The sequence below is a fragment of the Noviherbaspirillum sp. genome (assembly GCF_035254865.1).
Classification (GTDB): domain Bacteria; phylum Pseudomonadota; class Gammaproteobacteria; order Burkholderiales; family Burkholderiaceae_D; genus Noviherbaspirillum.
In genome coordinates this window covers 1-56,666 of the sequence record NZ_DATFAF010000034.1, presented here as the reverse complement: position 1 = coordinate 56,666, position 56,666 = coordinate 1, and the positions used below count along the sequence as shown (strand labels likewise).

Annotated in this window: 50 protein-coding genes, 3 tRNA genes, 1 pseudogene and 1 riboswitch (1 of these 55 running past the window's edge); of the genes and pseudogenes, 21 read left to right on the top strand and 33 right to left on the bottom strand. The window is 61.2% G+C overall.

Features of this window, described 5'->3' with window-relative positions; genetic code table 11:
* Positions 1-698, bottom strand: partial view of a leucyl aminopeptidase gene (locus VJ651_RS09315; protein WP_324107189.1) — the 5' portion only. It extends 820 nt beyond the left edge of the window; only the first 698 of its 1,518 coding nucleotides appear in the window; its start codon is at positions 696-698; its stop codon lies off the left edge, out of view.
* A gap of 41 nt (positions 699-739) precedes the next feature.
* Between VJ651_RS09315 and lptF the strand changes: the two genes are divergently transcribed.
* The 3 genes from lptF to VJ651_RS09300 are packed head-to-tail and all read left to right on the top strand — an operon-like array spanning position 740 to position 3,386.
* Complete coding sequence (gene lptF / locus VJ651_RS09310; protein WP_324107188.1) at positions 740-1,876, top strand: LPS export ABC transporter permease LptF; 1,137 nt, start codon at positions 740-742, stop codon at positions 1,874-1,876.
* The gene (gene lptG, locus VJ651_RS09305; RefSeq protein ID WP_324107187.1) at positions 1,873-3,000 is read left to right on the top strand and encodes an LPS export ABC transporter permease LptG; all 1,128 of its coding nucleotides are present in this window, start codon (positions 1,873-1,875) and stop codon (positions 2,998-3,000) included. The genes lptF and lptG overlap by 4 nt, the downstream gene beginning before the upstream one ends.
* 11 nt (positions 3,001-3,011) lie before the next feature.
* Positions 3,012-3,386, top strand: coding sequence for a CbiX/SirB N-terminal domain-containing protein (locus VJ651_RS09300; protein ID WP_324107186.1), 375 nt, complete (start codon positions 3,012-3,014; stop codon positions 3,384-3,386).
* Here the strand turns inward: VJ651_RS09300 and cobA are convergent.
* Genes cobA through VJ651_RS09265 form a run of 7 tightly spaced genes read right to left on the bottom strand, consistent with a single transcriptional unit; the run spans position 3,383 to position 10,118 of the window.
* Positions 3,383-4,111, bottom strand: coding sequence for a uroporphyrinogen-III C-methyltransferase (gene cobA / locus VJ651_RS09295; RefSeq protein WP_324107185.1), 729 nt, complete (start codon positions 4,109-4,111; stop codon positions 3,383-3,385). The genes VJ651_RS09300 and cobA overlap by 4 nt on opposite strands.
* An 11-nt stretch (positions 4,112-4,122) precedes the next feature.
* The gene (locus VJ651_RS09290; RefSeq protein WP_324107184.1) at positions 4,123-5,448 is read right to left on the bottom strand and encodes a sulfate adenylyltransferase subunit 1; all 1,326 of its coding nucleotides are present in this window, start codon (positions 5,446-5,448) and stop codon (positions 4,123-4,125) included.
* Complete coding sequence (cysD, locus tag VJ651_RS09285; RefSeq protein ID WP_324107183.1) at positions 5,448-6,383, bottom strand: sulfate adenylyltransferase subunit CysD; 936 nt, start codon at positions 6,381-6,383, stop codon at positions 5,448-5,450. Before cysD ends, VJ651_RS09290 begins: the two co-directional genes overlap by 1 nt.
* Before the next feature lie 4 nt (positions 6,384-6,387).
* A complete protein-coding gene (locus tag VJ651_RS09280) occupies positions 6,388-7,110 on the bottom strand; it encodes a phosphoadenylyl-sulfate reductase (RefSeq protein WP_324107182.1) in 723 nt (240 codons plus the stop codon).
* Positions 7,111-7,114: 4 nt separating this feature from the next.
* Positions 7,115-7,642, bottom strand: coding sequence for a DUF934 domain-containing protein (locus VJ651_RS09275; RefSeq protein WP_324107181.1), 528 nt, complete (start codon positions 7,640-7,642; stop codon positions 7,115-7,117).
* Positions 7,635-9,329, bottom strand: coding sequence for a nitrite/sulfite reductase (locus tag VJ651_RS09270; protein ID WP_324107180.1), 1,695 nt, complete (start codon positions 9,327-9,329; stop codon positions 7,635-7,637). The genes VJ651_RS09275 and VJ651_RS09270 overlap by 8 nt, the downstream gene beginning before the upstream one ends.
* A 15-nt stretch (positions 9,330-9,344) precedes the next feature.
* Positions 9,345-10,118, bottom strand: a complete 774-nt coding sequence (locus VJ651_RS09265) for a sulfite exporter TauE/SafE family protein (protein WP_324107179.1) — start codon at positions 10,116-10,118, stop codon at positions 9,345-9,347.
* 135 nt (positions 10,119-10,253) lie between these two features.
* On the opposite strand from VJ651_RS09265, the gene VJ651_RS09260 reads away from it, so the two are divergent.
* The 4 genes from VJ651_RS09260 (at position 10,254) to VJ651_RS09245 (ending at position 13,461) form a co-directional block, all read left to right on the top strand.
* Positions 10,254-11,195, top strand: coding sequence for a CysB family HTH-type transcriptional regulator (locus tag VJ651_RS09260; protein WP_324107178.1), 942 nt, complete (start codon positions 10,254-10,256; stop codon positions 11,193-11,195).
* Positions 11,196-11,231: 36 nt separating this feature from the next.
* Positions 11,232-11,801: a TMEM165/GDT1 family protein gene (locus VJ651_RS09255; RefSeq protein ID WP_324107177.1), complete on the top strand. Its 570-nt coding sequence runs from the start codon at positions 11,232-11,234 to the stop codon at positions 11,799-11,801.
* Between the two features lie 79 nt (positions 11,802-11,880).
* Positions 11,881-12,882 (top strand): fumarylacetoacetate hydrolase family protein, encoded by a 1,002-nt coding sequence (locus VJ651_RS09250; protein ID WP_324107176.1) that lies wholly within the window; start codon positions 11,881-11,883, stop codon positions 12,880-12,882.
* Positions 12,883-12,897: 15 nt separating this feature from the next.
* The gene (locus VJ651_RS09245) at positions 12,898-13,461 is read left to right on the top strand and encodes a VOC family protein (RefSeq protein WP_324107175.1); all 564 of its coding nucleotides are present in this window, start codon (positions 12,898-12,900) and stop codon (positions 13,459-13,461) included.
* A 170-nt stretch (positions 13,462-13,631) separates the two neighbouring features.
* On the opposite strand, the gene VJ651_RS09240 is transcribed toward VJ651_RS09245, so the two are convergent.
* The 3 genes from VJ651_RS09240 to VJ651_RS09230 form a co-directional block, all read right to left on the bottom strand.
* The gene (locus VJ651_RS09240; protein WP_324107174.1) at positions 13,632-15,428 is read right to left on the bottom strand and encodes a chemotaxis protein CheA; all 1,797 of its coding nucleotides are present in this window, start codon (positions 15,426-15,428) and stop codon (positions 13,632-13,634) included.
* The gene (locus tag VJ651_RS09235; protein ID WP_324107173.1) at positions 15,428-16,219 is read right to left on the bottom strand and encodes a protein phosphatase CheZ; all 792 of its coding nucleotides are present in this window, start codon (positions 16,217-16,219) and stop codon (positions 15,428-15,430) included. The genes VJ651_RS09240 and VJ651_RS09235 overlap by 1 nt, the downstream gene beginning before the upstream one ends.
* Positions 16,220-16,419: 200 nt before the next feature.
* Positions 16,420-17,271, bottom strand: coding sequence for an alpha/beta hydrolase (locus VJ651_RS09230; protein WP_324107172.1), 852 nt, complete (start codon positions 17,269-17,271; stop codon positions 16,420-16,422).
* A 133-nt stretch (positions 17,272-17,404) separates the two neighbouring features.
* Positions 17,405-17,639, top strand: a riboswitch (cobalamin riboswitch).
* Between the two features lie 132 nt (positions 17,640-17,771).
* Here VJ651_RS09230 and VJ651_RS09225 point away from each other — a divergent pair.
* From VJ651_RS09225 to VJ651_RS09210, 4 genes are read left to right on the top strand one after another with little or no spacing between them, the layout of a single operon-like run.
* The gene (locus tag VJ651_RS09225; RefSeq protein WP_324107171.1) at positions 17,772-19,757 is read left to right on the top strand and encodes a TonB-dependent receptor; all 1,986 of its coding nucleotides are present in this window, start codon (positions 17,772-17,774) and stop codon (positions 19,755-19,757) included.
* A 30-nt stretch (positions 19,758-19,787) separates the two neighbouring features.
* Complete coding sequence (locus VJ651_RS09220; protein ID WP_324107170.1) at positions 19,788-20,828, top strand: iron ABC transporter permease; 1,041 nt, start codon at positions 19,788-19,790, stop codon at positions 20,826-20,828.
* Between the two features lie 3 nt (positions 20,829-20,831).
* Entirely contained in the window at positions 20,832-21,602 is a 771-nt protein-coding gene (locus VJ651_RS09215) for an ABC transporter ATP-binding protein (protein WP_324107169.1), read from the top strand.
* Positions 21,603-21,612: 10 nt separating this feature from the next.
* Positions 21,613-23,073 (top strand): cobyric acid synthase, encoded by a 1,461-nt coding sequence (locus VJ651_RS09210; protein WP_324107168.1) that lies wholly within the window; start codon positions 21,613-21,615, stop codon positions 23,071-23,073.
* 14 nt (positions 23,074-23,087) lie between these two features.
* Here the strand turns inward: VJ651_RS09210 and VJ651_RS09205 are convergent, their stop codons facing one another.
* Genes VJ651_RS09205 through VJ651_RS09190 form a run of 4 tightly spaced genes read right to left on the bottom strand, consistent with a single transcriptional unit; the run spans position 23,088 to position 29,070 of the window.
* Positions 23,088-24,224 carry a hypothetical protein gene (locus VJ651_RS09205; protein WP_324107167.1) on the bottom strand — a complete coding sequence of 379 codons (1,137 nt, stop codon included), beginning with the start codon at positions 24,222-24,224 and terminating at the stop codon, positions 23,088-23,090.
* A 44-nt stretch (positions 24,225-24,268) separates the two neighbouring features.
* Entirely contained in the window at positions 24,269-27,097 is a 2,829-nt protein-coding gene (locus VJ651_RS09200; RefSeq protein ID WP_324107166.1) for an ATP-binding protein, read from the bottom strand.
* Between the two features lie 7 nt (positions 27,098-27,104).
* Positions 27,105-27,746, bottom strand: coding sequence for a hypothetical protein (locus VJ651_RS09195; protein WP_324107165.1), 642 nt, complete (start codon positions 27,744-27,746; stop codon positions 27,105-27,107).
* Entirely contained in the window at positions 27,652-29,070 is a 1,419-nt protein-coding gene (locus tag VJ651_RS09190; RefSeq protein WP_324107164.1) for a hypothetical protein, read from the bottom strand. The genes VJ651_RS09195 and VJ651_RS09190 overlap by 95 nt, the downstream gene beginning before the upstream one ends.
* Before the next feature lie 156 nt (positions 29,071-29,226).
* On the opposite strand from VJ651_RS09190, the gene VJ651_RS09185 reads away from it, so the two are divergent.
* A complete protein-coding gene (locus tag VJ651_RS09185) occupies positions 29,227-29,838 on the top strand; it encodes a ParA family protein (protein WP_324107163.1) in 612 nt (203 codons plus the stop codon).
* A gap of 1 nt (position 29,839) precedes the next feature.
* Here the strand turns inward: VJ651_RS09185 and VJ651_RS09180 are convergent, their stop codons facing one another.
* The gene (locus VJ651_RS09180) at positions 29,840-30,271 is read right to left on the bottom strand and encodes a hypothetical protein (RefSeq protein WP_324107162.1); all 432 of its coding nucleotides are present in this window, start codon (positions 30,269-30,271) and stop codon (positions 29,840-29,842) included.
* A gap of 129 nt (positions 30,272-30,400) precedes the next feature.
* Between VJ651_RS09180 and VJ651_RS09175 the strand changes: the two genes are divergently transcribed.
* Positions 30,401-30,910, top strand: a complete 510-nt coding sequence (locus VJ651_RS09175) for a DinB family protein (RefSeq protein ID WP_324107161.1) — start codon at positions 30,401-30,403, stop codon at positions 30,908-30,910.
* A 45-nt stretch (positions 30,911-30,955) separates the two neighbouring features.
* On the opposite strand, the gene VJ651_RS09170 is transcribed toward VJ651_RS09175, so the two are convergent.
* The 6 genes and pseudogenes from VJ651_RS09170 to VJ651_RS09150 all read right to left on the bottom strand — a co-directional run bounded on the left by VJ651_RS09170 (position 30,956) and on the right by VJ651_RS09150 (position 34,142).
* Positions 30,956-31,807: a cobalamin-binding protein gene (locus VJ651_RS09170; protein ID WP_324107160.1), complete on the bottom strand. Its 852-nt coding sequence runs from the start codon at positions 31,805-31,807 to the stop codon at positions 30,956-30,958.
* Between the two features lie 71 nt (positions 31,808-31,878).
* Positions 31,879-32,718 carry a pantoate--beta-alanine ligase gene (gene panC, locus VJ651_RS09165; protein WP_324107159.1) on the bottom strand — a complete coding sequence of 280 codons (840 nt, stop codon included), beginning with the start codon at positions 32,716-32,718 and terminating at the stop codon, positions 31,879-31,881.
* Positions 32,696-32,797 (bottom strand): annotated as a pseudogene (locus VJ651_RS23625) (hypothetical protein); the annotation flags it as partial. The gene panC and the pseudogene VJ651_RS23625, both read right to left, overlap by 23 nt.
* Complete coding sequence (locus tag VJ651_RS09160; RefSeq protein ID WP_324107158.1) at positions 32,770-33,648, bottom strand: ScpA family protein; 879 nt, start codon at positions 33,646-33,648, stop codon at positions 32,770-32,772. The gene VJ651_RS09160 and the pseudogene VJ651_RS23625, both read right to left, overlap by 28 nt.
* Positions 33,648-33,857 carry a DUF3460 family protein gene (locus VJ651_RS09155; protein ID WP_324107157.1) on the bottom strand — a complete coding sequence of 70 codons (210 nt, stop codon included), beginning with the start codon at positions 33,855-33,857 and terminating at the stop codon, positions 33,648-33,650. The genes VJ651_RS09160 and VJ651_RS09155 overlap by 1 nt, the downstream gene beginning before the upstream one ends.
* 36 nt (positions 33,858-33,893) lie before the next feature.
* Positions 33,894-34,142, bottom strand: coding sequence for a hypothetical protein (locus VJ651_RS09150; RefSeq protein WP_324107156.1), 249 nt, complete (start codon positions 34,140-34,142; stop codon positions 33,894-33,896).
* On the opposite strand from VJ651_RS09150, the gene VJ651_RS09145 reads away from it, so the two are divergent.
* Complete coding sequence (locus tag VJ651_RS09145; RefSeq protein WP_324107155.1) at positions 34,141-35,871, top strand: putative bifunctional diguanylate cyclase/phosphodiesterase; 1,731 nt, start codon at positions 34,141-34,143, stop codon at positions 35,869-35,871. The genes VJ651_RS09150 and VJ651_RS09145 overlap by 2 nt on opposite strands.
* 28 nt (positions 35,872-35,899) lie before the next feature.
* On the opposite strand, the gene VJ651_RS09140 is transcribed toward VJ651_RS09145, so the two are convergent.
* From VJ651_RS09140 to metG, 8 genes are all read right to left on the bottom strand, one after another.
* Positions 35,900-36,433: a formate hydrogenlyase gene (locus tag VJ651_RS09140; protein ID WP_324107154.1), complete on the bottom strand. Its 534-nt coding sequence runs from the start codon at positions 36,431-36,433 to the stop codon at positions 35,900-35,902.
* Positions 36,433-37,989 (bottom strand): NADH-quinone oxidoreductase subunit C, encoded by a 1,557-nt coding sequence (locus tag VJ651_RS09135; protein WP_414691328.1) that lies wholly within the window; start codon positions 37,987-37,989, stop codon positions 36,433-36,435. Before VJ651_RS09135 ends, VJ651_RS09140 begins: the two co-directional genes overlap by 1 nt.
* 3 nt (positions 37,990-37,992) lie before the next feature.
* On the bottom strand, positions 37,993-39,447 hold the full coding sequence (locus VJ651_RS09130; RefSeq protein ID WP_324107153.1) for a hydrogenase 4 subunit F: 1,455 nt from the start codon (positions 39,445-39,447) through the stop codon (positions 37,993-37,995).
* A gap of 1 nt (position 39,448) precedes the next feature.
* Complete coding sequence (locus tag VJ651_RS09125; RefSeq protein WP_136419377.1) at positions 39,449-40,108, bottom strand: formate hydrogenlyase; 660 nt, start codon at positions 40,106-40,108, stop codon at positions 39,449-39,451.
* Between the two features lies 1 nt (position 40,109).
* Complete coding sequence (locus VJ651_RS09120; RefSeq protein WP_324107152.1) at positions 40,110-41,060, bottom strand: respiratory chain complex I subunit 1 family protein; 951 nt, start codon at positions 41,058-41,060, stop codon at positions 40,110-40,112.
* Positions 41,057-43,069, bottom strand: coding sequence for a hydrogenase 4 subunit B (gene hyfB, locus VJ651_RS09115; RefSeq protein WP_324107151.1), 2,013 nt, complete (start codon positions 43,067-43,069; stop codon positions 41,057-41,059). The genes VJ651_RS09120 and hyfB overlap by 4 nt, the downstream gene beginning before the upstream one ends.
* Positions 43,070-43,259: 190 nt before the next feature.
* Positions 43,260-43,790, bottom strand: coding sequence for a GNAT family N-acetyltransferase (locus VJ651_RS09110; RefSeq protein WP_324107150.1), 531 nt, complete (start codon positions 43,788-43,790; stop codon positions 43,260-43,262).
* 2 nt (positions 43,791-43,792) lie between these two features.
* A complete protein-coding gene (metG, locus tag VJ651_RS09105) occupies positions 43,793-45,865 on the bottom strand; it encodes a methionine--tRNA ligase (protein ID WP_414691327.1) in 2,073 nt (690 codons plus the stop codon).
* Positions 45,866-46,050: 185 nt separating this feature from the next.
* Here metG and apbC point away from each other — a divergent pair, with 185 nt between their 5' ends.
* The 7 genes from apbC (at position 46,051) to VJ651_RS09070 (ending at position 51,869) form a co-directional block, all read left to right on the top strand.
* Positions 46,051-47,139: an iron-sulfur cluster carrier protein ApbC gene (gene apbC / locus VJ651_RS09100; protein WP_324107149.1), complete on the top strand. Its 1,089-nt coding sequence runs from the start codon at positions 46,051-46,053 to the stop codon at positions 47,137-47,139.
* Between the two features lie 92 nt (positions 47,140-47,231).
* A complete protein-coding gene (gene gltX / locus VJ651_RS09095; protein WP_324107148.1) occupies positions 47,232-48,626 on the top strand; it encodes a glutamate--tRNA ligase in 1,395 nt (464 codons plus the stop codon).
* Between the two features lie 64 nt (positions 48,627-48,690).
* Positions 48,691-48,766, top strand: a tRNA-Ala gene (locus VJ651_RS09090).
* A 55-nt stretch (positions 48,767-48,821) separates the two neighbouring features.
* Positions 48,822-48,897 (top strand) — tRNA-Glu (locus tag VJ651_RS09085).
* 49 nt (positions 48,898-48,946) lie between these two features.
* Positions 48,947-49,023 (top strand) — tRNA-Asp (locus VJ651_RS09080).
* A gap of 94 nt (positions 49,024-49,117) precedes the next feature.
* Positions 49,118-49,894 (top strand): NAD-dependent deacylase, encoded by a 777-nt coding sequence (locus VJ651_RS09075; RefSeq protein WP_324107147.1) that lies wholly within the window; start codon positions 49,118-49,120, stop codon positions 49,892-49,894.
* 184 nt (positions 49,895-50,078) lie between these two features.
* Complete coding sequence (locus tag VJ651_RS09070; RefSeq protein ID WP_324107146.1) at positions 50,079-51,869, top strand: LysM peptidoglycan-binding domain-containing protein; 1,791 nt, start codon at positions 50,079-50,081, stop codon at positions 51,867-51,869.
* A 200-nt stretch (positions 51,870-52,069) separates the two neighbouring features.
* Here VJ651_RS09070 and VJ651_RS09065 read toward each other — a convergent pair whose 3' ends face one another.
* The 3 genes from VJ651_RS09065 to VJ651_RS09055 are packed head-to-tail and all read right to left on the bottom strand — an operon-like array spanning position 52,070 to position 56,607.
* Positions 52,070-54,133 (bottom strand): dipeptide ABC transporter ATP-binding protein, encoded by a 2,064-nt coding sequence (locus tag VJ651_RS09065; protein WP_324107145.1) that lies wholly within the window; start codon positions 54,131-54,133, stop codon positions 52,070-52,072.
* Positions 54,134-54,172: 39 nt separating this feature from the next.
* On the bottom strand, positions 54,173-55,627 hold the full coding sequence (locus VJ651_RS09060; protein ID WP_324107144.1) for an ABC transporter permease: 1,455 nt from the start codon (positions 55,625-55,627) through the stop codon (positions 54,173-54,175).
* 2 nt (positions 55,628-55,629) lie between these two features.
* Positions 55,630-56,607, bottom strand: a complete 978-nt coding sequence (locus VJ651_RS09055) for an ABC transporter permease (RefSeq protein ID WP_324107143.1) — start codon at positions 56,605-56,607, stop codon at positions 55,630-55,632.
* Positions 56,608-56,666: the final 59 nt, after the last annotated feature.

Genomic DNA, 56,666 nt, shown 5'->3' with positions numbered 1-56,666 from the left:
CCCATTTTGAGCGCTTCGATCTGCTTGCGTTCCAAAACTTCAATGCCGAAACCAAAATCCTTCGCCAGCTTCTTCGCGGTATTGGCGAGATAGGTCGGCGTGCAGATATTGCTGGGCAGGTTGCCCAGGTCCCTGGTCAGGTCCATGCCGTTGGCGATGGCAGTGGCTTGCGCAGTAGCGGCCTTCGCTGCCGACGCGCCGGCGCCCGAGGCAAGGAATGTCACTTTCCTGACGCCGCCCTGAGCGGGTTCTTTCTTGCTCTTGGTGGAATCGAAACGATAGGAGGCGTCGCGCATGGCAAGCACGGCAGCGCAAGCGGACCAGGCCGCGTCGCGCGCCTTGACGTCTTCAAGCGGCAGCGCGATGGCGCCATCGGCTGCGCCAAGAGATGCAAAGACCCGTGCCGTCGCCTGCACCGCCGATACAAAATTCTTCTCGGTGATCGGCTCATCCTTGCCGAGGCCGACCAGCAGAATGCGTTCCGCGGCCACACCGGCCGTGGCGCGCAGCAGCAGGGTGGTTCCGGCCTTGCCGGTGATGTCGCCGGACTTCAGCGCCGCGCTGATGTCGCCCTTGCGGTCCAGTTCTTTCGCGGCTTGCGAAAGTTTCTTGTCTTCAAATACGCCAACAGCAATACAGCCAGTCTTGATGCCGGCAAGGCCGGTTTTGGGGTCGATCGGTTTTATGCTAAAGTCCATGGGTCTCTCCTTCTCCAGACGCAATTATAGTCTTCAATTCAATGATCTTTCAGCGCGCACTTCGACGCGAATTGGTCAGCACTGCTGGCGCCGTCTTTACCACGCTATTTACCATCACGATTACTGTCATGCTGATCAAGATCCTCGGCCAGGCCGCCGGCGGAAAGATCAGCTCGCAGGACGTGGTCGCACTGATCGGGTTCGCGGCACTCAAGTACCTGTCGATCATTCTGATCCTGACCGGCTTCATCTCGGTGCTGGCGGTCGTCACGCGCAGTTACCAGGATTCGGAAATGGTGGTCTGGTTCTCCTCCGGGCTGAGCCTGTCGCGCTGGATTGCGCCGGTCTTGTCCTTCGGTGCGCCGATCATCATCCTGATTACCGCGTTGAGTTTTGTGGTGACGCCATGGGCCAACCGCAAGAGCGCGGAACTGAAGGAGCGTTTTGAAAAGCAGAACGATATCTCCAAGGTTGCGCCCGGCAAATTCCAGGAATCCTCGTCGGCCGATCGCATTTTCTTTGTGGAGGCGGTCAGCGGCGACGCGACCAAGGTCAGGAACGTGTTCGTCAATACGGTAAAGGATGGACGAGCCAGCGTGGTGGTCGCGAAGGAGGGCACCATTGCCCTCGACGAGCGCGGCGACAAATTCCTGGTCATGAATCAGGGGCGCCGATATGACGGCCTGCCGAATCAGCCGGACTTCCGCGTCATGGAATTCGAGCGTTACGGCGTGCTGGTGTCGCGTCAATCGGCCGCGCTGGTTGGTGATACATCGGCAAGAGCGCTGTCGACCACTGAGCTGCTTGCCGGTTTGCATAACCACTTCAATCGTGGCGAACTGTTGTGGCGCGTCTCGCTGCCGATCATGGGTTTGCTGCTGATGTTGCTGGCCATTCCGCTAAGCTTCGTGAACCCGCGCGGCGGTCGTTCGGCCAATCTGCTGATCGCCCTGTTGCTGTACGTTGTCTACAGCAACATGGTTAGCGTGCTGCAATACGCCGTGCAGCAGCAGCGCATGCATCTATCGGTAGCATGGTGGCCGATACATCTTGTTGCCGTGCTGCTCGTGCTCGGACTGTTCTCCTGGCGTCTCCTGATCAACAGCACTTATCACCCGGCAACGCTCTGGGGTACGGTCAAGCGTGCTTACCTGTTCAGAAAGGCGGGCGCGAAATGAAGGTGCTGGACCGTTACGTAGCAGCGGAGATCGTCGGGGCGGTGCTGTTTGCGCTGATTGCATTTCTTGCGCTGTTTGCATTCTTCGACCTGATCAACGAGTTGCCGCAGATCGGACGCGGCAATTACCAGTTGCAGCATGCATTCCTGTACGTCGCCATGGGTTTGCCTGGCTACGTTTACGATTTGATGCCGATCGCGGCCCTGATCGGCACCATTTATGCACTTGCCCAGCTCGGAGCGCGCTCCGAGTTCACCATCATGCGCGCCTCCGGCCTTTCGACCGCCATGGCCGGCTGGATGCTGGCGAAGGTTGGTATTGTGTTCGTCCTGGTCACTTTTCTCTTTGGCGAATTCATCGCGCCAGCGAGCAGCGAAATGGCCGAACGCTGGAAGCTGCAGGCGCAAGGCTCCAATCTTTCGCAGCAATTCCGCTCCGGCCTCTGGACCAAGGATCTGATCCGGGAAAACGGACTGCATGGCAATCCGATCGGATCGCGTTTCCTGAACGTGAAAACAGTCAGCGCGGATGGCCAGTTGCAAGGCGTGAAGCTTTACGAGTTCGACCGCGATTTCCATTTGACGGCGGTGGTTTCGGCAAAGCACGCCGATTACAAGGGCGATAACACATGGCGGCTGGCGGATGTGACGGAGACGACCTTTTCCACGAATATTCCGGATCTCTCGGCACGGGTTGCGACCACGAACGCTGCTTCCAGGGATCTGGTATCCGAGATCACGCCCGATATTCTGTCGGTGCTCTTTGCCGATCCGGACCGGATGTCAGCGTATGGCCTGGCGACCTATACCAAGCATCTTGCGGAAAACAACCAGAACACCGATCGCTATGAAATCGCATTCTGGAAGAAGCTGATTTATCCGCTCGCGGTGCTGGTGATGATGGCGCTGGCGTTGCCATTTGCCTATCTGCATTTCCGCGCCGGTGGCGTGAGCTTGAAGATTTTCATCGGCATCATGATCGGCGTCAGCTTCCAGTTGCTGAACAGCCTGTTTTCGCATCTCGGCCTGCTCAATACCTGGCCGGCATTTGCCACTGCCGTGTTGCCCAGCGCGACCTTCCTGCTGATCGCGATCGGCGCATTGCTATGGGTTCAAAAGCACTAGGAGACTCGCTTATGGGACAACGCGCGCTCATCCTGTTCGCCCATGGCGCACGCGACCCGCGCTGGGCGGAGCCCTTCCAGCGTCTGCAGCAGATCACGCAGGCGCAATCGCCCGAGGTAAGGGTGGCTTTGGCGTTTCTGGAATTGATGACGCCGAAATTACCCGAGCTCGTCAGGCAACTCGTGCAGGATGGCTGCACGGACATGACCGTCGTGCCGGTGTTTTTCGGGCAGGGCGGGCATGTATTGCGCGATTTGCCCGTGATGGTCGAGCAACTGAAGAAAGAGTTCCCCGGCCTGCAGCTCAAATCCGCTGCCGCAGTGGGCGAGGATGCCGACGTCTTGAACGCGATCGCTCGTTATTGCATCACTACACTCGCAACTTAGCTGCGCGGTACCAGCGCTTCGCCTATCATCACTAATACCGGGCCGTGACAGGCCGAAAGCCCTTGTTCCAGATCGCCGAGATTCAAGCGCAGGACGCGCTCGTTATCGCGGCTGCAATTTTCCACGACCACGACAGGAAGCGCGGGTGATTTGCCTTGTGCAAGCAGCTTGCGCGCGGTCGCGACGGCTTCCTTTCCACCCATGTACTGGATCAGCGTGTCGCAATCAGGCAGGGTGGATTGTTCGGGATGGCCGGGCGCAGTGCTTGAGGTAAAGAAGGCGACGCTGCGGGCGATACCCCGCTTGGTCAGCGGCTGTCTGGTGGAGGCGGCTGCGGCAAGGGCGGCCGTGATGCCCGGAATGATCTCGACCTCGATATCCTCGGCTTCCAGCGCGCGCAGTTCTTCGTCGGCACGGCCGAACATCATCGGATCGCCGCCCTTCAGGCGCACCACCAGCTTGTACCGCCGGGCGCAATCGACCAATTGCTGATTGATGACCGTTTGGGCGGTCGACCGTTGTCCGGAACGCTTGCCGACGGAAATCTTTTCCGCCTGCGGACAAAGCGAGAGCATCTCTTCCGTTACCAATGCGTCGTAGAGCACGACCTCGGCCTGGGCAAGAATGCGGGCGCCGCGGACCGTGATCAGGTCCGCGGCGCCGGGCCCTGCGCCGATCAGATAAACCTTGCCGGTTTTCTTCTGCGCGGCGGATGAGGACGACATGAAACCCGGTCTCAGTCGATCCGGATCATGCCGGCGGCAACCGTCTGGTGCGTCACCTCATCGATCAGGATGAACGCGCCGGTCGAGCGAATCGCGTCATAGGCATCGGCCGCCAGTGGTTGCTGTACGTTGATCGACACGGTCGCGATATCGTTGAGCTTCAGTCCTTCGGCAGGGCGGCGCTCCTGGGTGTTGATGTCGAGCAGGGTGTCGATCTTCGCCACGCGCGCAGCCACTTGTTTCGTGGTGTGCTTGAGCCAGTACTTGCGGCGCATGTCGAGCGGTTCTTCCGACAGCCAGCAAACGTCGGCGGTCACTGTGCGCAACTGTGTAGCCGGCCTGTCTTCCGCGACCAGCATGTCACCGCGCGAAATGTCGAGATACTCTTCCAGCAGCAGCGTGATGGACTGGCCAACCGTGGCCGAATCAATCGATCCTTCCAGCGTCAGGATATCCTTCACGGTGGCGGTCTGGCCGCTCGGCTGCACCACCAGCTTGTCGCCCTTGCGGACCTTGCCGGCTTCGATGCGGCCCATGTAGCCGCGGAAATCATTCGCTTCATGGCCGTTGTGGCGCGCCACCAGTTGCACCGGGAAACGGAAGGGCTCGTCATGCGATTCGTCGTAGACGGACAGCGATTCGAGCAGCTTGATCAGGGTCGGACCCTGATACCACGGCATCTTGTCGCCGGCTTCGACCACATTGTCGCCGGCCAGTGCCGACAAGGGAATGGCGCGAACGTCCTGCAGGCCGAGTTGCTGCGCAAACTTGCGGTAGGCCGCGACGATACGGTCATATACGGACTGGTCGTAATTGACCAGGTCCATCTTGTTGACCGCGACGATCACATGCTCGATGCGCAACAGGTGCGCGATAGTCGAATGGCGCTTGGTTTGCGTCAGCAGTTCGACGCTGCCGTCGTCGCCCAGCTTGACCTTCGACACGTCAACCAGAATGATGACTGCGTCGGCGGTCGATGCACCGGTCACCATGTTGCGCGTGTATTGCTCATGGCCGGGGGTGTCGGCGATGATGAACTTGCGCTTGGGTGTCGCAAAGTAGCGATAGGCGACGTCGATGGTGATGCCTTGTTCGCGTTCGGCTTCCAGCCCATCGGTCAGCAGCGACAGATCGACCGTGTCGCCTACGGTGCGCTTGTGCTTGGCGCGCGAGATCGCGTCGAGCTGGTCGGCGAAAATGCCCTTGCTGTCGAACAGCAGGCGGCCGATCAGCGTGCTCTTGCCATCATCGACCGAACCGGCGGTGATGAAGCGTAGCAAACCGCGCTCGGTGCCCGCGCTGGTCAAGGCTACTTGTTCTGCAACTACTGCGTTCATCAGAAATACCCTTCCTTCTTGCGTTTTTCCATCGAGGCTTCGGATGTCTGGTCATCCATGCGCGTTGCGCCGCGCTCGGTAATCTGGGTCACTGCCGTTTCGGCGATGATGGCATCGACCGTGTCCGCGTCGGACGCCACCGGGCAGGTGCAGGAAATGTCGCCTACCGTGCGGAAGCGCACGACGCGGGTTTCGATCGTTTCGCCTTCGCGCGGCGGCGTCAAGTCGGTGAGCGGCACCAGCAAGCCGTTGCGCGGAATCACCTGGCGCTCGTGAGCGAAATAGATGGACGGCAGCGCCAGGTTTTCGCGGGCGATATATTGCCAGACGTCGAGCTCGGTCCAGTTCGAGATCGGGAAAACACGCATGTTCTCGCCGGGATGGACGCGCGTGTTATACAAGTCCCACAATTCCGGCCGCTGCGCCTTCGGATTCCATTGGCCGAACTCGTCGCGGAAGGAGAAGATGCGTTCCTTGGCGCGAGCCTTTTCTTCATCGCGGCGGGCGCCGCCGATGCAGGCATCGAACTTGAATTCGGCGATGGTTTCGAGCAGCGTCACGGCTTGCGCCGCATTGCGTGAATCGGTTTGCGGATTGCGCAGGCGGACGGTTCCGCGCTTGATCGAATCCTCGACCGAGCGCACGATCAGGCGTTCGCCCAGTTCCTTGGCGCGACTGTCACGGAATTCGATCACTTCCGGGAAGTTGTGGCCGGTATCGATATGCACCAGCGGGAACGGGAATTTGCCGGGGCGAAAAGCCTTCTCCGCAATGCGCAGCAGGACCACCGAGTCCTTACCGCCGGAGAACAGCAATGCCGGATTGGTGCACTCGGCCGCAACCTCGCGCATGATGTGGATGGCTTCCGATTCGAGCCAGTCCAGGTGACGGTTGCTGGCAGCATCCAAAAAGAGTTTTTCGACTGCAGTATTCATAGTTTTACTGTGCTACGGATTTGACTCGGACAAGCTTGCCATCGACTACATGCAGGCCGCATTCCTTTGACTCGGGATTCTCCCACCACCAGCGTCCGGCGCGAATATCCTCGCCCGGCTGGACGGCGCGGGTGCAGGGTTCGCAGCCGATCGATGGATAGCCCTTGTCGTGCAAGGGATTGTACGGAACCTTGTTGCTGCGGATGTAGTTCCACACGTCGTCTTCCGACCAGTCGGCCAGCGGATTGAACTTGGTCATGCCATGCGCTTCGTCGTTTTCCTGCACGGCGAGATCGGCGCGTGTCGTCGACTGCGCGCGGCGCTGGCCGGTGACCCATGCCTTGTTGCCGGCGAGGGCGCGATTCAGCGGTTCCACCTTGCGGATGCGGCAGCATTCCTTGCGCAGTTCGACGCTGTCGTAGAACGCGTTCAAGCCGTGCTGCTGCACGTAGGCGTCGACCGCAGCCTGCTCCGGCTTGAAGAGCTTCACTTCCGCGTCATAGGTATCCCGGATGCGGTCCAGCATGCCGAGGGTTTCCTTGTGCAGGCGGCCGGTTTCCAGGGTGAAGATCCCGATGGACAGCCTGGCGCACAGGATCATGTCGGTCAACACCATGTCTTCGGCCGCGAGGCTGGAGGCAAACACGGCAGGCGCAAAGTCGTTCGCGATCCTCGTCAGTGTCGTCTGTGTTGCTGCAATGAGATTGTCGAAATCCTTGGTGCTCATGGCTTCAACCTTGGGTCGCTTTTTGTCCGCGTTCGACGCGGCGGAACAGCGGCAATTTCCGGTCCCAGGCCGCCTGGTAGGCTTCCGAAAAATCGGACAAGCCTTTCAGCGCCTCATGAATGCTGCGATCCGGGCGCGTCGCGAATGCGTTGAAGCCGACGCGCTGCATGTAGAACATTTGGTCGCGCAGCACGTCGCCAATCGCGCGCAGTTCACCCGTGTAGCCGAGACGGTGGCGCAGATTGTAGGCAATCGAAAAGCCGCGACCGTCGGAGAATTTCGGGAAATCGACGGCGATCACGGACAGCTTTTCAACGTCATCCTTCAATACTTCCGGCCGCTCGTGGCTGGCGATCCAGACCCCGATCTCGGCGCGTTCCCGCAGCTTGCTGCGTTGCGCTTCCCAGACCGCCAACGGCACGATGAGCTTGCCGGTGGGGACGGCAACCGTTTCCGGCGTCTCGCCCTCGGCCAGGTGCATCAGAGTCCAGTCATCATTGACGACGGCTTTGTCCTTGATGATTTCACGCATATTCGTCTTCCCCTACCAGTGCTCCGCCCGCGATTGGCGTGGCATATACATGTTCCTTGAACGGCTCGATGCCGATGCGGCGCACCGTTTCGATGAAACGCTCGCCCTGGATACGATTCTTGACATAGACCTGCAGCAGCCGATCGACCACTCCCGGCACTTGCTGCGCGGAGAACGACGGGCCGATGATCTTGCCGACCGAGCTGTCGTTGCCCTGCGCGCCACCGATCGAGATCTGATACCATTCGGAGCCATCCTTGTCGACGCCGAGAATGCCGATATTGCCGATATGATGATGGCCGCAGGCGTTGATGCATCCCGACATGTTGAGATCGATTTCGCCGATGTCATGCTGAAAGTCGATGTCCTCGAAACGCTCGGTAATGGCGGCGGCGATCGGGATCGACTTGGCATTGGCCAGTGAGCAGAAATCGCCGCCCGGGCAGCAGATGACGTCGGTCAGCAAGCCGATATTCGGCGTGGCCAGATGATGTGCCTTGGCTTCGCCCCACAGCGTGAACAGCTCGGATTGCTTGACGTCGGCCAGCACCAGGTTCTGCTCATGCGTGACGCGCACTTCGCCGAAGCTGTAGCGGTCGGCCAGATCGGCAACGAAATCCATCTGCTCTGCAGTGGCGTCGCCCGGAGGCACGCCCGGTTTCTTCAGTGACAGCACGACGATCGCATAGCCCGGCACCTTGTGCGGCTTGACGTTGCGCTTCATCCAGTTGTCGAAGCCCTTGCTTTGCGCGCGCTGCTGCTTGAGTGTGGCGTCTTCGTTGGCCAGCGTCTCATAAGCCGGCGGCGTGAAATAGGCAGCGATGCGGTTGAATTCTTCGGTGGTCAGCGTGCCGGGGCCGTCTTTCAGGTCGGCCCATTCTTCTTCCACCATGCGCGCGAATTCCTCGACGCCGGTTGCTTTCAGTAGGATCTTGATACGTGCCTTGAACTTGTTGTCACGGCGGCCGTACTGGTTGTACACACGCAGAATGGCTTCGATATACGTCAGCAGATGCGGCCAGGGCAGGAACTCGCGAATGAAGCTGCCGAGGATCGGGGTACGGCCCAGGCCGCCGCCGACCAGCACGCGGAAACCGATTTCGCCTTCGGCATTCTTGACGATTTCGATGCCGATATCATGCATGGCGAGCGCGGCGCGGTCTTCCTTGGCGGCATTGAAGGCGATCTTGAATTTGCGCGGCAGGTAGGCGAATTCCGGATGGAAGGTGCTCCACTGGCGGACGATCTCGGCATACGGACGCGGATCGACCAGCTCGTCGGCTGCGACGCCGGCATATTGATCGGTGGTCGTGTTGCGGACGTCGTTGCCCGAGGTCTGGATCGAATGCATTTCGACCGAGGCCAGGTGCTCGAAAATGTCAGGCACATCTTCCAGGCTGATCCAGTTGAACTGGATGTTCTGGCGCGTCGTGAAGTGGCCGTAGCCGCGGTCGTATTTGCGCGCGATGTAGGCGAGCTTGCGCACTTGCGTGGATGACAGCAGGCCATAAGGAATGGCGATGCGGTACATGTAGGCGTGGCGCTGCATGTACAGTCCGTTCTGCAAGCGCAGGGGAAGGAATTCTTCTTCGGTCAGTTCGTCGGCCAGGCGTCGACGGACCTGGTCGCGAAACTGCGCGACGCGTTCCTTGACGATCAGATGGTCATATTGGTCGTAACGATACATCTCTCTTATCCAATCTTAAAAAACCAGTTTCGCGGCGACGCCCGTCAGGGTTGTCGCCAACAGGCCACGCAACACTTTTTCCGGAACAGCCTTCGCGGCGAGCGAACCGAGGGTGATGCCGGGCACGGAACCCAGCAAGAGGGTGGCGAGCAATTGCCAGTCGATCGAGCCAAGATACCAGTGGCCGAAGGCAGCGATGGCAGTCAGGGGGACCGCATAAGCGATATCGGTCCCGGCGATCTCCGCCGGGGACAGGCGAGGATACAACAATACGAGGATCGTGGCACCGACTGCGCCGGCGCCGATCGAGGAAATGGTTACCAGGGTGCCGAGAATGGCACCGGCGATGACGGTGGCCGCGGTCAGCCTGGTGCCCTGCAATTGCCGTTCGGGGTGAGCCAGGATCCAGGTCAGCATGCGGCCGCGAAACAGCAGTGACACGACGGTGAGCAGCACCGAGCCGGCAATCGAATAGCGAATGATCTGGCCGATTTCCTTGTCCAGCGCACCGAAATATTTCAGAGCTACGGTAGCGAGCAAGGCTGCCGGCAAGGCGCCGAGGCAGAGGCGGCGAACGATGCTCCAGTGCACGGTGCCGCCGAGGCGGTGGGCAAGAGTGCCTGCGGTTTTGGTTGCCGAGGCAAAGGCCAGGTCGGTGCCGACCGCCACGCTGGGCGAGACACCGAAAAGAAGCGTCAACAGCGGCGTCATCAGGGATCCGCCGCCCACGCCTGTCAAGCCGACCAGCAGCCCGACGCCAAAACCTGAAAGCACATAAGAAAGAGTCATGTCACCTCACGCAAACGAGTGGGAATCGTAATAAACTTGACCCTTATTCCAAACTACTTAGTATTTATTTGCTTATATGCCTATCAGGCATAAACAAGAAGAAAAAACGCATTAGCAGAAAGCCAAGGGGAAAAGATGAACCTCCATCAACTTCGTTTTGTGCGGGAAGCCGTCCGCCAGAACTTCAATCTGACCGAGGCCGCAAAAGCGCTATACACCTCGCAACCGGGTGTTTCCAAGGCCATCATCGAACTGGAGGAAGAACTGGGCGTGGACATTTTTACGCGCCATGGCAAGCGTATCCGCGGCCTGACCGAACCGGGCCGGGCCGTGCTGCGGTCGGTCGAGCTGATCATGCAGGAAATTGACGGCCTGAAGCAGATCGGCAAGGAATTTGCTGCGCAGGACAGCGGCAGCTTTACCATCGCCACCACCCACACCCAGGCGCGTTATGCACTCCCCAAAGTGGTGCAGGCGTTCACGCAGAAATTCCCGAAGGTGCGCTTGTCTTTATTGCAAGGGAATCCGAAGCAGGTGGCCGAAATGGTCCTGAAGGATCAGGCCGACCTCGCCATTGCGACCGAAGCCATTGCCAACATGGACGGACTGATCAGCGTGCCGTGCTATCAATGGGAGCACGTGGTGGTGGTGCCGCATGACCATCCCTTGCTCAAATCCAAAACGATTACTCTGGAGGAGATTGCGACCTACCCGCTCATCACCTATGATGCCGCGTTCACCGGCAGGGCAAAGATCGACCACGCGTTTGCCATTCGCGAGCTGAAGCCGGACATCCTGCTGGAAGCGATCGACGCCGACGTGATCAAGACCTATGTCGAACTCGGCATGGGCGTGGGCATCATCGCGGGAATGGCATTCGACGCCGAGCGCGACAAGGGACTGGAGGCCATCTCGGTGGGTCACCTGTTCGGGTCCAATGCGTCGCGCGTGGCACTCAAGCAAGGAGCGTACTTGCGCAGTTACGTATATAGTTTCATCGAATTGCTCAATCCGACGCTCAACCGCAGGCTGATCGAACAACTCATGAGCGGCGCGAAGGACAGCTACGAGCTGTGACGCGCGGCAGACCCAACAACACTCTCACTATTCTTCATGGAAGCTTTTCTCGTCTCCACCGGTATCGTCGCGCTCGCTGAAATGGGTGACAAGACGCAATTATTGTCGCTTTTGCTTGCAGCCAAATTCCGTCGTCCCGTTCCCATCATCCTCGGCATTCTCGTCGCCACCGCCTTGAATCACGCGGGCGCGGGTGCCGTCGGCAGCTGGATTACCGAATTGGTCGGCCAGGATGTGCTGCGCTGGATTCTTGGCGTGTCGTTCATTGCCATGGCGGTATGGACACTGATTCCGGACGAACTGGATGAAGTCGAAGCCAAGCACTCGCGCTTCGGCGTGTTCGGCGCGACGGTACTGGCATTTTTCCTGGCTGAAATGGGTGACAAGACGCAGGTGGCGACGATTGCGCTCGCGGCCAAGTATTCATCCCTGTTTGCGGTAGTCGCCGGCACCACGCTCGGCATGATGATCGCGAATGTGCCGGCAGTGCTGCTGGGGGACAAAATCACAAAAATGGTATCGCTGAAAGTGGTGCATGCGATTGCGGCGGTGATATTTGCGGTCCTTGGCGTGCTGACCTTGCTGAACGTCGGCAGTCTGCTGTAATTCATCAGCAGGTGGTGGCTCGCCATCCGGGAATGATTCTGCCGGCAAGTCAAACCAGATCTTTCGACAGGAGGCCCGGATGAAACTCGCTACTTTGAAAGATGGCACGCGCGACGGCCAGCTGGCAGTCGTGTCGCGCGACCTGAAAAACGCCCATATTGCCGACGGTATTGCGCTCACCTTGCAGCGCGCGCTGGATGACTGGCATTTCATCGCGCCGCAACTGGAACAGCTTTACGAGCGCTTGAACGAAGGCAGGACCCATCGCCACTTCGACTTTGATCCGACGCGTTGCATGGCGCCGCTGCCGCGCGCCTTCCAGTGGGCGGACGGTTCGGCTTACGTCAACCATGTCGAACTCGTGCGCCAGGCGCGCAACGCGGAAATGCCGGCCTCGTTCTGGCATGAACCCTTGATGTATCAGGGCGGATCCGATGACTTTCTCGGGCCGACCGACGATATCCTGCTGGCATCGGAAGAGTGGGGCATTGATTTCGAGGGGGAAGTCGCCGTCATTACCGACGATGTACCGATGGGAACCAATGCAGCGCAGGCGGCATCCCATATCAGGCTGCTGATGCTGGTCAACGACGTCTCGCTGCGCAATCTCATTCCAGCCGAACTGGCAAAGGGTTTCGGCTTTTTCCAGTCGAAACCCGCCTCGAGTTTTTCGCCGGTTGCGGTCACGCCGGACGAGCTTGGCGAGGCATGGCAGGACGGCAAGGTGCATCTGCCCTTGCGGGTCACCTGGAACGGCGCCCTGGTCGGTCAGCCGAATGCCGGGGTGGATATGGTATTCAGCTTCCCGCAACTGATCGCGCACCTGGCGATGACGCGCAATGCGCGCGCCGGTTCCATCATTGGCTCAGGCACGGTGTCCAACAAGGATGCCCGCAAGGGCTACACCTGCATCGCGGAAAAACGTTGCCTGGAAATGATCGCCGACGGCGCAGCCAAAACACCGTTCATGCAATTCGGTGACACGATCCGCATCGAAATGCTGGATGCCAAGGGCAAATCGATTTTCGGCGCAATTGACCAGAAAGTTGCGCAAGGCGGAGCGCCAAAGGCGCGCCATTGAATCACGGAGGATGCCATGAGCACACTCGCAGCCACACCTGTCGGCCAGGCGGCCGCCATTCCCGCCGCTGTACCGATCAAGGGCTTGCATCATTTCGCCTATCGCTGCCGCGACGCGGAAGAAACGCGCCACTTTTACGAGGACATTCTCGGGCTGCCGCTGTTTCACTACATCCAGAAGGACGTGGTGCCGTCCACAGGCGAATTTTGCCCCTATGTGCATATTTTCTTTCGCATGACGGATGGATCCTGCCTCGCGTTCTTCGATCTCGGAGACAATGCCACCTGTGAGCCCTCTCCGAATACGCCGGCATGGGTCAACCATATCGCGTTGCGCGTCGCTACAATCGAGCAGCTGGAAGCGATGAAGACGCGTCTTGAGGCGAACGGGATCGAGGTGCTCGGCATCACCGATCACCGCGTCTTCAAATCGATTTACTTCTTCGATCCGAATGGCATCCGGCTGGAGTTGTGCGCGCAACTCGCATCCGATGCGCAAATGTTCGGCGAACAGCAAGGCATCCACGAAAAGCTTGCTGCGTGGACGAAATTGAAGGCGGAGCGCGCATCGAAGCAATGATTCCGGCGAATCTGCGGAAGCATTGACATGCTGGAGAATACTTCGCCGCGTTCCTGAGGTCGTTATATCGCGCCGGACATGTTCATCGGCTTGAGAGGATTTGCTGCGGCCGTGGGCGGGAAAAGTGAAAACGCCCCGAACAGCAAGACTGTTCGGGGCGTTTCGAAGAGTCAAGCCGCCAAACGTGCGGCAGTCGTCTTGCAACCGTCGAGCAGGAAAGCGAGGCTGATCACCAGCACCAGTTCGCCTTCCGCGGAGCGTGCGGTGCCATTGACGCCGGGTACCGCAATCGCGGTAAGCGGCTTGATGACGAGGTCGGCCGTGCCATCCACCGCTTCCACTGCAAGAATGTAAGGCTGTGGCGCAGCGATGACGATACCGACTTTTTCCCTGCATGCTTCGTAGCCGAGAATTTCGGCCAGCGAGCGCACCGCGAGCGGACGTCCCTGGTCGCGCAATACCGGCGCACCACCGACCTCGGAGAACGATTCCGGCAGTTCCACCACGCGTTGCACCACCGCCATCGGCATTGCCAATGCCGCGCCGGCGGTACGCACCAGCATGGTCGGCACGATCGACAGTTCGATCGGCAGGCGGATGGTGAAGCGCGTGCCTTCGCCCAATGCGGAATCGATGCGAATGGCGCCGCGATGTTTTTCGACCGCGGTTTTCACCACGTCCATGCCGACGCCGCGACCGGAAACGCTGGATGCCACTTCCTTGGTCGAAAAGCCGGGCAGGAAGACCAGCTGGAATGCTTCTTCCGGTGTTTGCGCTGCGTTGTCGCTGATCAGTCCTTTCGCGATTGCCTTGTCACGCAAGCGGTTCGGATCCATGCCCTTGCCGTCGTCGGACACTTCCATCATGACGCTGCTGCCTTCCTGCCAGGCCTTCAGCAGAATGGTCGCCTTGGGTGACTTGGGTGTCGCGGCGCGTTCCTCGGCGGTTTCGATGCCGTGATCCAGCGCATTGCGCAGCATGTGCACCAGCGGATCGTACAGACTGTCGACCACCACGCGGTCGACTTCGGTTTCCGCACCTTCGATCACCAGCTCCACGTTCTTGCCGAGGTCTCGTGCGAGTTCGCGTACCAGGCGCGGAAATTTCTGGAACAGGCGGCCGACCGGCTGCATGCGCGTCGACAGGGTCGCACGCTGCAATTCGGTCGAATAACGCGAGGCGCGATTCAGGGTTTCCTGCAAGGTCGACATCAAGACCGCGGCCTGTCCGTCGAACTTGAACTGCAAGAGTTTTTCCAGCAGGACCGCCGCCTGGTTCGCCGCTTGCACGGACTCGCCCGCGACTTCGAGCAGGGCATCGAGCTTGACGGCGTCGATGCGAATGGAATCTTCCTTGATCTGCGCGGTGATCGGTCGCGCGCCTTCCTCGATGGCCTTGACCGCCGACGCCGGCACCGCAGCGAGCGCAACCGGCTCGTCAGGAAGCGTGCCGGCGGGAACCACCGCCCGATACAAGGCTTCCCAATCGAGGCCGTCGTCGGACATCACGGAGTTCGCCGTTTCCGCTCCATCTTCAGCGGCGGCAACTGCTTCCGGTTTCGCCACGGGCGCCGGTTCGGCGACATTGCCTTCGATGGCTTGCGCCACGATGTCTTCCAGCGCCGCCGGCATGGCGGGCAGGGCTTCGGGCGCCGCCCCGTTTGCCAATTGACGCAACTGGTCGCCGACGAATCCGCTTGCCTGCAGACCCGCTTCGATCGCGGTCGGCGTGACCGGCACCTTGCCGGTACGCAGGGCGTCGAACAGGTTTTCCGTCAAATGGCAGGCCGACACGATGGCCGGCAGATTCATGAAGCCGGCGCCGCCCTTGATGGTGTGAAAGGAGCGGAACAGCGCATTGAGCGTGTCGCTGTCGTCGGGATGCCGCTCCAGCGAGAGCAGATGCTCTTCCACGTTCGTCGCGAGATCCAGTGCCTCGACAACGAATTCCTTGAGCATATCGTCCATTAGAACCCCAGATCCGCAAGCAAGCTGTCGACATCATCCTGCGCCATCGCCGCACTCGGCGCGGACGGGCCTTGCATCAGGTCCACCGGCTTGTCTGCGGACTTGTGCTCGGCAGCCATCGCGGCCTTGACTTCGGCCGGTGCATTGTCCCGCAGCAGTTGCGCGAGTTCGTGCTCGGCAGTGCTGGTGATGTTGACGATCTTCTTGATCAACTGGCCGGTGATGTCCTGGAAGTCCTGCGCCATCATGATCTCGAGCAGGCGGGCTTTTTCGGATTCGCTTGCTTCCATGACCGTGGCGGCAAACTGCTTCGAGTCGCCTGCCAGTGCCTTGAATTCTTCGATGCTGAGCTTGCCATCGAACAGCATGGCCCAGCGATTTTCCATGTCCTTCGCCTTTTTGGTCAGCGTTTCCTGCTCCGGGAGGCTGGTGTCGACGGCGTTCAAGACCTTGTTGGCGGCTTGTTCGGTCAAGGCGGCGATGTGTTCGAGACGGCCCTGCGCGTCGGTGATCTGGCTGGCGACATCGGAGAGCGAACGGTCGTAGCCGAGCTGGCGCAGCGAGTCGTGCAGCATGCGGACGATGCCGCCAAGACGTTCATACATCGGCTTTTCGGACAGGTCGCCGGATGTCGCTGCCGACGTCTCGTCCATCATTTCCGATGCACAGGATGTCGGCTCGCTTTCGACAACTGCTTCTGCAACGGGCTCAGCAGGTTCGACAGTGTCAGCGGCGCGCTGTGCCGCCACTTCATCAAACAATGCTTCGAGGTCATCTGCTGCGTCGGTCATGTCGGTGCTTCCCTATCTTCGTTGTCGGCATTCTTCTTACAAGTGATCCGGCCCAGATTACTGCGTGCGCTTGCATGCCGGAAGCACAGGTTTTGTATGATTATCAGTCACGTCTTTCTTATTCGCAACATAGACATCATAATGCCTGCCTGTTTTCCCGGCAAAGCCTTGCTGCGAATCTGTTGTGTAAAGCGCTGACGCTATTTAAGTGAGGAAATCAGTTCGATGCTCGCTTCGCAAAGCGGGTGGCCGGGCTGTGCGAACGCATCGCAGATTGTCAGGTGATTGGCTTCCGGCAGTGGAACCTGCATCCGGTGACCGGCGCGCCAGGATTGTTCAAGCAATCCTGTCTGCCGCCTGAATTCTTCGGATTCCAGCGCACCGACTGCGATGAGGAAAGGCGCGGCGCTTGCCTGCGGCATTCTGGCTGGTGATAAAAAATCTACTTCCCGCTCGCCCAGCTTCAAATCGACGTTCACGAAATCCGCATATCGTACCGGTTCCAGGTCATAGATGCCGGACATCAGGATCGCGGCTTTGACCAGGTCTGGCGGCAGATCGTCGCCAAATGCCGGCCAGACGGCGGCCATCATCATCGCCGCCAGATGCGCACCGGCGGAATGACCGGCCACGACGATGCGTTGAGGATCGAAATCATAGGCTTCCGCGTGGCGGTAAAGCCATGCGAGCGCGCGCACTTGCTGCAGCACGATCTCCGCGATCGTGGCGTCCGGCGCGAGCGTGTAATTGGTCAGCGCGACATTGAAACCGGCATGCGTGTAGGCCGGCGCAACGAATGAAAAATCCGACTTGTCGAGCGAACGCCACCAGCCGCCATGAATGAACACCAGGAGCGGCGCGTCACCCCGATAGGTCGGGAAGAAATCGAGCCGCTCTCCGCTGGCTTCGCCATAGGCAAGATCAAACAATGCCGCCTGCGTGCGCCGCACCTGCGCGGAATCCTTCAGCCAGCGCGTGAAGACATAGGGATGATCGGGAATCATCGCGCGGGCGTTGTATTGCTGGTTAAAGTATTCGGTTTGAATTTTCATGAGTTGCTGCTGCGGGTAAAGATGCGAGTGTGCGACAGAAAGGCGTGTTCGGCAAACGCAGTCGCACGAGTTGACGGACCGGCAACACGTTGCGCATGCAGTCTCGCTTTGTTGTCGCTGGATACTGCAAGGCTTACAATAGCAGGGTTTTGGTGCCCGCCCGCATGTTCATGCAGGCAGTTAAACGGGAAACACGAGGCTTCTCCAGCTAACGTGTGCTGCCCCCGCAACGGTAAGCAAACGTCATCGCGAATGCAGTCGGCATTCAAGATGCCAGACGGTCTTTCGATACCACTGTGCAGTCTGCATGGGAAGGTCGGCCGTTTTACTTTGCCAGCCCGGATACCGGCCAGAACAGGTGGAAGTGTGCGGACGGGGATCTTCGCGGACACGGATCGGAGCCTGGCTCCGCTGATTCGTTTTCGGTGCGCTCGTCACGCCTTCTGTTGAATCCGTCCTGCGGGGAGGCAGGACGAGTGCATTTTTCCGAAAACAACATCATGATTCGTTCTATCTCGCGCAATGGCGATGCGGCCTGGAAGCCGCTGGCCTTGGCGTCAGCGCTTTGCGCCGTATCTGCGGCTCCCGCGTTTGCTCAAACCACTCAAGAAAAAGCACTGGCACCCGTTGTGGTGAGTGCTTCCCGTTTCGCCACCGACCCGGGGCAAAGCCCCATCGGCGCTTCCGTCATCACGGCGGAAGAGATCCGCGAGGCAGGCATCAATAACGTCAACGAAGCAATCCGCAAGCTGGGAGGCGTCCACGGTCGCCAGAGCCTCAACGGTACGCAGGACTTTGCCATTGATTTGCGCGGTTTTGGCGCCAACAGCGATCAGAATCTCGTCGTGATGGTCGACGGCGTCCGCCTGTCGGAAAGCGAATTGAGCACGGCGCTCTTGTCGAGCGTTCCGATTGAAACCGTCGAACGCGTTGAAATCGTGCGCGGTGGAAGCAGCGTGCTGTATGGCGAAGGTGCGACCGGCGGCACGATCCAGATCATTACCAAACGTAGCGCGGCACAAGGATTGCGCGGGACGCTCGTCGGTGAAGTCGGTTTCTACGGACACAGGGAATTGCGTGGATCGGCAGCGAAAGGTGCGGACGGTTTTTCGCTCGACGCGAATGTGAGTGCGCAACAAGCGGACAACTATCGCGACAACAATGCGGTCAGGCAAAAGAACTTCAGCGGCGGTGCGCAGTGGGCATCCAGTGAAGGAAGAGTCGGCATGCGTATCGATCTCGCGCGTCAGGATGCGCGTCTGCCGGGCTCGCTGACCCTGGCGCAGTTCGACGCGAATCCGCGCCAGGCAACGACGCCGAACGATTTCGGTTCGTCCGATACGGATCGGTTTACGCTTCTCGCCGAACGCCGCCTGGGCGCCATCGATCTCGCGGCCGAACTGGCGCATCGCGAGAAGACGGTCAAAGCGACTTACTTCTCGACATTCGGAACTACCGACTATCGCGCGGACAGCCGCACGACGCAGTTCTCGCCGCGCATTCGCCATAAGGCCGAGATAGGCGGCATGAAGAATGAGCTGGTCGGCGGCGTTGATTTCGCGCAATGGGAGCGAAAGGCGGTTGGCAGCTCCGGTGGTGTCCCATGGTCCAATGCCGACGCGACGCAAATCTCGCGCGCGATCTACGCGCGCGACGAAATCCAGGCAGGCAACGCACGTATCGCCGTCGGCGCGCGTCATGAAAAGTTCGACAAGGATTTCGCCGATCCGCTCGCTTTTGGAACGACTGCGTATAGCACCTCGCATTCTTTGAACGCATGGGAGTTACAAGGAAAGTATGCGTTTTCGCCCGAGCTCGATGTGTTCGCCAAGGCCGGGCGAAGCTATCGTGTCGCCAATGCCGATGAAAACGGATTCACTCCCGTTCCCAATCAAGCATTGGAGCCGCAGACTTCACGCGACCTGGAAGTCGGCCTGACTGCCGGGAATGCTGCGCGAAAGCTGACCGCAAGGGTATTTCGTCATCAGTTGAAAAACGAGATCTTCTTCAATCCGCTTCAGTTCTCCAATGTGAACCTGGACCCCACGCGCCGTCAGGGTGCCGAGGTGGAAGCAAACATGCGCTTGGCGCAGGCCTATACCTTGTCGGCCGTGCTGCAGCATGTATCCGCCAAGTTCACCGATGGTCCGAACAATGGCAAGGAAATGGTCCTGGTGCCAAGCAACACCGCGACGCTTCGCCTGAACTGGCTGCCGGGCAGCAGCCAGAGCGCAAGCGTAGGTGTGCAATGGGCCGACTCGCAGCGCTACGGCGGAGACTTTTCCAACAGCTGCGCGATCCGCATTCCATCGTATACGACCGTGGATGCCCGTTACGCCAGACGTGTCGGCGCATGGGAGCTGGCAATTGCAGGCAACAACTTGACGGATCGAAGCTATTTCTCGAATGCCTTCGGGGCGTGCGGAACCGGAATCTATTCCGATACCGGCCGTCAACTGAAGGTTTCTGCCCGTCTCGACTTCTAGGAGGAGTCATCATGCGAGGCCGAGTGAACCATGCATAGTAGTGTTCTTAGTCTGCCTTTGGTCATCGAACGCCGCCGCGCGTTCACCGTTCTCGCGGTGATGCTGGTGCTTGCCTGCGCCAGCATCTTGTTCTCCTGCGTCGTCGGCTCCGTCTCGCTGTCGGTTCCCGAACTGCTGTCGGCACTGGGCGACATGCTGCGCGGCGAGCCGGCGAGCCTGGCAGGGACATTGCTGGAATTGCGCCTTGGACGCGCGCTCTCGGCCTTCGTCACCGGCGCCACGCTCGCGCTGGCAGGCGTCATGATGCAGGCCTTGTTGCGCAATCCGCTCGCCGATCCCTATGTGCTCGGCGTGTCGGGAGGCGCAGCGGTGGGCGCCTTGTTCGCAATGCTGTTTTTCACGGCAGCCTGGTTGATCGATATCGCCGCGTTTGGCGGCGCCGTTGCCGTCGCATTTCTGCTGTTGCTGCTCGCGTATCGCGACCTGCGCGGCAACACCGGAGCCGACGGCGGCGCGCCGATGCTGCTACTTACCGGCGTGATCGTCGCCTCGGGCTGCGGAGCGCTGGTCGCACTGATGCTGTCGCTGGCGCCCGACAATCGCTTGCGCGGCATGGTGTTCTGGCTGATCGGCGACCTGTCGTCGACGCAGATGCGCTGGTTGCCGTGGACGATATGGCTGGGCGCACTTGTGTTCGCAATTCGCGTTGCACGCGCGGTCAACGTGCTTGCCTTGCATGCGGAGGCAGCGGCCACGCTGGGCATACGCGTCGGACGCCTGCGGCAGGGCTTGTTCCTGTGTTCCGCGCTCTTGACTGCGAGTGCGGTCAGCAGCGCCGGCAGCATCGGCTTCATCGGCCTGATCGTGCCGCACGCCTGTCGCTTTGCGTGGGGACCGGACCATCGACTGCTGTTCCCCGCGGCCACGCTCGCGGGTGGCAGTTTCCTGGTCCTCGCCGACACGCTGGCGCGCAGTGTGCTGGCACCGCAACAACTGCCGGTGGGCGTGATCACCGCCCTGATCGGCGTGCCCATCTTTTTGCTGCAGTTACATCATATTCACAGGAAATAGACGATGCGCACGCTCGACCTGACCCTGCGCATCGGTGACCGGATCCTGGTCCGGGACTTGAACTGGCGCGTCGAAGCCGGCCAGTGCTGGTGCGTGATCGGACGCAATGGCGCCGGAAAGAGCACCTTGCTGCGAACGCTGGCCGGCCTGCGCGACCCCGACGCCGGTGCCATTCGCGTTGGCGAACGCATGTTGCGCGACTGGCACGCGCCTGAGCTCGCACGTCAACGCGCCTACCTGCCGCAGGGACGCAAGGATGCATTCGGCTATCGTGCCATCGAAACAGTGCTGGCGGCACGTCATCCTTACCAGGGCGACCAATACTGGGATGCCGCCGCGGATATCCAGAAGGCGCGCGTGGCCTTGCTGGCACTCGACGTTGCCCATCTGGCCGAGCGCGATGTACGCACGCTTTCCGGTGGCGAGCGCCAGCGTGTCGCGATCGCGGCGGCGCTGGCTCAGGACACCCCTTGGCTGCTGCTGGATGAACCGGCCAGCGCGCTTGATCTTGCGCACCAGGTCAGTGTGATGGAGCTGCTGGCCCGGTTGTGCCGCGAACAGGAAAAGGCGGTGGTCATGGTGAGTCATGACCTCAATCTCGCCCACAGTATTTCCAGCCACGCCTTGCTGCTGATGGGCGACGGACGCTGGATGGCTGGCCCGGTTGAAGAGGTGATGCAGGCGCGGATCCTGAGCGACTGCCTGGGTTACCCGATAGAGACGGTACGACACGGCAATCGAACGCTCTACATTCCGGCGGAAGCGCGCCGATGAGCAGACGAGAATGATCATTCCCTTTCAGACACTGATGGTACAAGGCACCACCTCGGATGCCGGCAAGAGCACGGTCGTTGCTGCCCTGTGCCGCCTGCTGGCGCGCGAAGGCGTGAAAGTGGTGCCCTTCAAGCCGCAGAACATGGCGCTCAACAGCGCGGTGACCGAAGACGGCGGCGAGATCGGGCGGGCACAGGCCCTGCAGGCGCAAGCCGCCGGCCTGGCTCCGCACAGCGACATGAATCCCGTGCTGCTGAAACCCTCGAGCGACACCGAGGCGCAGATCATCGTGCACGGCAAGGTGCGCGCCGACATGAATGCAAGCGATTACCATCAATACAAGACTGTTGCGATGCAGGCTGTACTGCAATCCTTTCGTCGATTGTCCGAGTCGTATGAGGCGATCATTGTCGAAGGCGCCGGCAGCCCGGCGGAGATCAACCTGCGCGAGCGCGACATCGCCAACATGGGTTTCGCGGAAGAGGTCGATTGCCCGGTGATCCTGGTGGCGGACATCGATCGCGGCGGCGTCTTCGCGCACATCGTCGGCACGCTCGCGTGCCTGTCGGAGAGCGAGCGCAAGCGCATCATCGGTTTTGTCATCAATCGTTTTCGCGGCGATATCGGTTTGCTGCAGCCCGGGCTGGAATGGCTGGAGGCGCAGACCGGAAAACCGGTGCTCGCGGTGCTGCCTTATCTGCACGGTTTGTTCCTGGATGCGGAAGACGCGATTCAGCCCATGCAGCATGAAAAAGGCCGCTTCAGGATCGTGGTCCCGGTTCTGCCTCGCATCAGCAACCACACGGACTTCGACGCCCTGCGCGCGCAGCCCGATGTGGATCTTCATTTTGTCGGCCCCGGGCAAGCGATTCCGCCTGCGGATCTGGTCATCCTGCCCGGCAGCAAAAATACAAGGGCCGATCTTGCGTGGCTGATGGCAAACGGCTGGCGCGAAGCATTGCAAAGGCATTTGCGCTACGGCGGCAAGGTGCTTGGCATTTGCGGCGGCTATCAAATGCTGGGGCACACCGTATCGGATCCGCACGGTGTCGAAGGTGCGCCCGGCGAATCCGAAGCATTGGGATTGCTGGATGTCGACACGGTACTGACCGCGGACAAGACGCTGGCCCACATCAGCGGCCGATGCGCATTTGCGGACGCGCCGGTCGTCGGATATGAAATCCACGTGGGCGTCTCGCACGGCAGCGCGAGCGCCAGGCCGGCGTTTTATCTCGGCGAGCGTGCGGAGGGAGCGCGTTCCGCGGATGACCGCATCATGGGAACCTACCTGCACGGCCTGTTCGACTTGCCGCAAACGATGGCGGCACTGCTGCGCTGGGCAGGACTCTCCGAGCTCACGCCCGTCGATCCCGGGCTGCTGCGCGAGCAAAGCATCGATCGTATTGCTGATGCCGCAGCGCCATTGCTGTCCGCTATTCGACAGCTTGTCCTAGAACATAATCGGAAATGAAGTGTGTGGCGTCGTTACAGCCAATTTTCCTGTTCCACCTTGCTGTCATTATCGAGGCACCAGCGCAGCAGTCCGGCCAGCTCGGTTGGCAGGGCGGGGTTCATAAGTAGCGCTTGCGCGAGGCGTATGTCGTGCGCTGCAAGCGGCAGTTTGCTAGGTGAATCCGACGCGTCGGTGGCGCTCATCGCAAAGGGTTCCCAGCACAAGCCGCGTGCGCTCCATAATGCACCGGCGTTCATGGCGATCTGTACGCCGTCAGGATCTGCATCGCAGCTGATGCGCGCTGGACGCGGAAGAACTTCAAGCAATTTTTCCATGGCGCTGCGCCACCAGCTTGGCGCATAGCCGGGAAGCCAGATCACGATTTCAGCACTGCTGCTACGCGCTTGTCGAACCACGTTTTCAAAGCTCGTGCGATTTTCGATCAGACGATAGTGCCGGGCATGCGTGCTGGCACCTGTGATGCGGCGTATCGTGTCCGGCGTCAGCGCAATGAAATCGCCCGCCGCGTCAATATTCAGGCATCGCCCGCCGAGATCGAGTTCCACTGCGCCGGATATCCAGAATGCCGGTGTGTGCCGCTCGATGCCGCAATCTGCCAGGTCGACATATTCTGACAACCAGGCCCATTCCGCGTGGCTGATCTGCTTGGTTTGGCCGCGCGCGAAAAGCGCAAACTCCCGACGTGTGCCACTTTGGCCCGTCGCGAGCCATTGATTCAATTTGGTGAGCAAGGCAAGCCGGGACTCGCTCCTTTCCGACGATGCATCACGCAAAGCGAGGTACGCATCCGACAACGCGGCATGGCGCCAGACGGTGTTCTGCGTCGCATCCCATGCGGACGAAAATGCAATGCGCCGGGCGGCGCGTGTTGTCATTCCCATGGCAGCACACAGCGATTCATAATCGCGCCAGATCAGCGTCTTTGTTCGCCATACGGCACGCTCGAAGTGTTCCTCCAGAATCGCAGCACCGCAGGCTGCCAACGCATCTGCAAGCATCTCCGCCGTTTCGATGCGTTGCGTGCCGGCTTGCTTCAGCAATGCATCCCAGCGCCGCGTTGGCGCGCTACTCTTCAACCACTCCTTGAGCAAGGCGCGTTGTTCGGACGGCAGCAAAGACAGCGCTTGCGCATCGAAGGTATCCGACATCCTTTGTCGCTTGTCGCGAGAAATGGATTCAAGACGCATGTTGATCAGGCTGCCTTTTCAGCTGGCGCGGTGCGCCGCTGCAGCACGAAGATCGGCTGTGCCCAGTGCGATTCCTTTTTCTTCTTGCTTGTGATTAGCGTCAGTTCCGACGGATCGTAGACGTCGGTGTTGTGCGTCAGCGGCGTCGTCATCAGGTATTGCGCGTCGGTATTCTTGAGGAATTCGCCGACCAGCTGAATGTTGCGGATGTCCAGATGCGCGAACGGCTCATCGATGAACACGAAGCCGCCGGACCCTTCGTCCGACTTCAGCAGGCCGATCAGCAGGATCAGGGATTTCATCACCTGCTGGCCGCCTGAGGCTTCGCCGTCGTTCATGCCGATCGGCCCCTTGCCGTCGAACTTGAAGCGTACATGCAAGCCCGCTTGCGACAGTTGAACGTCGTCGTTTTCCAGCCGGACCGGATCGGTGTGGACTTCAATTCCTGCCAGTTCGCCCAGTTCCTTGATGTTGCGGCTGTAGGTCTTGATCGTGTAGCGCAGCCGCTCGATGTAGGCACCGCGCGCATTGGTGGTCGCTTCAATCGCCCGGTTGTTCTGGTAACGGCGCTCGTCGGTTTCGGCTTGCCGCCCTTGCAGCAGTGCCGACAGGCGTGCATGCTGGTCGACCACGGTCACGTCGGTTTCCCAATCCTCGCGTTCGAGATCGCTTGCCAAATGCTTGAGGCGCAGTTCGACCTGATGCGCATTCTGATGTTCCTCGGCCAGCGACTGGCGGCGGGCGGGGCGGCGCCAGTTGAAGGGCAGGTGACGCCATGCCTGGCGAACCTCGACGAGCGTGCGAGCATGCGCGCCACGTTCTTCTTCGTTGCGTTTGTTCGCCTGGCGCAGATGCGATTCGCCCTCGACCAAGGCATTCTTCGCGCCGTTCCAGTCGCGATCGGCAATCACGCGCGCTTCCGTGGCGGTCTTCAGGAGCGGATAGAGTTCGCCGAGACGGGTGCCGACTTCGGAGCGCGTGACTTTCAATGGCATCGCGCTGCGTTCCGCTTCCTCGAATTCGGTTTGCCGCGCTATCAATTCCTTGGCGGCATCGACGCCGGCCAAGCGTGCCTTGAGTGCGCTGATTTCACCGGCAAGCTTGTTGATCTTCAGGGTCAGCGTGTCTTCTTCCGCTTCCAGCTTCGGCAATGCGCGTTGCAAGGCTGCCAGTCGTTGCGTGCGGCCTGCCTGGCCGAAACGGTAGCGCGACGCGTCCACAAACAGCGAGCGGCCGCCGCGTCGTTCACGGTGATAGGCGTCCGGCGTGATCCATTCTTCGGAAGGGGCGAGCCGCATGCCGTCGTCGATCGAATCGACGCGGGTGATGCGCGTCAGTTGATCGATCAACCATGCCGGTGCCGGTGCGGAAAAACGCAGCACCGACAACAGGCTTTGATCCTTTGCCACCGGGGCGGCGACGCGTTCGGGGACGATGAAGTGCCCGTAGCGTTCCTTCTCGCCGAGACGATAGGCCGCTGCCGCATCTTTCGCGTTCTTCAGCAAGACGACGAAGGCATAACTGCGCAGTACGCCCTCGACGGCGCCTTGCCAGCGCGGGTCGGTCACCTCAATGATATCGGTCAGCATGTCATGCGCGATGCCGGCGTCATTCAGCGCGCGTCGCATGGAACGGACATTGTCCGGTTCCGGCAAGGCGGCTTTGCTCTCCAGCGCGGCAATCGCCGCGCGATCGGCGGCAAGCCGGCTGGCGATGTCGGCGCGCGTCTGGCGCAGGCCCATGTACTCGGTTTCCTTCTGCTCCGCTTGCGCGGCGACGTCCGCGATATCGGCACCGGCATCCGAGGCCAGTTTCTGCAGGCGGGCCTTCTGTTCCAGCAGGTTTTCCAGCGGCTTGAGTCGGGTGTTGATCTCGCCCAGCCGCTTTTCCAGCGAAGTTTTTTCCTGCTCCAGCGCGGTCTCGTGATCGTGCGCCGCGCTCAAGGCTTTTGCGCGCTCCGCGACCAATGAACGTTTCTCGGACAATTGGGCATCCTGCGCCGCAATGGATTTTCTGGCGTCGCGCAGCGTCCGGCTGACTTCGGCCGACTTCTCGCGCGCTTCGTGATATTGCAGCGTGGGCAGAATTTCTTCCCGCAGATCGCGCCGCTCCTTGTTCAGGCCTTCCCACTGATGGTAGTTCGCCACCCGCAGGCGCAAGCGCTCGAGGTTGGTCTGCGACGCGGCGAGCTCCGCTTCGAAGCGCTGCAATTCGGCCTCGGTGTCGCGCTGGTGGCGCTTCGCTTCGTCGTAGGCGTCCAGCACTTCCTTGTCGCCGAATACCTGGAACACCAGGTCGAGCAGCTGGCGCGGCGCGTACTCGCACAGCTTGTCGGTTTCGCCTTGCTCCAGCGCCAGCACCTTCGCCATGGCTTGCGACAAGCCTGCATTGGCCAGCCGCTTGCGATACGCCTCCAGGCCGAGCCAGTCGCCGGCCTCCTGTACCGCCTCGATCTCAACCGCGCCGCCGCGCATCAGATACTGGCGCCGCCAGTCGCCGCCGTTCTTCTGGATCTGGCAGAACAGCGTGACTTCGTCCTCGCTGAAAAATCCCGAAGCGCGGAACGGCCGGTTGGAAAGCTGACGTCCGCTGGGGCGATTGTCGACCACGGCGCGCAGCCATGCCGTCTGCTCGCCGGAGTGGCGCGCGTAGTGCTTGTAGGAGCGGCCCATCGAGCAATCGAGGCCGAACAGCGTGCGCAAGGCATCGAGCAGGGTGGTCTTGCCGGAGCCGTTCTGGCCGGCGATGGTGATGATTTTTGCGTCCAGCGGGATGTTCTTGATGCGCTGCCAGTAATCCCAATGCACCAGTTCAAGCGATTTGATATGAAACATGCGAGTCCTATTCCGTGACTTCCTGCGGCGCGCGCTTGAAAATGTCGGCCAGCGCGCCGTTGACGATGCGTTCCTTGAGCGTGTCGGTATCCATCATCAGATCCAGCAGCGGCCCTTCCAGAATCATGTCGCCTTTCATTTCGATGAAGCCGAGCTTGGCAAGCTGGCCGAGGTTCATGCCGATGCGCGTCTTCTTGCCGAGCTTGTCGCCGAAGTCCGCCAACAGCGCTTTGAAGGAAATGCCGGTCGACGCTTCTTCCGCGCGCGGCATGGGCTTGTCTTTGCCGAACATGTCGTTTTGATCCTCGGCGGCGTTCTGGTGCGACTCCTGCCGCTCGCGCTTGGGCAGGATGATGAGCGCCCACAGCACGACCAGCAGCGCCACGCCGTCGCGCGCGAGGCCGGCATTATTGTTCTGCCATGTCTCACGTGCACCGAAGATCTTCGGTTCGACTTCGCGCGTCAGCGCGAGCGTGACGTGATCGGCGTAGACGTTGTCGAGCAGCTTCAGCCCGCAGGCCGAAAGGCGATTGTCGAGCTCGGCGCGAAACAATTCATCCGACAGCGCGCGCTTCACCAGCTTGTTGTCGCGCGTCAGCGTCTGATGCGTGAGCAGCTGTGCGATCAGGATTTGCGCTTCGTGGTTCATGCTGTATATCCGTTCGAGATTCTGGTTTGTGTGAGAGGGAGGCGTTCGAGATGGCGGCTACATGCGGGTCTTTTAGCGCGACCATGCCGTCTTGCGGCGTGAAGATCAGCGGCAGGCGCGCCATGTGCGCCGTGCCGCCTTGCAGCGCCGATTCGCTTTCATCGCCCAACAGCGGCAGCAGCGATGCCCGGTAAGAGGCGATCGCGAAGCTGGCCGGCAACAGCGTGTCCTGCACGGGCGTGGCAGCCGGCGAGGGTGACGCAAACGACGAGAGGCGATTCAGCCAGGCATCCAATTCGACCGGCATGCTCGCTTCCTCGCTGTGCGTGACCGGTGCATCCTCGCCTGCGGGCAATGCGGAAGCTACCGTCGCGACACGATCGGCAAACAGCTCGGCTTCGGCGACGTCGATCATTTCCGAGGGCGTGATGAACAGCGGCGTGACCGGCGTCGACACGGCGCCCTCCGCGAGGGACGCCAAGTCATCCTGTTGCATCAGCCAGGTCTTGATGTCGGTGGTCGAGAGGCCGGATTGCCCGAGATGCACGCGTTGACGTTCGATCTGGTTGAGAGCGCGCGAAAACATGCCCTGCATGTTCAGGAGGGCGCTTTGCGCACGGCCGATAGCTTGCGCCGCGCGGTGGGTGGCGGCATCGGCCCGGGTGTCCGTGGTGATCGCATGAATGATCTGAGATCCTTTCTCCACCCAGTCGCAAGCGGTATGCCACTTCTCCTGCGCCGCGCGCAGGCGGAATTCCGAGCCGGAGGCGATGGCGTCGCGAAACTCTTCGGTCAGATCGACCAGGCGTCCGAGCAGGTGTTGCAACTGCTCGACGCTCACGCCGCCGACCGCCTGCGATCCGGCTACCTGCGACAGCAGGAAGCCCATTTCCGCCTCGTCGTCACCCTGGGTGAGGTTGAGCAGGCCGTCGATGGCCGCCAGCACGTTGCGCGCGGTCGGCGTGATGCGATAGACGCCCTGCGCGGCATCCCAGGCAAGCAACTGATGCGAGCGCAGGCGTGCCAGCACGGTTTCCAGGCTGTCCGGATCGAGATAGGCGAGCCGGGTCTTGATGTCGGCGCGCGACAAGGCAGACGACTGCGTGTCGGCCGCCAGTTCCTTGAGCACCAGCAGCCGCACCAGTACACCGTCGAATCCGCCATGGAACAGGGCGGTAAATGCCTGCAGCAGCGGTTGCGCCCGCTTCAGGCGGAAGACCTGTTCAATATCGTCCGGAGAGATGTCAGGCTTGAAATAGGCTTGCAGCGAGGCTGGGGCGCCGTCGTCCGTGACGGCGGGGAGTGTCGTCGAATTATTTTGCATCGCGGTATTTTAAGGCACGATAACTTGCCGGGGAGCAGAAAAGCGCGTCCACAGTTTCCTTGCTGAAAAGATGCCGTGTTATGCTCTTTGGAAACGTTGCGTCATTGGCACGAAACGACAAGAGTATTGCAAACATGTCAACTCATCGGGGGGAACATGCCAGTCATTGTCATTGCGAATCCAAAGGGAGGCGTCGGCAAAAGCACCATCGCCACCAATCTCGCCGGATATTTCGCCAAGCAGGGCCACAAGGTCATGCTCGGCGATTCGGACGTCCAGCAGTCTTCTCGCGCATGGTTGGCGCTGCGTCCCGGCAGCCTGCCGCCGATCGCCGCCTGGGACATTGTCAACGGCCATGTTGCCAGGCCGCCCAAGGGCACCACGCATATCGTGCTCGATACGCCGGCCGGACTCTCCGGTGCGCGGCTTGAAGAGGTATTGCGCATTGCCGACAAGGTCGTTGTGCCGCTCCAGGCATCGATGTTCGATATTCTGGCAACCCAGGAATTCCTGCAGCGCCTCGCCAGCAGGCATGGCAGCGCCAGCGTCGGTGTGCTGGGCATGCGCATCAACGTTCGCACCCGCGCCGCGGACCAGCTGGCGCATTACGTCAGCAATCTTGGCTTGCCTGTGCTCGGCTATCTGCGCGACACGCAGAACTACGTTCAGCTCGCCGCCCACGGCGCCACGGTCTGGGATGTCGCACCGTCGCGGGTGGAGAAGGATCTCGAGCAGTGGCAGGAAGTGGTGAAGTGGGTGCAGCAGTAATTTATTCGCAGACTTGTTTTCCGTGTTCGGACACGACCGGAATGAGTGACAAGCGCGCTGAGACGTACTGAAACATGTAGACGCAGCCGTAGGGATCCTTGATGTACATCCCGTGCACTGCAGTCCCGGCTTCCGAGAGATGCTGTTTTCGCGCTTCCGCTGGGGACAGATAGTTGTCGTTCTGGGAAGCGATTGCGTTGGATTTCGGCTGGGGGAGAAGGCTGCGCGCGGCTTCCAGGGCCGGTGGGTAAAAGGACAGCGCGACGAACGTGCCCAGCACGCAGCCGCCCGTGATCAGGGCGGTTCTTTTCCGTTGCGGCATCCGACGCTGACGGAAAACAGGTTTTTCGTTCGAGAAGCCCATAAATTTCCACTGAATCCACGATGCGAAACAACCGGCCACGCGATCAGCGCCCGGAATCGAACAAACCATTGCAAGACGTGCAGCCTGCCCCGCGAAATCGAACGATTATATATGGGCTTGCCCTTGCGTCAACACATTCCAGCCTGCGGTTCGCTATCATGTCCTTGCTGATTTCATCATTTATTGCAGGGATTGAATATGATTGCACCCGGATACGCGCAGACCATGGCAGCCTACAACCACTGGATGAATGAAAAGCTTTACCAGGCGTGCGAGCGCCTGACGGATGAAGAGCGCAAGTCGGATCGCGGTGCGTTCTTCAAGTCGATCCATTCGACCCTGAACCACATCATCTGGGGCGACTACATGTGGCTGGGCCGTTTTACGCAGGAGACGCCGCTGGCGAAGACGTATCCGAAGGCTTCGATTGGCACTGACCTGTATGAGGATTGGCATGCGCTCAGGGCTGCGCGATCAGCGATGGACGAGGACATTCTGGCCTGGGCTGCGACACTCGACACAGAATGGCTGGCCCACGATTTCAGCTGGTACAGCGGCCTGACCAAATCGACGCGCACCCGACCGGCATGGTTGCTGGTGGCCCACCTCTTTAACCATCAGACGCATCATCGCGCACAGGTGACGACGCTGTTGTCGCAGCAGGGCATCGACCCGGGCGATACCGATCTGATGCTGATGCCGCTTTGAGGATCTGTTGAGCGACAAAGCGGGACTCGCCTTTGCAGCAATCCTTCAGGGTTTTTTCAAGCGTGCCGCGTCGAGTTCCCTGCACAACATTTCCATGCCATCGAGGATGCGCGGACCGGAACGGTTCATCAGTGTGCCGTCGACCAGGATGAGGTTGCCGCGCGCGGCCGCCTTCAGTTTCGGAAAGCGGCGCCAGGGCGAAAACACGTCATCCTGTTCGCCGCTGCTGGCAACGATCGCTTCAGGATCGGCCTTCAGCACGGCCTCCACACTGACGGTGGGAGCGAGTTGCGGCAGGTCCGCGAAGATATTGACGCCGCCGCATTGACGAATCGCGGAAGACACCATGTGCGTGCCGTTCAGCGTCATCAGCGGCGATCGCCAGATCTGGTAGAAGACGGTGATGCTGCGTCGGTGCTGGTAGGTTTCGCGCAGATGCTTGAGGCGCGTGCGGAAAGCGTTGGCCGCGGCTTCGCCGGTCGTGTCGGTCCCCGCCAGATGCGCCAGGCTTTCCATGGAATGCGCAATCGCGGCGAAGTCGTAGGGTTCGCTCTTGAAAACCGGAATGCCAAGCTGCTCAAGCCTTGCCAATTGCGGCGCTGCGTTGCCGTTGTTCCAGCCGACGATCAGATCGGGTTTGAGCTGAATGATGCGTTCCATGTCGAGCGACAAGCCGCTGCCGACCGAAGGAATTCGCCTGGCTTCCGCCGGGTAATCGCTGAATTCGGAAACGCCGACGACATAGGGACCGGCGCCCGCCGCGAAAAGCAGTTCGGTTACATGCGGCGCGAGGCTGACGATGCGGTGGGCTGGCGCGGGAAGGGTGACGGTTCGTTTGGTGTCGTCGACGACCGAAATCGCAGCGCGCGCTGATCCCAGGGGAAGCAGCGCGAGCATGCTGCAGGCGATAAGCCGCGTTAGATGTTTGCGCCGCATTGGTTACCGGCTATTGCGAGCGTGGCGGGTGCTCAGATTTCGAGGTTGTCGATCAAACGCGTGACACCGAGCTTGGCCGCGGCAAGCACCACCAGCGGCTCGCCTTGCGCCAGATCGCCGGCGGACGGCGGTTGCAGATCGGCACGCTTGCGGATCGAAATATAGTCCGGTTTCCAGCCGCGCTTCGCCAGCCTGGCCATCGCCTGGCGCTCCAGTTCGAACATGTCGAGATGTCCGGAGCGGACCTCATCGGCGACTTCATTGAGAAGCTTGTACAGCGCCGGGGCTTCCGCGCGCTCTTGCGGCGACAGATAGCTGTTGCGCGAGGAGAGCGCCAGTCCGTCGTCCGCACGGTAGGTTTCCGCTGCGATGATTTCGGTCGGCAGCGCGAACTGCTTCGACATGTTCCGCACGATCATCAACTGCTGGTAATCCTTCTTGCCGAAAACGGCGACGCGCGGTTGCACGCAGGAGAACAGCTTCAGCACGACGGTTGTCACGCCAGTGAAGAAGCCGGGGCGGAACTCGCCTTCCAGGATATTGCCCAGGTCGTCCGGCGGACGCACGCGGTATTCCTGCGGCTCCGGATACATGTCCCGCTCGGTCGGCGCGAACAGCACATACACGCCTTCCTTTTCCAGCTTTTCCACATCGGCCTGGAAGGTCCGCGGATATTTGTCGAAATCTTCGTTCGGGCCGAATTGCAAGCGGTTCACGAAGATCGAAGCCACCACCGGATCGCCATGCCTGCGCGCCAGGCGCATCAGCGAAAGATGTCCCTCGTGCAGGTTGCCCATGGTGGGCACGAAGGCGGTGCGCAATTGTCCGCGCAACTGATCGCGCAATTCGTCAATAGAGGAAATGATTTTCATGGAACAGCCTTGCTACGGTAATGAGCCTGGTGCGGCCGGGGATGGTGAAGTTCAGGTCGGAGAATAAGCCAATCGGACATAGATAGGCGCAAAAGCTTCGGCCTGCGTGATTTCGATCAGAGTTTCTTTCGCCAGTTCGAGCAGCGCGATGAAGTTGACAACCAACACCGGCACGCCGCGCGAGGGATCGAACAGGTCGGCGAATTCGACAAACTTTGCCGATTGCAAGCGGCGCAGGATGCCGGTCATGTGCTCGCGCACGGACAGTTCTTCACGGCTGATGGTGTGGTGCGCGGTCAGCTTGGCGCGTTTGAGGATGTCGCTCCAGACGGCCTGCAATTCGGACATGCTGACTTCCGGCCAGCGGGTGACCATGCTCTGCTCGATGAAGATCTGCGCGCGAACATAGTCGCGGCCAAGCTGCGGCAGCGCGTCGATCTGCTGCGCGGCCAGCTTCATTTGCTCGTATTCGAGCAGGCGGCGCACCAGTTCGGCGCGCGGATCTTCCGCTTCCTCGCCGCTGTCGCTCTTCTTCACCGGCAGCAGCATGCGTGACTTGATCTCGATGAGCATGGCGGCCATCAGCAGGTACTCGGCCGCCAGTTCGAGATTGCGCTCGCGGATCTGCTCGACGTATTCGAGGTATTGCAGGGTGACCTGCGCCATCGGGATGTCGAGGATGTTGAAGTTCTGTTTGCGGATCAGGTACAACAGCAGATCGAGCGGGCCCTGGAATGCTTCGAGAAAGACTTCCAGCGCATCCGGCGGGATGTAGAGATCCGACGGGAGCTTGAACAGCGGCTCGCCGTAGAGTTTCGCGAATGCCACGCCGTCGATCACGTTGGGAGTCGAGTCCGGTTGATTCGCAAGCGCCAGTTCGGGCGCATCAGCCGGCAAGTGCGCTAGCAGTGCGTCCTGCTGTGTCGTCATCAGTGCTTGGTCTGATAGACGTAGGCTTGCTGATTGATGCGGGATTCTTCCGCGCGGCTACGGGCGTCGAGGTCGATCGGCGCCTTGTCCCAATGAATCAGGCGACCATTGCGCTGCTTTTCATCAAGCGAAGGATCCTTCTGCTTCATCTCGGTGAGGAATCGGGTGTAGTCGGAGACGTAGAACTTGTTGTGTTTGCTGAATGCCATGATGGTTGTGGGCCCAGTGAAAATGCACCCGCTATTTTACCCTGTCTTTGACACTATTCCGCCAATGCAATTGCGATCCTGCGGCCAGCGGCCTTCGAGCTTGTCCATTTTGCAAGCAATGCTTTCAAGTTCTTGTGGCGGACCGATCTTGATGTTGGTATTATTTCCATTAAGCAATATTCCGTTCCGGCGCATAGACAGGACAATCACCCTGGAAGTGACGGTTATCCTCGACTGCAATTTCGCCGGACGCAGAGCGAACTCAGGAAGAAAGAGGCGCGCCATGCTTTTGGCTGCTGACAAGAATCTGGCCGATGTCCTGGTGGTCGACGATACGTCGACGGACCGGGAGCTTCTGGCTGCCATTCTGAGCGGCCAGGGTTATCGCGTCCGTTCCGCCGCCAGCGGCGTCACCGCACTGGAGCAGATCGAGCGCGCGCAACCGGATCTGATTCTGCTCGACATTCACATGCCCGAGATGAATGGATTCGAGGTATGCCGCCATCTCAAACAGTCCAAGCAGTTCAACGGCATTCCCGTCATTTTCGTCAGCGTTTCCGACGATACCGAGAGCAAGGTCGCCGCCTTCGGTTGCGGCGGCATCGACTATGTCACCAAGCCATTCAGGTCGGCGGAAATCCGGGCGCGCATCGAAGCCCACCTGCAGATGAAATACGCCCGCGACCGGCTTGGCTTCCAGGCAGGGCATGACACCCTGACCGGGCTGCCGAACCGGAATCTGCTTACCGATCGCCTGCAGCAGGCAATCAGCTTCGCCGACCGCTACGGCGGCCAGCTCGGGGTTGCCTATATCGACCTCGACAAGTTCAAGACTGTGAATGACCGTCTCGGCCACGAAGCAGGCGATCATTTGCTGGTTGAAGCGGCATGCCGGCTTCGATCCTGCGTGCGCGAGGCCGACACCATCGCCCGCATCGGCGGCGACGAATTCGTCATCGTGGTTTACGACCAGGCCTGCGAGAACGTCGCCGCCCATGCGATGCAGCGCATACTGGATTGCATGGTCGAACCGATCGTCTACGAAGGATATTCCATCGTGCCGAGCTGCAGCATCGGATTCGCCTTTTATCCGCAAGATGGCGGGGATGTCGAAACGCTTCTCAAGAATGCGGACATCGCGATGTATCGTGCGAAAGAGCTTGGGCGCAACAACTCCCAGTTCTTTACATGCGAGCTGAATCAGCGCATGAATGAGCGCATGGCGCTGGAGCGGAGTCTGCGCCTGGCCATTGAACGCGAGGAGTTTGTGCTGCATTACCAGCCGCGCATCGATTTGCGTGACGGGCAGGTCATCGGCCTGGAAGCCTTGATTCGCTGGCAGCACCCCGAACTCGGACTGCTGCCGCCCCTGGACTTCATTCCGCTCGCCGAAGAAGCCGGCCTGATCGGCCAGATCGGCGACTGGGTGATTCGCACTGCCTGCGCGCAACACAAGCAGTGGCAGAAACAGGCGCTGTTGCAGGTGCCGATTGCCATCAATATTTCGCCGTCGCAGTTCCTGAGCCCCGGTTTTGCCCAATCGATTGCTTCGGCGCTGCGCGACATGGACGTCGCGGCCTGCCATCTCGAGCTCGACCTCAAGGAATCCTTGCTGATGCAGGATCCGGCTGCGGCCATGCGAGTGCTGCAGGAACTTAAGGTGCTTGGCATCGGGCTGTCGATCGACGATTTCGGCACCGGGTTTTCCAATCTCGGTTACCTGAAGCGCTTCCCGGTCGACAGGATCAAGCTGGATCCGAGCTTCATCAGCGAGATTCAAAGCCATCCGGATGATCTTGCGATTGCCGATGCCGTCATTACGATGGCGCACAGTCTGCGATTGAAAGTGGCGGCAGAGGGCATGGAGAGCGGCAGTCAGCTCGCGCTGCTTGCGGCGCACGGCTGCGATGAAATGCAAGGCGATTACTTCAGCCCGGCGCTTCCCGCCGACCTGTGCCTAGCGGTGTTGTTGGAAAAACGCGTGTTGGAGATCGAAAGAATCGGCAGGTCGTAACACACCCGCGCAATGCTGCCGACTTTCATTAAGCTCGCATCCCCGATTCGCCCGCCTTTGCTGTAACTGCGGACAGGATCCCTCTCAGGATGTCGATCGGCGGCGGTGGACAGCCAGGCACGACAACGTCGACAGGAATCACGTTCGACACGCGTCCGCAACTGGCATAACTCTCGCCGAAGATCCCGCCGTTGCCTGCGCATTCGCCGATCCCTACCACCAGCTTCGGGTGAGGCGTCGCGTCATAGGCATCCTTGAGCGCAGCCTCCATGTTTTTGGTCACCGGCCCCGTCACCAGCAGCATATCGGCATGGCGCGGACTGGCGACGAACTTGATCCCCAGTCCTTCAAGGTTGTAATAGGGATTGCTCAAGGCCTGTATCTCCAGCTCGCAGGCGTTGCAGGAACCGGCATCAACCTGACGGATACAGAGTGCTCTTCCGAGAATGGACAGAATATTCGACTGAATCTGCTCGCGCTCCGTGCGCCAGGCCTCATTCGGCTCGGGCGCCTTTTCCGCCGGCAGTCCCGCATGGACGATTTGCTTGAGGAGGAACCACATCAGAGGTCGTGTCCCGAATAGCTGAGATTGAAGGATTTGTTGATCAAGGGGAAATCAGGAACGATATTGCCCATGATCGCATGTTGCAGGACCGGCCAGTTCTGCCATGACGGATCATGGCAATGACAGCGCAGGACCTTGCCATGCGCATCGGTTTCCAGGCAGACCAGGACTGTGCCGCGCCAGCCTTCCACCCAGCCCGTGCCCAGGCTTTCGCCCCCGGATGCCGGCAAGGACACAGCGATCGAGCCGGACGGCAAGCGCCGCAAGATTTCCCGCAGCAGGCGCAGCGACTCGGCGATTTCATCGAAGCGCACGAGCACGCGCGCCGCGACATCGCCGTTGCGATGCGTGGCCATGCGCACATCGAGCTGCGAATAAGGTGCCATCGCCTGATCCGCGCGTGCATCCCAGGCCTGTCCGCTGGCACGGCCCGCCATTCCGCACAAGCCGAGTTCCGACGCCAGCTTCGGCAACACGCGGCCGGCCGAAATAAATCGGTCCTGCAGGCCCGCATGTTCGTCGTAGATACCGTGCAGCGTGCGCACTTCGTCCTCGATGCGATCGCACTGCGTCATCAGCAGGCCGATGCCCGCCGCATCCAGGTCGACCGAGACGCCGCCGGGAATGATCCGATCCATCATGAAGCGATGGCCGAACAGCTGAAGGTTGAGCCGCACCCAATCTTCTTTGAGTCGCGAAAACTGCGCCAGGCCGAACGCCAGCCCGGCGTCATTGCCGAGCGCACCCAGATCGCCCAGGTGATTGGCGATGCGCTCGCGCTCCAGCAGCAATGCGCGCAGCCACAGCGCGCGCGCCGGCACTTCGCACTTGCTGGCTCCCTCGACGGCCATGCAGTAGGCCCACGCGAAGGCGACGGTCGAATCGCCGGATACCCGTCCCGCAATGCGGGCGCCATCGGTGAGCTCGCGCCCGACCAAAAGCTTGTCTGTCCCCTTGTGCGTATAGCCGAGGCGCTGCTCCAGTCGCAGCACCTTTTCGCCCACGACGGAAAAACGAAAATGTCCGGGCTCGATGGTGCCGGCGTGGATCGGTCCGACCGCGATCTCATGGACGCCGTCGCCTTCCACCTGCACGAACGGATATTCTTCCAATCCATTGTCGAACTGTTCGCGTCCCGAGAACTCATGGCGCAGCGGGAAGTACGATGCGGGCCATCTACCGTGATTGATCCAGGGGCGAGTGTCTTCCGCACCATTTGCCGGGATGCCGAGAAGATCGAACACCGTCCTTTGCATCCTCGCCGCCGAGGGGAAGATCACGGACAGGTCCGGGTAGCCTTCCCGCTCGGTCACCGCTAGACGCAACCATAGCAGGCCTTCGTCGGCGCAGTAGACGGCCGACATGACATAGCGATCCGCGAGCGGATGCCGGTCCGTTCCCCAGAGGGAAATCAGGCGGCCGCCTTCGGTGTTGATCATCTGCGCCACGCGCAGCCAATCCTGCGGCGTGACATCCGCCACGCACATCGGCACGCTGCCCGCCAGCGATTTGAACGGGAGCGCGTATCTCTTGGTAAACGTATTCGTGTTCATCGTTCACCCTACGATCATCTTGACCGCTTGCCTGAACCACATGTTCAGATAAGCGGGAATATACAAACCGAGCATCAGCCCCAATCCAAGGTGGATGAAGACCGGCAGCAGTGCCGGCGGATGGGCCAGCGGCTTGGCAGTGGTCTCACCAAACACCATCGACAGCACACGGCTCAGGATCGATGCGAAGGCGACGCCGAGCGCTAGCAGCAGCAGCGGCGTTGCCCATGGCAATTCACGCATGGCGGTCGTCACGATCAGGAATTCGCTGGAGAACACGCCGAAGGGCGGCATGCCGAGAATCGCCAGTGATCCCAGCAGCATGCCCCAGCCCACGGTCGGGCTGACCTTCACCAGGCCGCGGATGTCGTCCATGATCTGGGTGCCCGCCTTCTGCGCCGCATGGCCGACCGCGAAAAAGATCGCCGACTTCACCAGCGAGTGCACGGTCATGTGCAGCAGTCCGGCGTAGGTGGCGATCGGCCCGCCGATGCCGAACGCAAAGGTCATCAACCCGATATGCTCGATGGACGAATACGAAAACATCCGCTTCACATCCTTCTGCCGCGACAGGGAATAGGTCGCTACCAGCACGGACAGCAAACCGAAACCGACCAGAAGCCTGCCCGGCAGTCCATTGAGCAGAGCGCCATCTGCCAGCACCTTGAAACGCAGCACCGCGTACAAGGCCACATTGAGCAGCAGTCCGGACAGCACCGCCGAGATGGGAGTCGGACCCTCCGCATGCGCATCGGGCAGCCAGTTATGCAAGGGGACCAGGCCCATCTTGGTGCCGTAGCCGACCAGCAGGAAAACAAACGCGAGCGACATGACCGTCGGCTCGAGGCGCGTTTTGACGGCGTTCAGGTTGGTCCACAGCAGGGCATCGCTGCCGCTGCCCAGTTCACGATATGCGGCAAGGTAAAGCAGAATGGTTCCGAATAGCGCCAGCGCAATGCCGACGCCGCACAGGATGAAATATTTCCAGGCAGCTTCCAGGCTGGTTGCGGTGCGATACACGCTGACCAGCAGCACGGTCGCCAGCGTCGCGCCTTCCATTGCGACCCACAGCATGCCCATGTTGTTGGTCATCAGGGCGAGGAACATGGTGAACATGAACAGCTGGTACATGCTGTGATACAGACGCATGCGGCGCGGCGTCATCTTGCCGTGGTCGCGCTCCACGCGCATGTACGGCCGCGAGAAAAGCGATGTCGTCAGGCCGACGAAGGCCGTCAGCGTGACGAGGAAAACATTCAGCGGATCGATAAACAGCAGCTTGCCGAAACCGAACGTCGGGCCGCCGGCGATGATCTGTGCGGTCAGCATGGCGGCAGCGATGAAGGTGACGAGGCTGAAACCGACGTTGAGCTCCGCCGCGCTGTCGCGATCGCCGATCAGCCCCAGTATCAGGCCGCCGAGCAGCGGTGTCAGCAGAACCAGAACCAAGGCGTCCATGTCAGTCTTCTTTCAGGCTTTCCAGGTTGTGGATATCCAGATTGTCGAACCGTTCGCGAATCTGGAACATGAACACCCCGAGGATCAGGATACCGACCAGGATGTCGAGCGCGATACCAAGTTCAACGATCATCGGCATCCCATAGGTTGCGGCGGTCGCGGCAAAAAACAGTCCGTTCTCCATTGCCAGGAATCCGATCACCTGCGGCACCGCCTTGGAGCGCGTGATCATCATCATGAAGGAGAGCAGAATGCAGGCCAGTGCGATGCCGAGTGTGCCGCGTGCGATGGAATAGGAAAGCTGCGCGATCGGCAGCGCCAGGTTGAAGGCAATGATCACCAGGACGATGCCGATCAGCATCGTGGTCGGGACATTGATAAGCGGCTCCACATCCCATTTGACGTTCAGACGCCGGATCAGCTTATGCAATATCCACGGAATCAGGACGACTTTCAGCGCGAAGGTCAGCGCGGCGGAAAAATAAAGATGGGTTTCGTGCGTCACGAATGCGACGACCAGCGTGGCCGCCACCAGTGTCGCTCCGTGCAGCGTAAACAGATGGATCAATGACAGAATCCTGCGCTGGCTGAGCATGGCAAAGGTCAGCAGCAGCAGGGTGGCTGCGAACAGGTTCAGGAATTGCGCAGGGTAATTCGTCATCCTATGCCCCCAGCAGGAAGTGGATGAGCATGCCGATCACCGCGAGCAGAAAGGCGGAAGTCAGAAATTCCGGAACGCGGAAGATGCGCATCTTGGCGCTGCTCGTTTCAATCAGTGCAAGCAAGGCACCGCCGATGGCCAGCTTGCCCGCCAGGATGGGAAGTGCCATGACGAGTTCGATAGGCGTCTCGACCGTAGCGATACCCCAGGGGAAGAACAGTGCGATGCCGATGCAGGAGTAGGCAAACAGCTTGAGGCTGGCGGCCCATTCCACCAGCGCCAGGTGGCGTCCGGAATATTCGAGGATCAGCGCCTCGTGGATCATGGTCAGTTCGAGATGCGTCGCGGGATTGTCCACTGGTACACGTGCGTTCTCGGCCAGCGACACCATCGTGAAGGCCACGCCGGCGAAAGCCAGGCTGGGATAGATCGCCAGCTCGCGGTGCACCAGCTTGTCCACGATGGTCGGCAGCAAGGTCGATTGCGTGATCAGCGAAGCGGAAAACAAGACCATCAGCAAGGCCGGTTCGGCCAGAAAACCCACCAGCATCTCGCGCCGGGCGCCCAGGGTGCCGAAGGCCGTCCCGATATCCATTGCCGCCAGCGAAATGAACACCCGCGCCAGCGCCAGCAGGCCGACCAGCGCGATCGCATCGGCCGCCGGCGACAGTGGGAGGTCGGTCGACAGGGTGGGAATGATGCCGCAGGCCAGCGTCATGCAGCCGAACACGATATACGGAACCATCCGAAACAGCGGCGTGGCGTGGTCGGCCAGCACCGATTCCTTGTAGAACAGCTTGTGCAGCATGCGATAAGGTTGGAACAGGGGGGGCGCGGACTTGTTCTGCATCCAGGCGCGGCACTGGTTGACCCAGCCCGTCAGCAGCGGCGCGGCCGCCAGCGCCAGCACGATTTCGAGGAATTGAAGAAGCAGACCGGAGAAATTGATCATCGTGTCACCAGCAGCAACATCAGCAGCAGCGTCAAAAAGCTGTAGAGCAAGTAGACCGCGATACGCCCCTGCTGGAGCAGCCCGACCAGGCGCGCGACGCGTTCGGTGAGCCGCGCGATCGGCCGATAGATCATTTGCCAGAACGGATCTTCGACAGTAACCCGATAACGCGGCGCCTTGTCGAATGCAGTCGGCAGTTCGCGCGTCATCCTGAAGAACGGCGAGAAAATTTCACGAATCGGCTGACCGAAGCCTTCCGCCGTGTCCTGCATGCGCGCGGTCATGATCGGGAAACCGCATGCCCACGGCGGCGATCGGCGGAAGCGCCCGTGGTACAGGCGACGCACCAGCATAAAGGCGAGCAGGCAGCAGGCCAGCAGCATCATGACGAATACCGCGGGCGCATAGCTGGCACGATCCGGCGCAACCGGCGCGAGCATCAGCCAGCCGTTTTGCGTGACAGCCCTTGCGATGCCGTCGCCGACGAGAAAGTGGGTGACACGATCCAGGGCCTGCACCAGTTGCACCGGGAACAGGCCGAGGAAAATGCAGGCCGCGACCAGCCATCCGAAACCGAGACGTTCCCATGTGTCGGCATCATGGGCCTCGTTCAGCTTCGGTTCGCGCGGCTGGCCGAGGAAGATGACGCCAAAGAACTTGACCATCACGTATCCCGCCAGGGCACCGACCAGTGCGATCACCGCGGCCACGATGGGAATGAGCATGTTGAGGAAAGAATTCGGCAAGCCGGGCGTGAACAGGAAGCTTTGCAGCAACAGCCATTCGGATACGAAGCCGCCAAGAGGCGGCAAACCGGCGGCGGCCAGCGCGCCGATCAGGGCCGCCCAGCCGGTCCACGGCATGAAGCGCAGGAGTCCTCCCAGGCGGCCCAGGTTGCGTTCACCGGTCGCGTGCAGCACGGTGCCGGTGCCGAGAAAGAGCAGGCTTTTGAAAGCGCCATGGGTGGCGATGTGATACAGGCTGGCCGTCAGCGACAGCGCCGCCAGGCCGGACATGCCGTACGCGCGAAACAGGATCGTCAGGCCGATGCCGACAAAAATCAGGCCGATATTCTCAATCGACGAATACGCCAGCAGCCGTTTCATGTCGGTCTGGACGGCGCACAGCACGACTCCGAACAAGGCGGTTGCCAGCCCGATCGCCAGTGTCGTGCCTCCCCACCACCAGACCTGCTCATTCAGCAGGTCGAAGGTCACCCGCAGCACGCCGTAGACGCCGGTCTTCAGCACGAATGCGCTCATCAGCGCCGATATCGGGGACGGCGCGGCGGGATGCGCTTCCGGCAGCCACACGTGCAGGGGCAGGATGCCGGCCTTGGCGCCGAATCCGAACAGCGCCAGGAAAAACGCGATTGATGCCCAGAACATGCTCAGGTGCTGCTGTCGCATGTTGGCGAAGGTGTAGTCGCCTGTATTGGCCTGCAGCAGGCCGAAGCACAACAACAGCGCCAGCGCGCCGACATGAGAGATCAGGATGTACAGAAAGCCGGCACGGCGAACTTCAGGTATGCGGTGGTTGGCCATGACCAGCAGCGTGGCCGACAAGGTCATGGTTTCCCAGGCCACCATGAACACATAGGCGTCGTCTGCCACCAGCAACAGGGCCATGCTCGCCAGGCAGACGTGGTACTCGAGGCAGAGCAGGCCGGGCGGCGTTCCCTCGCCCTTGCGGAAATAACCGGCCGAGAACACGGATACGCCCGTGCTGACAATGCCGAAGACGAACAGGAAATAGGAGGAAAGACTGTCGAGACGCAGGTGGAAGGGCAAGTCGGGCAGCCCCAGCGGCAGGATCACGGTTTGGGGCGTCTCGATCCAGATGCCGGCCAGGCCTGTCGCGCCGAGAAAGATGCCGAGCAGAGCGCCCAGGGGGAAGAGTACGCGTGCGACGAACGTGGTGTGCTTGATGACAAACAATCCGCAGGTGCCTATCAAAAACCACCCTGCAATCACGAATAGTATGTAATCAAGCTGGCCCAGGTCTGTCACCGATGTTCCTTGTCTCGATCCGCGAATTTTTTCGCTCTGGATCCATTATAAGGTCAGGGTTATGACAAGGGTATAGTTTTGACATGGAATTCTGACGGGCGAAGAAATCCCATGACCTTGCTCAGGTTTTCAGTGACAAGAACAGATCTGTCCGGAAAAATGCCAGCCAGCGAGATCACGCCGGATCAGATCAGTTGCGCAGCAGGCGGCGCATCACCGTCGGAGCCGGCTCGGCCGGATTGGCGTGCGTGTATTCCAGCTCGGGAGCCAGGTCGAAGCCGAGTGCTGCGTAGAGATCGAGCAGCCGTGGCTGATCGGCGCGCACGCCGAGCCGCAGTTCGGTGACATCGGCGCCCAGCGCGCGGTGGATGACGGCTTCAAGCAGGTGCTGCGAGAGATGTTCGCCACGATGGGCGGGCAACACGCCCATGCGCATGATTTCCCACACTTGAGGTTCGCTCTCGAGCGGCAACCAGCGCACCGATCCGATCGCGTCCTCATCTTTCAGGAGAATGAAACCGCCGCCGTGCTGCAAGTGCTGCAGTACTTGCGCTGCCGTCTCGCGGTGGCCGCTCGAGGTGACGGCCACCTTGCCAGCCCATGCGGCACGCGTCAGATCGGCGATCAGTTGCGCGTCGTCGAGGCCGGCTTCACGAATGAGGAGCTTCCAGGGCGTCGCGCATGGCGACGCCTTGCTACTGGGCGAGTCCGTGTTCGACATGCTTAACGAACGCGCATTCCCGGCTCGGCTCCCGGCCAGGGATTCAATACATAGATGCCCGGATTCGCTTTTTCGTCAGCGGAGGATGCGGCGAGCACCATGCCTTCGGAGATGCCGAACTTCATCTTGCGCGGCGCCAGATTGGCCACCATTACCGTAAGCTTGCCGATCAGGTCTTCCGGCTTGTAGGAGGACTTGATGCCGGAGAAGACGTTGCGGTTGCGGCCTTCGCCTACATCGAGCGTCAGGCGCAGCAGTTTGTCGGAGCCTTCGACATGTTCGCAATTGACGATTTTCGCAATGCGCAGGTCGATCTTGGCGAAGTCGTCGATCTTGATTTCCGATGCGATCTCCTCGATCGCTCCTGCGTTCTCGGCCTCGCTCGCAGGAGCGGCCGCCTGGCTTTGCTCCGGTGCCTCAAACAAGGCATCCAGCATCTTCGGATCTACCCGCTGCATCAAATGCTCGAATGTGCCGATCGAGGTCGGACTGGTCTGCAAATCCGCCCAGGTCAAGTCACGTTCGATGCCGAACAACGTCGATACCTTGCGCGCCAGCGCCGGCAGGATCGGAGCGAGATAGATCGTCAGGCAGTAGAAGGAACGCAGCAGGTTGCTGCAGACGTCCTGCAATTCCTGGTTGTTCGCCGGATTCTTGGCTAGCTCCCAGGGCTTCTTGGTGTCGACGTACTGATTGACCTCGTCGGCCAGCGCCATGATCTGCCGGATCGCCTTGCCGAACTCGCGTGCCTCGAAAGCGTCCCGGATGGAGTCTTCATGCTCGCCGAAGCGCAAGCGCCAGCTCATTGCTTCGCCGCCGGTCACCGGATCGCTCAACTTGCCGCCGAAGCGCTTGGTGATGAAGCCCGCGGCGCGGCTGGCGATATTGACGTACTTGCCGATCAGGTCGGAATTGACGCGCGAGACGAAGTCATCCGGATTGAAATCCACGTCTTCCACCTTCGCATTCAGCTTGGCAGCGATATAGTAGCGCAGCCATTCCGGGTTCATGCCGATGTCAAGGTAACGCAGCGGTGAAATGCCGGTGCCGCGCGATTTGGACATCTTCTCGCCGCTGACGGTGATGAAGCCGTGCACGAACACATTGTTCGGCACTTTCAGGCCGGAGAACTTCAGCATGGCCGGCCAGAACAGGGTGTGGAAATAGATGATGTCCTTGCCGATGAAGTGATATTGCTCGGTGGACTGATCGTCCATGAATGCCTGATAGTCGCGCCCGGTCTTGTCGAAATAATTCTTCAGCGATGCCAGGTAACCGACCGGCGCATCCAGCCAGACATAGAAATACTTGCCCGGCGCGTCCGGAATTTCGATGCCGAAGTAGGGTGCGTCGCGGCTGATGTCCCAGTCGCCCAGCCCTTCGTCGCCTTCCAGCCATTCCTTCGCCTTGTTGATGACTTCCGGCTGCAGGCGGTTCGGCTCCTGTGTCCATTCGCGCAGGAATTCCACGCATTTCGGATTCGACAACTGGAAGAAATAGTGTTCCGACGAGCGCATCACCGGCGTTGCGCCCGACAGCGTCGAATAGGGATTCTTCAGATCGGTCGGCGCATACACCGCGCTGCAGACCTCGCAGGAATCGCCGTATTGGTCCTTGGCGCCGCACTTCGGGCACTCGCCCTTGATATAGCGGTCCGGCAGAAACATGTTCTTGACCGGGTCGAAGAACTGCTCGATGGTCTTGGTGGTGATCAGCTTGGCATGGTCGCGCAGGCGACGATAGATATCCTGCGATAGCTGATGGTTTTCGGGCGCATCGGTCGAATGCCAGTTGTCGAAGCCGATATGGAAGCCATCAAGATATTGCTGGCGTCCGGCCGCAATACGCGCGACGAATTCCTGCGGCGTGATACCCGCCTTTTCAGCTGCGATCATGATCGGCGCGCCATGCGCATCGTCGGCGCCGACGAAAAACACCTCATGCCCCTGCATTCGCTGAAACCGTACCCAGATGTCGGCCTGGATATATTCCATGATATGGCCGATGTGAAATGCGCCATTGGCATAGGGAAGGGCGGTGGTGACGAACAGCTTGCGATGCGGTGTGGTGCTCATTTGGCAATGCTTATTGAAATAAAACTCTCATTTTATCAGCGGCGCGGCACATGTCGCAGGTATGCGGCGTCAAAGAAAGGTGCACGAGGCCGCTGCCAGGCGGTTTGGCGAGCAATTCATAGGGTTAATCCGCTGAATGGACCGCGTTTGGTTTAGACTTAGTGCATCAAAATTCAGGAGAAGCAATGACTATCAACGTTGAAGCCGTCAAGGCGGCCTTGTCCCAGGTTGTCGACCCGAATACAGGCAAAGACCTCGTTTCCAGCAAATCCGCGAGAAATATTCAAGTCAGTGGCGCCGATGTCAATCTTGACATCGAGCTCGGCTATCCGGCCAAGAGTCAGATTGATGCCATTCGCAGCGCTGCAATCAATGCGGTACGCGCGATTCCCGGCGCCGGTAACGTCGGCGTGAACGTTTATTCGAAAATCATTGCCCACTCGGTCCAGCGCGGCATCAAACTGATGTCGAACGTCAAGAACATCATTGCCGTCGCCTCCGGCAAGGGCGGCGTCGGCAAGTCGACCACCGCGGTCAACCTGGCGCTGGCACTGGCTGCGGAAGGCGCGCAGGTCGGCATTCTGGATGCCGATATCTACGGCCCGTCGCAACCGATGATGATGGGCATCTCGGGCCAGCCGGAATCGCGGGACGGCAAGACCATGGAGCCGCTGGAAAACTACGGGCTGCAGGTATCGAGCATCGGTTTCATGATCGATCCCGACCAGCCCATGGTCTGGCGCGGCCCGATGGTGACGCAGGCCTTGCAGCAATTGCTGGAACAGACCAACTGGCGCGAACTGGATTATCTGATCGTCGATATGCCCCCGGGCACCGGCGACATCCAGTTGACGCTGTCGCAAAAAGTCCCGGTCACCGGCGCGGTGATCGTCACGACGCCGCAGGACATTGCATTGCTGGATGCGCGCAAGGGCTTGAAGATGTTCGAGAAAGTCGACATCCCCATCCTCGGCATCGTTGAAAACATGAGCACCCACATCTGCTCCAACTGCGGCCACGAAGAACCGATTTTCGGCTCCGGCGGCGGCGAGAAGATGTGCAAGGAATACGGCGTGGAGTTCCTCGGCGCATTGCCGCTGACCATGTCGATCCGTGAACAGACCGACTCCGGCAAGCCGACCGTCATCGCCGACCCGGATGGACCGGTAGCAAAAATCTACAAGGACATCGCGCGCAAGGTCGCGGTCAAGGTCGCCGAAAAGGCCAAGGACATGACGAGCAAGTTCCCGAATATTGTCATCAAGAACGACTAGCGTTCATTTCATCCCTGTTGCCGAAAGGGTAAAATAGCGCATCTTCATTCACACGGCTTTGGCGATCCAAGGCCGTTTTTATTTCAATTGCCATGACAGTCCGTACCCGCTTTGCTCCCAGCCCGACCGGCTACCTTCATCTCGGCGGCGCCCGCACCGCGCTTTTTTCCTGGGCCTATGCCCGTCATTTCGGCGGGACCTTCATTCTGCGTATCGAAGACACCGATCTCGAGCGATCCACGCCGGAAGCCGTGCAGGCCATCCTCGACGGCATGGAATGGCTCGGCCTGCATCATGACGAAGGCCCGTTCTACCAGATGCAGCGCATGGATCGCTATCGCGAAGTGGTGGCGCAGATGATCGAAGCCGGCACCGCATATCACTGCTATTGCACGCCTGAAGAAGTCGAGGCAATGCGCGAGCGTCAACGCGCCGCCGGCGACAAGCCGCGCTATGACGGCACGTGGCGCCCGGAGCCGGGCAAGACTCTGCCGCCGATCCCTGAAGGCCGCAAGCCCGTGGTGCGTTTCAAGAACCCGCTCGACGGCGACGTAAGCTGGAGCGACATGGTGAAAGGCACGATCACCATTTCCAACAAGGAGCTCGACGATCTCGTGATCGCGCGCCCGGACGGAACGCCGACCTACAACTTCTGCGTCGCGATCGACGACTGGGACATGAAGATGACACACGTCATCCGTGGCGACGACCATGTCAACAACACCCCGCGCCAGATCAACATCCTGCGCGCGCTCGGCGCGCCGCTGCCGGAATACGGCCATGTGCCAATGATTCTCGGCGCGGACGGCGAAAAACTGTCGAAGCGCCACGGCGCGGTCAGTGTGATGGAATACCCGGCGCAAGGCTATCTGCCGGAAGCGATGCTGAATTACCTCGCGCGGCTCGGCTGGAGTCACGGCGATGATGAAATCTTCTCCATGGAGCAGTTCTGCCAATGGTTTGATGTGAATCACCTCTCGAAATCGCCGGCGCAATTCAATCCGGAAAAGCTTGCCTGGTTGAACAACCATTACATCAAGCTGGCTGACAACGCCCGATTGGAAGCCCTGATCTTGCCTCATCTGAAGGACGACGGCGCGGTGTTCGACGGCGCGCCTGCCGTGCAGCCGGTCATCGCGCTGATGAAGGACCGTGCCAACACCATCAATGAACTGGCGGACGCAGCCATGCTGTTTTACCGCCAGCCCACACCGGATCCGAAACTGGTTGCGCAGCATGTAAGCGATGCCGTCAAGCCGGCGCTTGCGCAATTCGTTCAGCAGTGTAAAACCATCGAATGGAACAAGGCCGCCATTTCCGCCACGATCAAGGAAGTGATTGCCGCGCACAAGCTGAAGATGCCGCAGCTGGCGATGCCATTGCGCCTGCTCATCACTGGCCAGTTGCAGACGCCATCGATCGATGCGGTATTGGAATTGTTCGGCCGGGACAGGGTCCTGGCGCGCCTCGAAAACGCTGTTGCTTAATTTTTTTCGAAAGAGGATTTACACCTGAGAAAAAACTTTGCTATACTCTCGTTTCTTCGCACACGGGGGTATAGCTCAGCTGGGAGAGCGCTTGCATGGCATGCAAGAGGTCCGCGGTTCGATCCCGCGTACCTCCACCAAAAGCCTCGAAAGAAACGAAAGAGACATTAGCCGCATCGATGTCGATTTCTCTGGGTCCCCATCGTCTAGAGGCCTAGGACACCGCCCTTTCACGGCGATAACCGGGGTTCGAATCCCCGTGGGGACGCCACCTACTTAGGTGGTTGTCAAAGCAGCATGGACAACGCCATCGCTTTACTGGAGTGGTAGTTCAGTTGGTTAGAATACCGGCCTGTCACGCCGGGGGTCGCGGGTTCGAGTCCCGTCCACTCCGCCAACAATAAAAAACCGGCCCTGTGCCGGTTTTTTGCTTTTTCGCCTCCGCTGGAACATTTTCGCGCGAGGCAGCTCTGGCCAGGAGCCCGCCAGCCATGCCCCAACCCAACGACGATCTCGCCGAAATCGCTTCCCTGGTAGCGGAAGCGGAGCGCATTCTCTTCATCACCGGCGCCGGCATCTCCGCCGACTCGGGGCTACCCACCTACCGCGGCGTCGGCGGCCTCTACGAGGAAGAGCTGACAGCCGAAGGCATCAGCATCGAGGACGCCCTGTCCGGTGAAATGCTGCGGCGCCATCCGGAAATTACCTGGAAGTACCTGGCCCAGATCGAGCACAACTGCCGCGGTGCCAAGCCCAATGCCGCCCATACCTGCATCGCCGACCTGGAACGACTGGTGCCGGCGGTGACGGTATTCACCCAGAACATCGACGGTCTGCATCGGGATGCGGGCTCCACCGACATCATCGAAGTGCACGGCTGCATGCGCCACCTGCACTGCACCCGGTGCCGGTATGAAACCCAGGTGCCAGACTACGCCGGCTTGGCGATTCCACCCCGCTGCCCCGAGTGCGGCGCCCCGGTGCGCCCCCAGGTGGTGTTCTTCGGCGAAGCCCTGCCGGAAGAAGCCATGGCACGCCTGTTCGACACCCTGGAGGCCGGCCCCGACCTGGTGTTCAGCGTCGGCACCTCCAGCCTCTTCCCCTATATCGCCGAGCCGGTGGTGTGGGCGCGGCAGCAGGGCATTCCCACCGTGGAAATCAATCCGGGCCGCACTCCCTTGAGTTCCCTGGTGCATTTCCAGATTCCCCTGGGGGCCGCCGACGCCCTGGGCCAACTGCACCAGTTGCTGGGCCAGACCCTGGACTGATGGATTAACGCACACCACGACCGAACAACACGACGCCTCACGGCAGACTCTCGAGTGGAATACCCCTTTGATTGATTGGGGTATAATCGTTCGATTACGGAGACACCGTGACTAGGCGTGCCCGCAGTTCCAAACTGCTGCGGGAAGTCCCCCGCCCGGCGGGGATCACTTGCAAAGAGAACCTATGACGCTCAGGAACACGCTAGGCAGCACCCACCGTATCATCCGCAAAGCCCTTCGTCCCCTGGGCACCCTTTTCTGTCTCGGCCTCGCCTGCAATTTCGTCATGGCCGACACCGCCAAGGCCAGCGATCCTCCCCTCGCCCTGTCCTTCGCCGCCTCCCTCCAGACCTCCACCTATCCGGAACCCCGGGCCCAGGGCAGCCTGGAAGACGCCCTGCCCCTGGAAGAGATCAAGCCCATTCCCGAGATTCCCCGGGCCATCGACCTGACCGCCACCCCGGACAACCTGTGGGACCGCATCCGCAACGGCTTCGCCATGCCCAACCTGGGCGGCGACCTGGTGCTCTACCACCAGCAGTGGTACATGAACCGCCCCGACTACCTGCGCCGCATGGTGGAGCGCAGCAGCCGCTACCTCTATCACATCGTCGATGAAATCGAGAAGCGCGGCATGCCCATGGAACTGGCACTGCTGCCCATGGTGGAAAGCGCCTACAACCCCATGGCCTATTCCCGCAGCCACGCCTCCGGGCTGTGGCAGTTCATCCCCGCCACCGGCAAGAACTACAAGCTGGAGCAGAACTGGTGGGTGGATGAACGGCGCGACATCATCGCCTCCACTTCCGCCGCCCTGGACTACCTGCAGAGCATCTACGACATGCACGGCGACTGGCAGCTGGCCCTGGCCTCCTACAACTGGGGCGAAGGCGCCGTCGGCCGGGCTATCGCCAAGAACAAGGCCAAGGGCCTGCCGACGGACTACGAGAGCCTGACCATGCCCTCGGAAACCCGCAACTACGTGCCCAAGCTCCAGGCCCTGAAGAACATCCTCGCCAATCCGCGCCTGTTCGCCGAACTGAATCTCCAGGCCATTCCCAACCGCCCCTACTTCAGCACCATCGCCAAGCCCGCCGACATCGACGTGAAGATGGCCGCCAAGCTGGCGGAAATGCCGGTGGATGAATTCGTCGCCCTCAACCCGGCCCACAACCGGCCGGTGATCAAGGCCCGCTCCCCCCTAGTGTTGCCGGCGGAAAAGCTGGAAACCTTCAAGGCCAACCTGGAAAACAACGACGCCCCCCTCTCCTCCTGGACCTCCTACACCCTCAAGGCTGGCGAGAAGCTGGACAAGGTGGCGGCCCGCTTTGGCGTGTCCGTGGCGCACCTGAAGACCATCAACGGCATCCAGCCCAAGGCCAAGGTTGGCGCCGGCACCGTGCTGCTGGTACCGAACCGGGACGGCGCCGCGACCGAACTGGCCGCCCTGCCGGAAAACCCGGTGCCGCAAGCGGAAATGCCCGCACCCCAGGCAGCAACTCCTGCCGCCAAGGCTGAGAAGGCCGAAAAGCCAGAGAAGACCGAAGCCCGCGTCCACGTAGTCAAGAAGGGCGACACCCTGTACTCCATCGCCCGCAGCTACGGCGTGTCGGTGGATGACCTGAAGCGCTGGAACAAGCTGGGCCGTGCCATGCCTGCCGGCACCAAGCTGACCGTCGCTTCCCCCGCTGCCAAGGCGGTACCGGTGGCCACGGCCACTACCACCCCCAGCAGCGGCCGCGTCAGCGCCACCCTGGAAGGCAAGAACGTCAAGCTGAGCAAGGCCGAGAGCGCCAAGGCGGCTCCGGCCAAAGCCAAGGTCGCCCGCTACACCATCCGCAAGGGCGACACCCTGGCAGGCATCGCCAAGAAGTTCAAGGTCGATGCGGACGATATCCGCCGCTGGAACAAGGTAACGCCCGGCGGCATCAAGCCCGGCCAGACCCTGACCATCCAGCTGGCCCAGAACGACTGAGCCGCAAGTGCTAGCAACGACAACGCGCCCTCCGGGGCGCGTTGTCGTTTACGGTCCATCAATTAAGACCCCCCCCTCCCCCCGCTCCGGGGTCAGCGGCACGGATCGGAATTCCGCAGCGGATAATCGCAAAGCACCAACGAGGAGTGGACGAGAGTTTGAGAGAGGGGCATCCGGCCACCCAAGGCAGCCGGTGCGCCTCAGGGATACAGGTGGCAGCGCACCTGATGCCCCTCACCCTGCTGCGTCGCCTCCGGATAGCGGCTGCGGCAGACCTCCATGGCCTGGGGACAGCGAGGGTGGAAGTGGCAGCCAGCCGGCGGCCTGGCCGGTGATGGGGTCTCGCCGGGCAGGCGGATCACCACCTGGCTCACGGCCTCGGGCCGGGGGCTGGGCACGGCGGAGAGCAGGGCCCGGGTGTAGGGATGCTTGGCGTCGCGCAGCACCGCTGCCACTGGCCCCTGTTCGACAATGCGCCCCAGGTACATCACCGCCACCTCGTGAGCCAGGTATTCGACCACGGCGAAGTTATGGGTGATGAACAGATAGGCCAGGCCCAGGTCGGCCTGGAGCCCGCGCAGCAGGTTGAGGATCTGGGCCTGGACCGAGACATCCAGGGCCGAGGTGGGCTCGTCGCACACCAGCAGCTCCGGCTGTACCGCCAGGGAGCGGGCAATGGCAATGCGCTGGCGCTGGCCGCCGGAAAATTCATGGGGATAGCGCAGGGCCGCTTCCGGCGGCAGGCCGACCTGCTCGAGCAAGGCCGCCACAGCCGCCCCACGCTCAGCCTCCCGGCCCACCACCCCGAGGGCGGACATTCCCTCGGCGATGATGTCGCCGACGGTCAGGCGCGGATTGAGGGAGGCAAAGGGATCCTGGAACACCATCTGCATGCGCCGACGCAGGGGACGCAGGGCCGCGGGGGTGAGTGTCAGCAGTTCCCGCCCATCCAGGCGCACCGAGCCCTCCCCCGGGATGAGGCGCAGCAGGGATTTGCCGACGGTGGTCTTGCCGCAGCCCGACTCCCCCACCAAGGCCAGGGTGCGTCCCCGGGGCAGGGACAGGGTCACCCCATCCACCGCCTTCACGTGGCCCACGGTGCGCTGCAGGATGCCCTTGCGGATGGGGAAATGGACCTTGAGGTCCGTCACCGCCAGCAGGGGTTGCGAGGGTTCTGAGGGCATCGAAGGCATAGCACTGGCCGCTTTAGCCTCGGAGAATGGCGCAGCACTTTCAGCCTGGACCGGTGCAGCCGGAGGGGCCGCCTCGACTTCCGCGACACCCTCGCTCTCCTGGGCCGCCACCCAATGGCAGCGCACCCGGTGCCCTGCCCCCAGTTCGGTCCAGTCCGGGGAAATCTCCCGGCACAGCTCCCAGGCATGGGGACAGCGGGGCGCGAAGCGGCAGCCGGCGGGCATGGCCGCCAGGCTTGGCACCTGGCCGGGAATGGTGGCCAGCACGCCGCCGCGCTGGGCCATGTCCGGCAGGGCGGCGAAGAGTTTCTGCGTGTAGGGATGGCGGGGCGTGCGGAAAAAGGAATGGCGGTCCGCCGTCTCGACGATTTCCCCGGCGTACATCACCCCCACCCGGTGGGCGCTGCGGGCCACCACCCCCAGGTCGTGGGTGATGAGCAGCATGCCCATGCCCCGCTCGGCCTGGAGCTTGGCCAGGAGATCGAGGATCTGGGCCTGGATGGTCACATCCAGGGCGGTGGTCGGCTCGTCGGCGATGAGCAGGCGCGGCTCCCCGGCCAGGGCGATGGCAATCATCACCCGCTGCTTCATGCCGCCGGAAAGCTGGAAGGGGTATTCGTCCAGGCGCCGGGCCGGGTCGGCGATGCCCACGGCCGTGAGCAGGGCTTGCGCCTCGCGCCGGGCCGGCTCCCCCACCAGGTTGCGGTGCCGGGCCAGGGATTCGCCGATCTGGCGGCCCACGGTAAGCACCGGGTTGAGGCTGGTGGCCGGCTCCTGGAAGATCATGGCGGCCGCCCGGCCGCGCAGGTCGCGCATGCGCATTTCCGGCAGGGACAGCACCTCCTCGCCCCCCAGCCACACTTCACCCCCCAGGATGCGGCCGGCGCCGGGCAGCAGGCGCAGCAGGGCCAGGGCCGTAGCCGACTTGCCGCAGCCCGATTCGCCGAGCAGGGCGAAGGTCTCGCCGGCGGCGACGTCGAAGGAGATGCCATCGACGGCGGTCAGGACCCGCCGCCCGGCAACGAAGCCGGCCTGGAGATGACGCACGGAAAGGAGAGATTGTTCTGACATGGCTTTTCTAGACTCGGCAGCAGGCGGCAAGGCGGGTCATCACACCGCCCGCGGGTCGAAGGCGTCCCGCACCGCGTCGGCGAACAGGTTGGCGGCCAGCACCAGAACCACCATGAAGACGAAGGCGGCGGCCAGGGACCACCACACCATGGGCTCCCGGGCCAGTTCCAGGCGGGCGTTGTTGATCATGGTGCCGAAGCTGATCATGGTCGGATCGACGCCAATGCCCACATAGGAGAGCACCGCCTCGGCCAGCACCAGGCCGGAGAAATCCATCACCAGGGAAATCAGCACGATGTGCATCACATTGGGCAGGATGTGGCGCAGGATGATGCGCAGGCCGGAAACGCCAAAAGCCTGGGCCGCCTGGATGTATTCGAGCTGGGCCAGCTTCAGGGTCTCGCCCCGCAGCAGCCGAGCCAGGCCGGTCCAGCTGGTCATGCCGAGGATAAAGCATAGGGCCAAGAGGCGCAGGTCGGCCCGCTCGGCGGCGGTGGCAAACCACTGGGGATGGGTGTCGATCACCACCTGCATCATCAGCACGGCAGCGGCGATGAGCAGCACCCCGGGAATGGAGTTGAGGGTGGTGTAGCCGTACTGGATCAGGTCATCCACCCAGCCGCGGAAGTAGCCGGCGGCAATGCCCAGGAGCACGGCGAAGGGCAGCATCACGAGGGTGGTTACCAGGCCGATGATCAGGGCCGTGCGGATGCTTTTCAGCACCTGGTAGAGCACGTCCTGGCCCACCTTGTCGGTGCCGAAGACATGGTATTCCGGGGCCAGGGCCAGCAGGGGCGCCACCGCCAGGAACAGGCCGGCCAGGGTGACCAGTACCGCATCCCAGGCAAAGCCCCGCTCTCCCGTGCCGCCGCCCCAGAGGCGCTGCCAGGCGGCCCGGTGGCCGCTCCCCGTGGACCGGGCGAGGGCTGCGGCGATGGCGGCGGCCACCGCCCACCAGGCCAGCACGGCCAGCCCCAGGGCAGCCAGCAGGCGCCGGGTCACATCAGCATCCCGGCCACCCTCCTGGTCGCCCAGATGGCTGCCGCCGAATTTCAGGCGGGGGAAGTCCTGCACCTGACGCACCACGCCGTCGGTGCCCTTCTGCTCCAGCATCTCCTTGCCGTAGGCCCGGGTGGCCAGGGGTTCGGAATAGGTTTTCTCGTTGCGCGTGCGCAGGGACGTAAGCGCGCTGTCGAGCAGGGACAGCACCTCGACGCCGTAGGCCGCCGCCTGGCCATTGCCTGGGGCGACCACACCCGGCTTGTCGGCTTTACTCTCCAGCCGGGGGCGGTAGTGCACGGAATCGAGCAGGCCGACCAGGATGAACACCAGCAGCACCGTGGCCGAAGCCATGCCGGCCCGGCTCTGTCCCACCCGCACCCAGGCCGAGCGCAGGGGCGGATTGCGGGCGATGCCCCAGGCCAGCAGCCCGCCCGCGGCGAGCAGCAGCCAGATGAGCAGGTCAGACCAGAGGAGGACGGGCAGAAAGGGCATGGTCAGTCGAAACGGATGCGGGGATCCACCAAGGTGTAGGAAATGTCGGTGAGGATCAGGCCGACGATGTACAGCACCGAGCCGATGAACACCATGGAACGCACCACGGCGAAGTCCTGGGCGTTGATGGCATCGATGGTGTAGCTGCCCAGGCCGGGAATGCCAAAGAAGGACTCGGTCAGCAGGGAGCCCATGAACAGTAGCGGAATCACCACCACCACCCCGGTGAGGATGGGGATCAGGGCGTTGCGCAGCACGTGGCGGAACATCACCGCCGTCTCAGGCAGGCCCTTGGCCCGGGCGGTGCGCACGTAGTCCTTGCCCATTTCCTCGAGGAAGATGGTGCGATACCAGCGGGCGCTGGAGCCGATGCCGGAAACGACGCCGATCACCACCGGCAGGATCAGGAAGCGCCAGGCATCCAGGCTCGCCACATAGCCGGAGATGGGCACCAGGCGCCACACCTTGGAAATCAGCCACTGGCCGCCGATGATGTAGAACAGGCCGGAAATGGACATCATCGCCACGCACAACACCACCCCCCAGAAATCCAGGTAGGTGGCGCGGAAGAAGGCCAGCAGCAGGGCCAGGGCGACGGTGACGAAGAGGCCGAGGATGAAGGTGGGGAGAGCGATGGCCAGAGACGGCCCCATGCGGCCGCCGATTTCCTTGGCGATGTCGCGCCCGTCCTCGGCCCGGCCGAAGTCGCCGACGAACATGCGGGCCGACTTCTGGAAAAAGATGGTGTCGGCCGCCTGGCCAAGCCCTGCAGCGGCCGAGTTCCAGAACAGGGGCTTGTCGTAGCCCCGTTCCGCCTTCCACTTGGCGATGGCTTCCGGGGTCACCCGCTTCACCCCGAGCTGCATCCGCGCCATGTCGTCCGGGGTGTTGACCACGAAGAACAGGGCGAAGGTAAGCAGGTTCACCCCGATCAGAATGGGCAGGGCGTAAAGGAGGCGGCGAACGATGTAGGCGAGCATGACCCCGCGACTATACCAAGGGCGTGGCGGGGCTGACCACCAAAGCGCTTTGCCCCCTC

Coding starts and splice junctions, on each gene's coding strand:
- VJ651_RS09130 (WP_324107153.1), bottom strand. CDS start 39,447: ATGGACGCCTTGGTTCTGGTTCTGCTGACACCGCTGCTCGGCGGCCTG.
- VJ651_RS09210 (WP_324107168.1), top strand. CDS start 21,613: ATGATCATTCCCTTTCAGACACTGATGGTACAAGGCACCACCTCGGAT.
- VJ651_RS09215 (WP_324107169.1), top strand. CDS start 20,832: ATGCGCACGCTCGACCTGACCCTGCGCATCGGTGACCGGATCCTGGTC.
- VJ651_RS09300 (WP_324107186.1), top strand. CDS start 3,012: ATGGGACAACGCGCGCTCATCCTGTTCGCCCATGGCGCACGCGACCCG.
- apbC (WP_324107149.1), top strand. CDS start 46,051: ATGACTATCAACGTTGAAGCCGTCAAGGCGGCCTTGTCCCAGGTTGTC.
- VJ651_RS09205 (WP_324107167.1), bottom strand. CDS start 24,224: ATGTCGGATACCTTCGATGCGCAAGCGCTGTCTTTGCTGCCGTCCGAA.
- VJ651_RS09055 (WP_324107143.1), bottom strand. CDS start 56,607: ATGCTCGCCTACATCGTTCGCCGCCTCCTTTACGCCCTGCCCATTCTG.
- VJ651_RS09230 (WP_324107172.1), bottom strand. CDS start 17,271: ATGAAAATTCAAACCGAATACTTTAACCAGCAATACAACGCCCGCGCG.
- VJ651_RS09075 (WP_324107147.1), top strand. CDS start 49,118: ATGCCCCAACCCAACGACGATCTCGCCGAAATCGCTTCCCTGGTAGCG.
- lptF (WP_324107188.1), top strand. CDS start 740: ATGATCTTTCAGCGCGCACTTCGACGCGAATTGGTCAGCACTGCTGGC.
- VJ651_RS09160 (WP_324107158.1), bottom strand. CDS start 33,648: ATGACGACACAGCAGGACGCACTGCTAGCGCACTTGCCGGCTGATGCG.
- VJ651_RS09250 (WP_324107176.1), top strand. CDS start 11,881: ATGAAACTCGCTACTTTGAAAGATGGCACGCGCGACGGCCAGCTGGCA.
- VJ651_RS09235 (WP_324107173.1), bottom strand. CDS start 16,219: ATGACCGACGCAGCAGATGACCTCGAAGCATTGTTTGATGAAGTGGCG.
- VJ651_RS09200 (WP_324107166.1), bottom strand. CDS start 27,097: ATGTTTCATATCAAATCGCTTGAACTGGTGCATTGGGATTACTGGCAG.
- gltX (WP_324107148.1), top strand. CDS start 47,232: ATGACAGTCCGTACCCGCTTTGCTCCCAGCCCGACCGGCTACCTTCAT.
- VJ651_RS09070 (WP_324107146.1), top strand. CDS start 50,079: ATGACGCTCAGGAACACGCTAGGCAGCACCCACCGTATCATCCGCAAA.
- VJ651_RS09170 (WP_324107160.1), bottom strand. CDS start 31,807: ATGCTCGCGCTGCTTCCCCTGGGATCAGCGCGCGCTGCGATTTCGGTC.
- VJ651_RS09060 (WP_324107144.1), bottom strand. CDS start 55,627: ATGCCCTTTCTGCCCGTCCTCCTCTGGTCTGACCTGCTCATCTGGCTG.
- VJ651_RS09110 (WP_324107150.1), bottom strand. CDS start 43,790: ATGTCGAACACGGACTCGCCCAGTAGCAAGGCGTCGCCATGCGCGACG.
- VJ651_RS09220 (WP_324107170.1), top strand. CDS start 19,788: ATGCATAGTAGTGTTCTTAGTCTGCCTTTGGTCATCGAACGCCGCCGC.
- VJ651_RS09140 (WP_324107154.1), bottom strand. CDS start 36,433: ATGTGGTTCCTCCTCAAGCAAATCGTCCATGCGGGACTGCCGGCGGAA.
- VJ651_RS09280 (WP_324107182.1), bottom strand. CDS start 7,110: ATGAGCACCAAGGATTTCGACAATCTCATTGCAGCAACACAGACGACA.
- VJ651_RS09145 (WP_324107155.1), top strand. CDS start 34,141: ATGCTTTTGGCTGCTGACAAGAATCTGGCCGATGTCCTGGTGGTCGAC.
- VJ651_RS09190 (WP_324107164.1), bottom strand. CDS start 29,070: ATGCAAAATAATTCGACGACACTCCCCGCCGTCACGGACGACGGCGCC.
- VJ651_RS09125 (WP_136419377.1), bottom strand. CDS start 40,108: ATGACGAATTACCCTGCGCAATTCCTGAACCTGTTCGCAGCCACCCTG.
- VJ651_RS09255 (WP_324107177.1), top strand. CDS start 11,232: ATGGAAGCTTTTCTCGTCTCCACCGGTATCGTCGCGCTCGCTGAAATG.
- VJ651_RS09245 (WP_324107175.1), top strand. CDS start 12,898: ATGAGCACACTCGCAGCCACACCTGTCGGCCAGGCGGCCGCCATTCCC.
- VJ651_RS09195 (WP_324107165.1), bottom strand. CDS start 27,746: ATGAACCACGAAGCGCAAATCCTGATCGCACAGCTGCTCACGCATCAG.
- cobA (WP_324107185.1), bottom strand. CDS start 4,111: ATGTCGTCCTCATCCGCCGCGCAGAAGAAAACCGGCAAGGTTTATCTG.
- VJ651_RS09155 (WP_324107157.1), bottom strand. CDS start 33,857: ATGGCATTCAGCAAACACAACAAGTTCTACGTCTCCGACTACACCCGA.
- VJ651_RS09185 (WP_324107163.1), top strand. CDS start 29,227: ATGCCAGTCATTGTCATTGCGAATCCAAAGGGAGGCGTCGGCAAAAGC.
- VJ651_RS09265 (WP_324107179.1), bottom strand. CDS start 10,118: ATGACTCTTTCTTATGTGCTTTCAGGTTTTGGCGTCGGGCTGCTGGTC.
- VJ651_RS09065 (WP_324107145.1), bottom strand. CDS start 54,133: ATGTCAGAACAATCTCTCCTTTCCGTGCGTCATCTCCAGGCCGGCTTC.
- VJ651_RS09120 (WP_324107152.1), bottom strand. CDS start 41,060: ATGATCAATTTCTCCGGTCTGCTTCTTCAATTCCTCGAAATCGTGCTG.
- metG (WP_414691327.1), bottom strand. CDS start 45,865: ATGAGCACCACACCGCATCGCAAGCTGTTCGTCACCACCGCCCTTCCC.
- panC (WP_324107159.1), bottom strand. CDS start 32,718: ATGAAAATCATTTCCTCTATTGACGAATTGCGCGATCAGTTGCGCGGA.
- cysD (WP_324107183.1), bottom strand. CDS start 6,383: ATGAATACTGCAGTCGAAAAACTCTTTTTGGATGCTGCCAGCAACCGT.
- VJ651_RS09175 (WP_324107161.1), top strand. CDS start 30,401: ATGATTGCACCCGGATACGCGCAGACCATGGCAGCCTACAACCACTGG.
- VJ651_RS09225 (WP_324107171.1), top strand. CDS start 17,772: ATGATTCGTTCTATCTCGCGCAATGGCGATGCGGCCTGGAAGCCGCTG.
- VJ651_RS09270 (WP_324107180.1), bottom strand. CDS start 9,329: ATGTATCGTTACGACCAATATGACCATCTGATCGTCAAGGAACGCGTC.
- VJ651_RS09260 (WP_324107178.1), top strand. CDS start 10,254: ATGAACCTCCATCAACTTCGTTTTGTGCGGGAAGCCGTCCGCCAGAAC.
- VJ651_RS09180 (WP_324107162.1), bottom strand. CDS start 30,271: ATGGTTTGTTCGATTCCGGGCGCTGATCGCGTGGCCGGTTGTTTCGCA.
- VJ651_RS09135 (WP_414691328.1), bottom strand. CDS start 37,989: ATGAACACGAATACGTTTACCAAGAGATACGCGCTCCCGTTCAAATCG.
- VJ651_RS09275 (WP_324107181.1), bottom strand. CDS start 7,642: ATGCGTGAAATCATCAAGGACAAAGCCGTCGTCAATGATGACTGGACT.
- lptG (WP_324107187.1), top strand. CDS start 1,873: ATGAAGGTGCTGGACCGTTACGTAGCAGCGGAGATCGTCGGGGCGGTG.
- VJ651_RS09150 (WP_324107156.1), bottom strand. CDS start 34,142: ATGGCGCGCCTCTTTCTTCCTGAGTTCGCTCTGCGTCCGGCGAAATTG.
- VJ651_RS09290 (WP_324107184.1), bottom strand. CDS start 5,448: ATGAACGCAGTAGTTGCAGAACAAGTAGCCTTGACCAGCGCGGGCACC.
- VJ651_RS09240 (WP_324107174.1), bottom strand. CDS start 15,428: ATGGACGATATGCTCAAGGAATTCGTTGTCGAGGCACTGGATCTCGCG.